Origin of the sequence: Amycolatopsis dendrobii, from assembly GCF_014145675.1 — a bacterium.
In the GTDB taxonomy this organism is placed as follows: Bacteria; Actinomycetota; Actinomycetes; order Mycobacteriales; family Pseudonocardiaceae; genus Amycolatopsis; species Amycolatopsis dendrobii.
Genome location: NZ_JACGZW010000009.1, coordinates 226,971 through 280,504, shown reverse-complemented (window position 1 = coordinate 280,504; position 53,534 = coordinate 226,971). Strand labels below are relative to the sequence as shown.

General features: G+C 68.1%; 62 protein-coding genes and 1 tRNA gene (2 of these 63 cut by a window edge). 27 read left to right on the top strand and 36 right to left on the bottom strand.

Features of this window, described 5'->3' with window-relative positions:
* Window positions 1-1,063 carry the 3' portion of an adenylate/guanylate cyclase domain-containing protein gene (locus H4281_RS27055; protein WP_220507948.1) on the top strand. Its footprint begins 410 nt before the window's first position, so 1,063 of the gene's 1,473 nt are visible here — the last part of the coding sequence; its start codon lies beyond the left edge, outside the window; the stop codon is at window positions 1,061-1,063.
* A gap of 41 nt (window positions 1,064-1,104) precedes the next feature.
* On the opposite strand, the gene H4281_RS45730 is transcribed toward H4281_RS27055, so the two are convergent.
* Entirely contained in the window at window positions 1,105-1,563 is a 459-nt protein-coding gene (locus H4281_RS45730) for a MarR family winged helix-turn-helix transcriptional regulator (protein ID WP_220507870.1), read from the bottom strand.
* 74 nt (window positions 1,564-1,637) lie between these two features.
* On the opposite strand from H4281_RS45730, the gene H4281_RS27045 reads away from it, so the two are divergent.
* A complete protein-coding gene (locus H4281_RS27045; protein ID WP_182893724.1) occupies window positions 1,638-2,828 on the top strand; it encodes an FAD-dependent monooxygenase in 1,191 nt (396 codons plus the stop codon).
* Between the two features lies 1 nt (window position 2,829).
* Here the strand turns inward: H4281_RS27045 and H4281_RS27040 are convergent, their stop codons facing one another.
* A complete protein-coding gene (locus H4281_RS27040) occupies window positions 2,830-3,828 on the bottom strand; it encodes a beta-ketoacyl-ACP synthase III (RefSeq protein ID WP_182893723.1) in 999 nt (332 codons plus the stop codon).
* Window positions 3,829-4,031: 203 nt separating this feature from the next.
* On the opposite strand from H4281_RS27040, the gene H4281_RS27035 reads away from it, so the two are divergent.
* Together H4281_RS27035 and H4281_RS27030 are read left to right on the top strand one after the other, a co-directional pair.
* Complete coding sequence (locus tag H4281_RS27035) at window positions 4,032-4,502, top strand: Lrp/AsnC family transcriptional regulator (protein ID WP_182893722.1); 471 nt, start codon at window positions 4,032-4,034, stop codon at window positions 4,500-4,502.
* Window positions 4,503-4,667: 165 nt separating this feature from the next.
* Window positions 4,668-5,075: an SsgA family sporulation/cell division regulator gene (locus tag H4281_RS27030; RefSeq protein ID WP_182893721.1), complete on the top strand. Its 408-nt coding sequence runs from the start codon at window positions 4,668-4,670 to the stop codon at window positions 5,073-5,075.
* 148 nt (window positions 5,076-5,223) lie between these two features.
* Here H4281_RS27030 and H4281_RS27025 read toward each other — a convergent pair whose 3' ends face one another.
* On the bottom strand, window positions 5,224-6,321 hold the full coding sequence (locus H4281_RS27025; protein WP_182893720.1) for a S1 family peptidase: 1,098 nt from the start codon (window positions 6,319-6,321) through the stop codon (window positions 5,224-5,226).
* A gap of 358 nt (window positions 6,322-6,679) precedes the next feature.
* Between H4281_RS27025 and H4281_RS27020 the strand changes: the two genes are divergently transcribed.
* The 3 genes from H4281_RS27020 (at window position 6,680) to H4281_RS27010 (ending at window position 10,551) form a co-directional block, all read left to right on the top strand.
* Window positions 6,680-9,520, top strand: a complete 2,841-nt coding sequence (locus tag H4281_RS27020) for an ATP-binding protein (RefSeq protein WP_182893719.1) — start codon at window positions 6,680-6,682, stop codon at window positions 9,518-9,520.
* 106 nt (window positions 9,521-9,626) lie between these two features.
* Window positions 9,627-10,187: a DUF1345 domain-containing protein gene (locus H4281_RS27015; RefSeq protein ID WP_162834205.1), complete on the top strand. Its 561-nt coding sequence runs from the start codon at window positions 9,627-9,629 to the stop codon at window positions 10,185-10,187.
* Between the two features lie 43 nt (window positions 10,188-10,230).
* Window positions 10,231-10,551, top strand: coding sequence for an antibiotic biosynthesis monooxygenase family protein (locus tag H4281_RS27010; RefSeq protein WP_182893718.1), 321 nt, complete (start codon window positions 10,231-10,233; stop codon window positions 10,549-10,551).
* 49 nt (window positions 10,552-10,600) lie between these two features.
* Here H4281_RS27010 and H4281_RS27005 read toward each other — a convergent pair whose 3' ends face one another.
* The 4 genes from H4281_RS27005 to H4281_RS26990 form a co-directional block, all read right to left on the bottom strand.
* On the bottom strand, window positions 10,601-11,314 hold the full coding sequence (locus H4281_RS27005; protein WP_043837749.1) for a G1 family glutamic endopeptidase: 714 nt from the start codon (window positions 11,312-11,314) through the stop codon (window positions 10,601-10,603).
* A 199-nt stretch (window positions 11,315-11,513) separates the two neighbouring features.
* Window positions 11,514-12,569 carry an ABC transporter substrate-binding protein gene (locus H4281_RS27000; RefSeq protein ID WP_182893717.1) on the bottom strand — a complete coding sequence of 352 codons (1,056 nt, stop codon included), beginning with the start codon at window positions 12,567-12,569 and terminating at the stop codon, window positions 11,514-11,516.
* A gap of 1 nt (window position 12,570) precedes the next feature.
* A complete protein-coding gene (locus H4281_RS26995; RefSeq protein ID WP_182893716.1) occupies window positions 12,571-13,449 on the bottom strand; it encodes an ABC transporter permease in 879 nt (292 codons plus the stop codon).
* Window positions 13,439-14,242 (bottom strand): ABC transporter ATP-binding protein, encoded by an 804-nt coding sequence (locus H4281_RS26990; RefSeq protein ID WP_037807196.1) that lies wholly within the window; start codon window positions 14,240-14,242, stop codon window positions 13,439-13,441. Before H4281_RS26990 ends, H4281_RS26995 begins: the two co-directional genes overlap by 11 nt.
* Before the next feature lie 185 nt (window positions 14,243-14,427).
* Here H4281_RS26990 and H4281_RS26985 point away from each other — a divergent pair, with 185 nt between their 5' ends.
* Both H4281_RS26985 and H4281_RS26980 read left to right on the top strand, forming a co-directional pair.
* A complete protein-coding gene (locus H4281_RS26985) occupies window positions 14,428-16,020 on the top strand; it encodes a sensor histidine kinase (RefSeq protein ID WP_182893933.1) in 1,593 nt (530 codons plus the stop codon).
* Window positions 16,017-16,673 carry a response regulator gene (locus tag H4281_RS26980; protein WP_182893715.1) on the top strand — a complete coding sequence of 219 codons (657 nt, stop codon included), beginning with the start codon at window positions 16,017-16,019 and terminating at the stop codon, window positions 16,671-16,673. Before H4281_RS26985 ends, H4281_RS26980 begins: the two co-directional genes overlap by 4 nt.
* Window positions 16,674-16,729: 56 nt before the next feature.
* On the opposite strand, the gene H4281_RS26975 is transcribed toward H4281_RS26980, so the two are convergent.
* Entirely contained in the window at window positions 16,730-17,386 is a 657-nt protein-coding gene (locus H4281_RS26975) for a hypothetical protein (RefSeq protein WP_182893714.1), read from the bottom strand.
* A 121-nt stretch (window positions 17,387-17,507) separates the two neighbouring features.
* Window positions 17,508-18,344, bottom strand: a complete 837-nt coding sequence (locus tag H4281_RS26970; protein ID WP_182893713.1) for an SDR family NAD(P)-dependent oxidoreductase — start codon at window positions 18,342-18,344, stop codon at window positions 17,508-17,510.
* Between the two features lie 66 nt (window positions 18,345-18,410).
* Here H4281_RS26970 and H4281_RS26965 point away from each other — a divergent pair, with 66 nt between their 5' ends.
* Window positions 18,411-19,163, top strand: coding sequence for a trypsin-like serine peptidase (locus H4281_RS26965; RefSeq protein WP_182893712.1), 753 nt, complete (start codon window positions 18,411-18,413; stop codon window positions 19,161-19,163).
* 13 nt (window positions 19,164-19,176) lie between these two features.
* Complete coding sequence (locus H4281_RS26960; protein WP_182893711.1) at window positions 19,177-19,398, top strand: RNA-binding S4 domain-containing protein; 222 nt, start codon at window positions 19,177-19,179, stop codon at window positions 19,396-19,398.
* 67 nt (window positions 19,399-19,465) lie between these two features.
* Here the strand turns inward: H4281_RS26960 and H4281_RS26955 are convergent, their stop codons facing one another.
* On the bottom strand, window positions 19,466-20,407 hold the full coding sequence (locus H4281_RS26955) for an Ldh family oxidoreductase (RefSeq protein WP_182893710.1): 942 nt from the start codon (window positions 20,405-20,407) through the stop codon (window positions 19,466-19,468).
* 92 nt (window positions 20,408-20,499) lie between these two features.
* Between H4281_RS26955 and H4281_RS26950 the strand changes: the two genes are divergently transcribed.
* A complete protein-coding gene (locus H4281_RS26950) occupies window positions 20,500-20,781 on the top strand; it encodes a DUF2277 domain-containing protein (protein ID WP_037807183.1) in 282 nt (93 codons plus the stop codon).
* 8 nt (window positions 20,782-20,789) lie between these two features.
* Here the strand turns inward: H4281_RS26950 and H4281_RS46325 are convergent, their stop codons facing one another.
* From H4281_RS46325 to H4281_RS26935, 3 genes are all read right to left on the bottom strand, one after another.
* Window positions 20,790-20,987, bottom strand: coding sequence for a KTSC domain-containing protein (locus H4281_RS46325; RefSeq protein WP_198545237.1), 198 nt, complete (start codon window positions 20,985-20,987; stop codon window positions 20,790-20,792).
* Window positions 20,988-21,110: 123 nt separating this feature from the next.
* Window positions 21,111-21,195 (bottom strand) — tRNA-Ser (locus H4281_RS26940).
* Window positions 21,196-21,197: 2 nt separating this feature from the next.
* Entirely contained in the window at window positions 21,198-21,689 is a 492-nt protein-coding gene (locus H4281_RS26935; protein WP_182893709.1) for a MarR family winged helix-turn-helix transcriptional regulator, read from the bottom strand.
* 513 nt (window positions 21,690-22,202) lie between these two features.
* On the opposite strand from H4281_RS26935, the gene ypfJ reads away from it, so the two are divergent.
* Together ypfJ and H4281_RS26925 are read left to right on the top strand one after the other, a co-directional pair.
* Window positions 22,203-23,138 carry a KPN_02809 family neutral zinc metallopeptidase gene (gene ypfJ / locus H4281_RS26930; protein WP_182893708.1) on the top strand — a complete coding sequence of 312 codons (936 nt, stop codon included), beginning with the start codon at window positions 22,203-22,205 and terminating at the stop codon, window positions 23,136-23,138.
* A 20-nt stretch (window positions 23,139-23,158) separates the two neighbouring features.
* Complete coding sequence (locus H4281_RS26925; RefSeq protein ID WP_182893707.1) at window positions 23,159-24,136, top strand: NAD(P)H-quinone oxidoreductase; 978 nt, start codon at window positions 23,159-23,161, stop codon at window positions 24,134-24,136.
* Between the two features lie 52 nt (window positions 24,137-24,188).
* Here H4281_RS26925 and H4281_RS26920 read toward each other — a convergent pair whose 3' ends face one another.
* Window positions 24,189-25,388 carry a cysteine desulfurase-like protein gene (locus H4281_RS26920; RefSeq protein ID WP_182893706.1) on the bottom strand — a complete coding sequence of 400 codons (1,200 nt, stop codon included), beginning with the start codon at window positions 25,386-25,388 and terminating at the stop codon, window positions 24,189-24,191.
* Between the two features lie 100 nt (window positions 25,389-25,488).
* Here H4281_RS26920 and H4281_RS26915 point away from each other — a divergent pair, with 100 nt between their 5' ends.
* Window positions 25,489-26,067 (top strand): bacterial proteasome activator family protein, encoded by a 579-nt coding sequence (locus H4281_RS26915; RefSeq protein WP_182893705.1) that lies wholly within the window; start codon window positions 25,489-25,491, stop codon window positions 26,065-26,067.
* Here H4281_RS26915 and H4281_RS26910 read toward each other — a convergent pair.
* The 4 genes from H4281_RS26910 to H4281_RS26895 are packed head-to-tail and all read right to left on the bottom strand — an operon-like array spanning window position 26,064 to window position 29,521.
* Window positions 26,064-27,209, bottom strand: coding sequence for an epoxide hydrolase family protein (locus H4281_RS26910; protein WP_182893704.1), 1,146 nt, complete (start codon window positions 27,207-27,209; stop codon window positions 26,064-26,066). The two genes, H4281_RS26915 and H4281_RS26910, sit on opposite strands and share 4 nt — an antisense overlap.
* Window positions 27,210-27,263: 54 nt before the next feature.
* Window positions 27,264-27,776: an SMI1/KNR4 family protein gene (locus H4281_RS26905; RefSeq protein ID WP_182893703.1), complete on the bottom strand. Its 513-nt coding sequence runs from the start codon at window positions 27,774-27,776 to the stop codon at window positions 27,264-27,266.
* A 36-nt stretch (window positions 27,777-27,812) separates the two neighbouring features.
* Window positions 27,813-28,787: a spore coat protein gene (locus H4281_RS26900; RefSeq protein WP_182893702.1), complete on the bottom strand. Its 975-nt coding sequence runs from the start codon at window positions 28,785-28,787 to the stop codon at window positions 27,813-27,815.
* Window positions 28,784-29,521: a cytidylyltransferase domain-containing protein gene (locus H4281_RS26895; protein ID WP_246412346.1), complete on the bottom strand. Its 738-nt coding sequence runs from the start codon at window positions 29,519-29,521 to the stop codon at window positions 28,784-28,786. Before H4281_RS26895 ends, H4281_RS26900 begins: the two co-directional genes overlap by 4 nt.
* Window positions 29,522-29,584: 63 nt before the next feature.
* On the opposite strand from H4281_RS26895, the gene pseB reads away from it, so the two are divergent.
* Window positions 29,585-30,568 carry a UDP-N-acetylglucosamine 4,6-dehydratase (inverting) gene (gene pseB / locus H4281_RS26890; protein ID WP_182893700.1) on the top strand — a complete coding sequence of 328 codons (984 nt, stop codon included), beginning with the start codon at window positions 29,585-29,587 and terminating at the stop codon, window positions 30,566-30,568.
* Window positions 30,561-31,697 carry a DegT/DnrJ/EryC1/StrS family aminotransferase gene (locus tag H4281_RS26885; protein ID WP_182893699.1) on the top strand — a complete coding sequence of 379 codons (1,137 nt, stop codon included), beginning with the start codon at window positions 30,561-30,563 and terminating at the stop codon, window positions 31,695-31,697. Before pseB ends, H4281_RS26885 begins: the two co-directional genes overlap by 8 nt.
* Before the next feature lie 17 nt (window positions 31,698-31,714).
* Here H4281_RS26885 and H4281_RS26880 read toward each other — a convergent pair whose 3' ends face one another.
* Genes H4281_RS26880 through H4281_RS26855 form a run of 6 tightly spaced genes read right to left on the bottom strand, consistent with a single transcriptional unit; the run spans window position 31,715 to window position 35,219 of the window.
* Complete coding sequence (locus H4281_RS26880) at window positions 31,715-32,104, bottom strand: hypothetical protein (RefSeq protein WP_182893698.1); 390 nt, start codon at window positions 32,102-32,104, stop codon at window positions 31,715-31,717.
* A gap of 55 nt (window positions 32,105-32,159) precedes the next feature.
* Entirely contained in the window at window positions 32,160-32,573 is a 414-nt protein-coding gene (locus H4281_RS26875; protein ID WP_182893697.1) for a DUF4345 domain-containing protein, read from the bottom strand.
* 10 nt (window positions 32,574-32,583) lie between these two features.
* The gene (gene pseI, locus H4281_RS26870; protein ID WP_182893696.1) at window positions 32,584-33,633 is read right to left on the bottom strand and encodes a pseudaminic acid synthase; all 1,050 of its coding nucleotides are present in this window, start codon (window positions 33,631-33,633) and stop codon (window positions 32,584-32,586) included.
* Between the two features lie 23 nt (window positions 33,634-33,656).
* The gene (locus H4281_RS26865) at window positions 33,657-34,118 is read right to left on the bottom strand and encodes a GNAT family N-acetyltransferase (RefSeq protein WP_182893695.1); all 462 of its coding nucleotides are present in this window, start codon (window positions 34,116-34,118) and stop codon (window positions 33,657-33,659) included.
* Entirely contained in the window at window positions 34,115-34,558 is a 444-nt protein-coding gene (locus H4281_RS26860) for a hypothetical protein (RefSeq protein WP_182893694.1), read from the bottom strand. Before H4281_RS26860 ends, H4281_RS26865 begins: the two co-directional genes overlap by 4 nt.
* 31 nt (window positions 34,559-34,589) lie before the next feature.
* Window positions 34,590-35,219, bottom strand: coding sequence for a hypothetical protein (locus tag H4281_RS26855; protein WP_182893932.1), 630 nt, complete (start codon window positions 35,217-35,219; stop codon window positions 34,590-34,592).
* Between the two features lie 155 nt (window positions 35,220-35,374).
* Here H4281_RS26855 and wzm point away from each other — a divergent pair, with 155 nt between their 5' ends.
* From wzm to H4281_RS26835, 4 genes are all read left to right on the top strand, one after another.
* Window positions 35,375-36,328 carry a galactan export ABC transporter permease subunit Wzm/RfbD gene (gene wzm, locus H4281_RS26850; RefSeq protein ID WP_134664093.1) on the top strand — a complete coding sequence of 318 codons (954 nt, stop codon included), beginning with the start codon at window positions 35,375-35,377 and terminating at the stop codon, window positions 36,326-36,328.
* 3 nt (window positions 36,329-36,331) lie between these two features.
* The gene (gene wzt, locus H4281_RS26845; RefSeq protein ID WP_037369048.1) at window positions 36,332-37,147 is read left to right on the top strand and encodes a galactan export ABC transporter ATP-binding subunit Wzt/RfbE; all 816 of its coding nucleotides are present in this window, start codon (window positions 36,332-36,334) and stop codon (window positions 37,145-37,147) included.
* Entirely contained in the window at window positions 37,147-38,055 is a 909-nt protein-coding gene (glfT1, locus tag H4281_RS26840; protein WP_182893693.1) for a galactofuranosyltransferase GlfT1, read from the top strand. Before wzt ends, glfT1 begins: the two co-directional genes overlap by 1 nt.
* 82 nt (window positions 38,056-38,137) lie before the next feature.
* Window positions 38,138-39,208, top strand: a complete 1,071-nt coding sequence (locus H4281_RS26835; RefSeq protein ID WP_182893692.1) for a toll/interleukin-1 receptor domain-containing protein — start codon at window positions 38,138-38,140, stop codon at window positions 39,206-39,208.
* 55 nt (window positions 39,209-39,263) lie between these two features.
* Here the strand turns inward: H4281_RS26835 and H4281_RS26830 are convergent, their stop codons facing one another.
* The 3 genes from H4281_RS26830 to H4281_RS26820 are packed head-to-tail and all read right to left on the bottom strand — an operon-like array spanning window position 39,264 to window position 41,667.
* Window positions 39,264-40,451: a hypothetical protein gene (locus tag H4281_RS26830; protein ID WP_182893691.1), complete on the bottom strand. Its 1,188-nt coding sequence runs from the start codon at window positions 40,449-40,451 to the stop codon at window positions 39,264-39,266.
* Window positions 40,448-40,867: a hypothetical protein gene (locus H4281_RS26825; RefSeq protein WP_067578681.1), complete on the bottom strand. Its 420-nt coding sequence runs from the start codon at window positions 40,865-40,867 to the stop codon at window positions 40,448-40,450. Before H4281_RS26825 ends, H4281_RS26830 begins: the two co-directional genes overlap by 4 nt.
* 32 nt (window positions 40,868-40,899) lie before the next feature.
* On the bottom strand, window positions 40,900-41,667 hold the full coding sequence (locus H4281_RS26820; RefSeq protein WP_182893690.1) for an ESX secretion-associated protein EspG: 768 nt from the start codon (window positions 41,665-41,667) through the stop codon (window positions 40,900-40,902).
* 165 nt (window positions 41,668-41,832) lie between these two features.
* On the opposite strand from H4281_RS26820, the gene H4281_RS26815 reads away from it, so the two are divergent.
* A complete protein-coding gene (locus H4281_RS26815; RefSeq protein WP_043838003.1) occupies window positions 41,833-42,075 on the top strand; it encodes a hypothetical protein in 243 nt (80 codons plus the stop codon).
* On the opposite strand, the gene H4281_RS26810 is transcribed toward H4281_RS26815, so the two are convergent.
* From H4281_RS26810 to H4281_RS26800, 3 genes are all read right to left on the bottom strand, one after another.
* Window positions 42,072-43,070 (bottom strand): acyl-CoA dehydrogenase family protein, encoded by a 999-nt coding sequence (locus H4281_RS26810; RefSeq protein ID WP_182893689.1) that lies wholly within the window; start codon window positions 43,068-43,070, stop codon window positions 42,072-42,074. The two genes, H4281_RS26815 and H4281_RS26810, sit on opposite strands and share 4 nt — an antisense overlap.
* Window positions 43,071-43,146: 76 nt before the next feature.
* On the bottom strand, window positions 43,147-45,054 hold the full coding sequence (locus H4281_RS26805) for a glycosyltransferase (protein ID WP_182893688.1): 1,908 nt from the start codon (window positions 45,052-45,054) through the stop codon (window positions 43,147-43,149).
* A gap of 5 nt (window positions 45,055-45,059) precedes the next feature.
* The gene (locus H4281_RS26800; RefSeq protein ID WP_182893687.1) at window positions 45,060-45,527 is read right to left on the bottom strand and encodes a GtrA family protein; all 468 of its coding nucleotides are present in this window, start codon (window positions 45,525-45,527) and stop codon (window positions 45,060-45,062) included.
* Between the two features lie 145 nt (window positions 45,528-45,672).
* Here H4281_RS26800 and dprE1 point away from each other — a divergent pair, with 145 nt between their 5' ends.
* From dprE1 to H4281_RS26785, 3 genes are all read left to right on the top strand, one after another.
* Window positions 45,673-47,046, top strand: coding sequence for a decaprenylphosphoryl-beta-D-ribose oxidase (dprE1, locus tag H4281_RS26795; RefSeq protein ID WP_182893686.1), 1,374 nt, complete (start codon window positions 45,673-45,675; stop codon window positions 47,044-47,046).
* Complete coding sequence (gene dprE2, locus H4281_RS26790; RefSeq protein ID WP_182893685.1) at window positions 47,043-47,798, top strand: decaprenylphospho-beta-D-erythro-pentofuranosid-2-ulose 2-reductase; 756 nt, start codon at window positions 47,043-47,045, stop codon at window positions 47,796-47,798. Before dprE1 ends, dprE2 begins: the two co-directional genes overlap by 4 nt.
* A 92-nt stretch (window positions 47,799-47,890) precedes the next feature.
* Window positions 47,891-48,523: a VC0807 family protein gene (locus tag H4281_RS26785; protein ID WP_182893684.1), complete on the top strand. Its 633-nt coding sequence runs from the start codon at window positions 47,891-47,893 to the stop codon at window positions 48,521-48,523.
* Here the strand turns inward: H4281_RS26785 and H4281_RS26780 are convergent.
* Window positions 48,520-48,765, bottom strand: a complete 246-nt coding sequence (locus H4281_RS26780) for a helix-turn-helix domain-containing protein (RefSeq protein WP_182893683.1) — start codon at window positions 48,763-48,765, stop codon at window positions 48,520-48,522. The genes H4281_RS26785 and H4281_RS26780 overlap by 4 nt on opposite strands.
* Before the next feature lie 193 nt (window positions 48,766-48,958).
* On the opposite strand from H4281_RS26780, the gene H4281_RS26775 reads away from it, so the two are divergent.
* Window positions 48,959-49,678, top strand: coding sequence for an ESX secretion-associated protein EspG (locus tag H4281_RS26775; RefSeq protein WP_312872185.1), 720 nt, complete (start codon window positions 48,959-48,961; stop codon window positions 49,676-49,678).
* Here the strand turns inward: H4281_RS26775 and H4281_RS26770 are convergent.
* Window positions 49,675-50,043: a MerR family transcriptional regulator gene (locus H4281_RS26770; protein WP_182893682.1), complete on the bottom strand. Its 369-nt coding sequence runs from the start codon at window positions 50,041-50,043 to the stop codon at window positions 49,675-49,677. The genes H4281_RS26775 and H4281_RS26770 overlap by 4 nt on opposite strands.
* 104 nt (window positions 50,044-50,147) lie before the next feature.
* Here H4281_RS26770 and H4281_RS26765 point away from each other — a divergent pair, with 104 nt between their 5' ends.
* A complete protein-coding gene (locus H4281_RS26765; RefSeq protein WP_182893681.1) occupies window positions 50,148-50,840 on the top strand; it encodes an SDR family oxidoreductase in 693 nt (230 codons plus the stop codon).
* Window positions 50,841-50,880: 40 nt separating this feature from the next.
* Here H4281_RS26765 and H4281_RS26760 read toward each other — a convergent pair whose 3' ends face one another.
* The 4 genes from H4281_RS26760 to glf form a co-directional block, all read right to left on the bottom strand.
* Window positions 50,881-51,537 carry a hypothetical protein gene (locus H4281_RS26760; RefSeq protein ID WP_182893680.1) on the bottom strand — a complete coding sequence of 219 codons (657 nt, stop codon included), beginning with the start codon at window positions 51,535-51,537 and terminating at the stop codon, window positions 50,881-50,883.
* 208 nt (window positions 51,538-51,745) lie between these two features.
* Window positions 51,746-52,804, bottom strand: a complete 1,059-nt coding sequence (locus tag H4281_RS26755) for a decaprenyl-phosphate phosphoribosyltransferase (RefSeq protein WP_182893679.1) — start codon at window positions 52,802-52,804, stop codon at window positions 51,746-51,748.
* Entirely contained in the window at window positions 52,801-53,319 is a 519-nt protein-coding gene (locus H4281_RS26750; RefSeq protein WP_134664121.1) for a phosphatase PAP2 family protein, read from the bottom strand. The genes H4281_RS26755 and H4281_RS26750 overlap by 4 nt, the downstream gene beginning before the upstream one ends.
* A protein-coding gene (gene glf / locus H4281_RS26745; protein WP_182893678.1) for a UDP-galactopyranose mutase crosses the window boundary here: on the bottom strand, window positions 53,312-53,534 show its 3' portion. It continues 1,001 nt past the right edge of the window; 223 of the gene's 1,224 nt are visible here — the last part of the coding sequence; the start codon falls outside the window, past its right edge; its stop codon occupies window positions 53,312-53,314. Before glf ends, H4281_RS26750 begins: the two co-directional genes overlap by 8 nt.

Genomic DNA, 53,534 nt, shown 5'->3' with positions numbered 1-53,534 from the left:
CGGGCTCGGCGGGCTGACCACGGTCGGGCTCACCTACCTGGCCGCGGAATGGGTCGCGCGGCCGGTGATGACGATGGCGCTCGACGTGCTGCCGCCGCGCGGTTCGCTGCCGGTCACCGTGCTGACCCGGCTGGTCGTCACCTGGGTACTGGCGAGCGGCGTACCGCTGATCGGCGTGCTGCTTGTGACCACGCCGCCCGATCTCGGCCGCAACGGGAACCCGACGGCGAGCCTGATCGTGCTGTCGGTGACCGGCCTGACGACCGGCGCGATCGGCACCGCGCTCCTGTCCCGCGCCGTCGCCGCGCCGCTGCACCGGCTGCGGATCGCGCTGGACGGGATCGCGCGCGGACGCAAGGACGTGCACGTCGACGTGGACGATTCCAGCGAGATCGGGATGCTGCAGACGTCGGTCAACGACCTCGCCGCCGGCCTGCGCGAACAGGACCGGATGCGCGATCTCTTCGGCCGCCACGTCGGCGCCGACGTCGCCCGGCACGCGCTCGAATACGGCGCTTCGCTCTCCGGCGACGTCCGCGAGGTCACCGCGCTGTTCGTGGACGTCGTGGACTCGACGGCGCTCGCGTCGCGCACTCCGCCGCAGGAACTGGTCGAGAAGCTGAACCGGTTTTTCGCGAGTGTGGTGTCCGCGGTGGACGCTCGGGGCGGGCTGGTCAACAAGTTCCAGGGCGACGCCGCGCTGTGCGTTTTCGGTGCGCCGACTCGGCTGTCCGACGGTCCGACGATGGCGCTCGCCGCGGCCCGCGCGATCCGCGACGCGGTGTTGTCGGAAGGCGAGCTCGACCTGGGGATCGGTGTCGCGACCGGACAAGTGTTCGCCGGGCAACTCGGTGCGTCGAGCCGCCTGGAGTACACGGTGATCGGCGACGCGGTCAACGAGGCCGCGCGGCTCACCGAACACGCGAAAGCGGTTCCGTCGCGGGTGCTCGCCAGCGAAACGACGGTGAAGGCCGCGCTGGGCGGCGAACGAGAACACTGGCGGCTGCACGGCGAACTCCACCTCCGCGGCCGCCACCGCGAGACCCGCACCTGGACGACCTAGCGCTCGTGAGTGGCGATGCCGGTTCTAATCGGGATCGCCGCTCACGAGATCTCCCGCCCCTCGTTCATCGCCTCCGTGATCCGGACCAGAAAGTCCCGCACCACAGCGCTTTCCGCCGCGCTCAGCGTGCGCGACACCGCGTCCAGCTTCTCGATCGGCGACCGCCACACCGCTGCCGCGATCTCCCGCGCGGAGTCGGTGACCGTGACCGCCACCCGCCGCCGGTCGGTGTCGCTGCGGACGCGCGCCAGGTAACCGGCCTCTTCCATCCGGTCGACCAGTGTGGTCGCCGACGGCCCGCTGATCCCGAGGCGGCGGCCCAATTCCACCGGTCCCATCGGCCCGTGGTGGTTGAGGATCGCGATCGCGGTGAGGTCGTTCGCGTTCATCTCGACGCTCTTCGCCATCCGCGCCATCAGGTCACGGCTGGCCTCGATGACGTCACGCACCGCGAAGGTCGTCTCGTCCATGCCCGCGAGCGCTGCCTGGTTCTCGTCCACGCGACCATCCTTGTCAGTAGCTAAACTAGTAGATAGGTTATCTATGTATCGGAGCACCGGCAAGGAGGAGCACCATGACCCGTCGCAGTCTTCTCGTCTCCGGAGCCAGCATCGCCGGTCCCGCGCTCGCTTCCCGGCTCGCGCGCTCCGGCTGGGACGTCACCGTCGTCGAACGGTTCGATCATTTGCGCGAGGAGGGCCAGAACGTCGACATCCGCGGCGTCGGCCGCCAAGTGCTGCGCAAAATGGGCCTCGAAGAGGCGGTCCGCGCCGCGCACACCGGCGAGGTCGGCACGCAATTCGTGGACGGACACGGCCGCGTGGTCGCCGAGTTCCGTGCCGGCGAGGGCGATTCCGGAGGCGGGACCGCCGAGATCGAAATCCTGCGCGGCCAGCTGTCGAGACTGCTGTACGAACAGTCAGCGGGCGAGACAACGTATCGATTCGGCGACCAGATCCAGGCACTCCACGACGACGGCATCGGCGTGGACGTCGACTTCCAGAGCGGGCGAACCCAGCGCTTCGACGCCGTGGTCATCGCCGAAGGCCTGCGCTCCCGCACCCGCGCAATGCTGATGCCGGACGCGCGTCCGCACGAACTCGGCCTCTACACCGCGCACCTCGCGATCCCGCGCATCGCCGCCGACAACGCGTGGTGGCGCGCGATGTTCTGCGGCCGCGGCCGGATGTTGTTCCTGCGTCCGGACAACGTCGGCACGATGCGCGCCGGGCTGTTCTTCCTGTCCGACGTACGCGGACTGGACCGGCTCACCCCCGAAGACACCGTGTCCGTGCTGCGCAAGACATACGCCGACGTCGGCTGGGAAGGACCGCGCGTGCTGGCCGAAATGGACAACGGCTCGCTGTACCTGGAGGCCGTCGGCCAGGCGAAACTGCCGACGTGGCACCAAGGCCGGGTCGCCTTGCTCGGCGACGCCGCTTACTGCGCTTCGCCGATCAGCGGCATGGGCACCACGCTCGCCTTGACCGGCGCGTACATCCTGGCCGGCGAACTCATGGCGAACGAAGACCCGCGGACGGCGTTCGGCCGGTACGAACACCGGATGCGGCCGCTGGTCACCGAGGCGCAGCGGCTTCTCCCCGGCGCGCCGCAGGTGACGATGCCGCGGTCGCAGGCGCATCGGACCGTTTTCCACGCCGCGCTCCGGATGGCGAGCACGCCGTTGGCGCGGCGGCTGGGCAAGGCCGCGGGACGGTTCGGGAAGCCGCGTTCGGAAGCGATCGCGCTGCCGGAGTACGCGTAGCTCAGGGCAGTTCGGGCCAGGTCAGCACCGTAGAACCCCAGGTCAGCCCGGCTCCGAACGCGGTCAGCAAGACCCGGTGGCCCGGCGTGAGCGTCCCGTCGGCGACCGCGTCCGCGAGCGCCAGCGGGATCGACGCCGCGCTGGTATTGCCGACCCGGTCGATGTTCGACACGACCGCGTCCGCCGGCATGCCGAGCTGTTTCGCGGTCGCCTGGAGGATGCGGATGTTCGCCTGGTGCCCGACGAACCGGTCGACGTCGCCGACCATCCAGCCGGCCTCTTCCAGCACCGCGCGCGAGGATTCCGCCATCCGCGCGCACGCCTGCCGGAAGACGGCTGTGCCCTGCATGACCATGAACCGGTCCTTCGGGTTCTCCGGCACCCGCTGCGCCGCGCCGCCCGCTTCGACCCACAGCAGCTTGGCCAGTTCGCCCTCGCTGTGCAGGTCGAACGGGCCGAGCGCGCCGCGTTCGCCGGGCTCGCCCGCGCGCAGCAGCACCGCGCCGCCGCCGTCGCCGAAGATCGGCACCGTGGTGCGGTCGTCCGGGTCGACCAGCGAGGTGAAGACGTCCGCGCCGATCACCAGCACCCGCTCGGCCATCCCGCCCGCGATGAATCCGGCGGCGGTCGCGAGCGCGTAGATGAAGCCGCTGCACACCGCGTTGACGTCGAAGGCGAGCACGGTGCCGAGGCCGAGCCGGGCCGCGACCTGCGGCGCGGTGGCCGGGCACAGCTGGTCGGCGGTGGAGGTGGCGAGCACGACGGCGTCCGCGTGCCCGTCCGGGCCGAGCGCCGCCCGCCCGGCCTCCTCGGCGAGGTCCACAGTGGACTGGCCGGGCGCGACGCGGCGGCGCTCCCTGATCCCGGTGCGCGTGCGGATCCACTCGTCGCTCGTGTCCAGGCGGGCCGCGATCTCGTGGTTCGTCACCACGTGCTCGGGCAGCGCACCGCCGATTCCGGCGACGACGGCGGCACGGTGGCGCGACCGGACAGCGCTCATGGCGGAACCTCCCAGACCGGCTTGTTGGCGGACGTCGCCGGTTGCCTCCCTTGTATGGCCTACCCCTGGGTAGACCGGTCAGTTGTGTTCCACGTCACTAAGAGACCTCTTCCACATTCGCTCGATAGGAGGTATTGCGACCTGCGCCTCAGCCGCGTGGTAAACCCGAGGCTTTTTGTCGGTCCGCCCGGTTAGCCTGAAGTGTGCGCACTCCCGACCTGGACCAGCTTGACCTCGCCATCCTCTCCTGCCTGCAGACCGACGCCCGCACGATCGCCGAGGTCATCGGGTCCAAAGTCGGCCTGTCCGCCGCGGCCGTGCAGCGGCGGATCAAACGGCTGCGCGAAGCCGGAGTGATCGAAAAGGAGATCGCGGTGCTGTCCCCGGCCGCGCTCGGGCTGGACATGACGTTCGTCGTCATGGTCGAGATGGAGCGCGAGAGCATGGCGGTGCTCGACGGCTTCCGCGCCCAGGTCCTCGCCGACGACTGCGTGCAGCAGTGCTACTACGTCACCGGCACCGCGGACTTCGTCCTCGTGGTCACCTGCCCGGACATGGCGGCGTTCGAGAATTTCGCGCGGCGGATGTTCTTCGACAACCCCAACGTCCGGCATTTCACCACGAGCGTCGCGATGGACCGGGTCAAAGTGGGCCTCACGCTGCCGCTTTCCTGACCTGCGCGGAAACGCAAGGGTTCTGTGTCCGGCGTTACGTGTTCGCGGCCTGATGCAACCGATCGCGTGAACGTCGGCGGAACGCCGTCATGTGCTCCCGAGTCGATCATCTCCCTGCCGACCAGTTCGCGAGGCGCGAACGACCGGAGGACTCCAGGAGCAGCCGTGCACACCACCGACGCCGTACACCAGACCCAGTTCGTACTGCTGAACGAGAGCACTACGCCGGTGCTGTCCCGCCTCTCCTTCCACGTGTCGGAGCCTTACGCGGTCACCGTGGCGTTCCGGACCGAGCGCGGCCGGTGGATCGAGTGGACGTTCGCCCGCGACCTGCTCGTGACCGGGCTGGACGAACCGACCGGGATCGGCGACGTACGGATCCGGCCGGACCTGTCCGAGGACGAGGCCTTGCTGACGCTGGAAATCGAGTCGCCCGACGGCTACGCGTCGTTCGAATTGGAGCGCGCCGACCTCGAGGCGTTCCTCGAATCCTCTTACGAACTGGTGCCGCTCGGAGCCGAGAGCGAGCACTTCGACATCGACGGGCTGATCGAGGAGATCAGCAACGTCTGACCAAGGACCTGCCGATCCCGCGGCAATGCGGACAAGGGCGGTTCGAGTGCGCTGGAGGCACTCGAGCCGCCTTTGTCGCGTTTGGACCGAGGCGGGCAGCGCGAGGAGTGCCCGCGTTGACCGTCCGCGGGCACTCCCCTCAACCAACTCAGCCGCGGACGAGCGTCGTGCCCGTCGCCGACAGCGCGACGTTCACCGGGTAGTAGTAGCTGTTGACGGTGTCGCCGCCGGACACCATGCCCTGTGCCTGGTTTCCGCTGATGAACGAACCGCCGGAGTCGCCGTGGTCGGACCGGGCGTTGGTGAGCACCATGCCGGTCACGGTGCCTTCCTGGTAGCGCACGGTCTGGTTCTTGGCGCGGATCGTGCCGCAGGTCCAGCCGGTGGTGGAACCGGACTTGCACACCGAAGCGCCGACGGCGGCCTCGGTGGAACCGGCGACGCGAGTGCCGTTGTTGATCTGGCCGACCGGGGTCCAGTTGCTGTTGACCCGCGCGGCCGCGTAGTCCGCGCCGGGGAAGCGGTAGGTGGTGAACTGGCCCATCGCGACCCGGTTGTAGCCGGACAGCGCGCCGCCGCCGGTGAGCGCGGCGCAGTGCCCCGCGGTCAGGAAGCCGCCGTTCACCGAGAAGCCGACGGAGCAGCGGGACGAACTGCCGATGTAGTACGCGTCGCCGCCGAGCACGTTGTAGTGCGCCTTGGGCACCGCCGAGGTCTCCGTCACAGTCACCGCTGAACTGTCCACACCAGACTGGTGGACGAACTGCTCAGCCGCGCCGCGCTGTCCCTTGAGGACAGTCAGGCTGATCCGGTTGCTCGCGGTGTCGATGCCCCAGCCGGTGACCGACTTCGGCGCGGCCTTCTCGTGCGCGTTGAGCGCCTGCACGGTCGAGTCGAGCTGCCGCGCGCTGAACCGGACGACCTGCGCCTCGGCACCGGCCGCGCGCACCTGGTCGACGAGCGCCGCGTCGGTCACCGAGACCACGGCCTTGCCGGTCGCCGCGTTGAAGCTCGTGCCGCTGAAGCGTTCGCCGAGAGACTTCTCCAGTGCCGCGCCGACCTTGTTCGCGGCCTCCTCGTTGGCGAGCCGGGTAAGTGCCTGACTGTGGGTGAGGCCGAGGTCCCGCTGCATCGCCGGGACCATGTCGGGGTTGAGCGGGGCGGCGCTGGCGGCCGGGACGCCGGCGAAGATCGCCGTCACCGCCGCGGCAGCGGTTGCGGCACCGAGGAATCTGATGGCTTTCATGCTTCTCCCTCGCGTTCGGTTCCCCCCGGCCTCGAAGGGTGCGGCGGTGGTCCAATCCACTGCAATAAGGGGGCGCGAGAATAGGTAGCGGAGCAATCCTTAAGTAGGGACTTGCGCGACTACCGAGCGTTGGCCGCCGGAGCGGGCGTCCGTGGGTTGTTCCGCTGAACCGGCGAACTCCACGAGGTTTCGCACTCTTTGTGACCGCAAGCCGGGTTTTCTTCTGCCATTTGGTGACCGTACGGAGGCAGACGTGTGAGCAGCGTGCGCGCGCACCCGCCAGGAGTCGGTTTACCCCGCCTCGCGCACTGCTTAAGCTCCGGGCGAAACGGACAAGATGCTCGCTGGGGAGGTCGTGATGTGGCCGGCCGTTCCGACGGTGGTGTCCGTGCGTCCGCGTCCGGCGGCTTTCTCCGGACGGGACCGCGAACTCGCCGCCGTCGCTGAAGTTCTCGAACACCGGCCCGCCGCGGTGCTGGTCGAGGGCGCGCCGGGAATGGGCAAAACCCGGCTGCTCGCCGAACTCGCCGCGCGCCCGGAGTTTTCCCGGATCCGCGTGCTGCGCGGCGCGTGCCCGCAGCTGGCCGAACCCTTTCCCTACGGTCCGGTGCTGGAAGCGTTGCGCTCGGCCGGGGATCGGCTCGGGCCGCTGAGCCCGGTCGCCGGTGCGCTGCAACCACTTCTGCCGGAACTGGCCGACGTGCTGCCGCCCGCGCCGGAGCCATTGCCGGACGCCAGCGCCGGGCGGCATCGGGTGTTCCGCGCGTTCCGGGAACTGCTGATCGCCTGCGGTCCGACTGTCCTGCTCATCGACGATCTGCATCGCGCCGACCCGGGAACCGGCGACCTGCTGCGGTTTCTCGCTGTCGACTGGCCGCCGGAGCTGGGCGTGGTCGCTACCTGCCGCACCGGCAACTCCCGCGTTCGCACCGCTCCTGAGGTGCACAGCGCACAGGTGACGCTCGGACCGTTGGACGCCGCGGCGGTCACCGCGATGGCTTGCGACCTCCTGGGGTTGCCCCGGATCAACGCCGAGTTTGCCGCGAAGCTGCACGAGTACACGGCCGGGATTCCTTTTGTTGCGGAGGAAACTCTCCGCGCGTTGCGTGGTGTTGAACTGACCGAGTCGGTGTTGGATCGACTGGAAGTTCCTGCCGCGCTTCAGGAATCGGTGTCCAGGCAGCTGTCCGCGCTGCCGAAGACCGCAATCCGGCTCACCAAAGCCGCTGCCGTGCTTGACCTGCCCGCTGAGCTGCCGGTCCTGAATGAACTGGCCGGGTTGGCCGAGGATGAGATCGCGTTGTCGGACGGCCTGCTGGACGAGGTCGACGACAATCGCTACGGCTTCAGACATCCGTTCGCGCGAAAAGCAGTGTACGATGGCCTCAGCGCGTCCGAGCGGAAATTGTTGCACACCAAGGCAATGCACCTTCCTGGTCAACCACTGTCGCTGCTCGCCGCGCATGCGCACGCCGCCGGATGCGTCGAGAAATGGCGCTATTACGCGGAAGAAGCGGCTGACGAAGCCATCGTGAACGGCGATACCGCACGCGCCATCGACCTGCTGCAGGCGATCGTCGCGAAGGCCGACGAGGACGCGGTCGGCCGGTTGGCGAAGAAGCTCAGCGACGTCTCGTTGCGCGTCTTCCGCCCGGACGTCCATCTGACGCTGGAGAAAGTGCTCGAAGACCGGCCGCTGCCGCCAGCCGTGCACGGGACGATCCGGCTCGCGCTGGGCATGCTGCTGGTCCGCGTCGCCGGACGGCTGGAGCAGGGCCGCGCGGCGGTGGAACGTGCCGTCGCCGAGCTGGCGGATCGGCCGGAACTGGCCGCGCGCGGGATCAACCTGCTCGCGCTGCCGTTCGACGGGCTCACCCCGCTGTCCTGGCACGAGCAGTGGATGCGCCGCGCCCGGGAAGTCCACTCCGGCCTGACCGATCCCGAGCTGCGGCTCGCGCTCACCGGCGACCGGATCGCGACCGCCGCGCACATCGGCGACGGTTCGGCGTGGGCGGAATTCCAGGCGATGCCGGACACCGCGCCGAGCGTCGCCGAACGCGTCCAGCTGGCCCGGTTGTGGTGCAATCTCGCCGACGCGCAGTCGTGGTCCGGCCACCTCGACCGGACCGAAAAGCTGGTCGCCGAGGGCCTGCGCCGGGCTTCCGAAGCCGGCGCGCTGTACCCGAAGGGCCTGATCGAAGGCACCGAGGTGCGGCTCGCCTGGTTCCGCGGCAAATGGGACGGCCTCGCCGAAGCGACCGAAGACGTCCGTACCCGGCACCCGGCGCTGGGCGCGATCGTCATGGAGACGTCGCTGGTGCTGGGCGGGCTGGCCGCGGTGCGCGGCGAGTTCGCGGCAGCGCGAAGACACTTGGCCGACGCCTCGGCGCACCGTCCGGGCGAAGGCCCTATCCCCGTTGTGTTGTGCGCGGCTTCGGTGTTGATCGGCGTGCACCTGTCGACCGACGATGTCGCCGCAGCCTGCGAAGCCGCTGATGTAGCTGTCGACGCCGCACGTCGCAAAGGCGTGTGGGTCTGGGCGGCGTCGCTCGTCCCAGCCGCCGCGGAGGCGTACACGCGCGCAGACCGTTGGCACGACGCCGACGCTTTCGTCGAAGAGTTCGCACGCGGCATCGAAGACCGCGACGCACCTCTCGCCGCCGCAGCCCTGCACGCTGGCCGTGCCGTCCTGACAAACGCTCGCGCGAAACACCTAGCAGCCGCGACGCTCTTCGACACCGCCGCCGACGCGTACGCAGAGCTGCCGATGCCGTACCTCGCCGCCAGCATGCGTGAACGCGCAGCACGCTGTCGTCTCGATGCAGGCCAAGACGGTGCGACAACTGCACTCAGCCAGGCGGCAGCCGCGTACGTACAGCTAGGCGCCACGCGCGACGCCGGCCGCTGTCATCACGTGCTTCGCGAACACGGTGCCTGGGCACCGTCACAGCGCGGCCGTCGCGGCTACGGTCGCGAACTGTCGCCGCGAGAGCGCGAAGTCGCCGAGATGCTCGCGGAGGGTCGGACAAACCGGCAGATTGCCGACGGCCTGTTCCTGTCCCCGCGCACAGTGGAGCAGCACGTGGCGAAGGTCCTTCGCAAGCTAGGTGCGCGAAGCCGCACGGACGTCGCGAGGAAACTGCCGTCAGTTGAAGCGCGCGATAACGAGCACCGCGTCCTACCGTGTTCAGGTGGCTGACGAACGAGTTCCTGCCTGGCGGCGGGCGACCAAAGGCGAGACCCGATGGCCCGCGGCGGCCGTCGTCATCGGAACCCTCGCCCTGCAACTCGCATTGCCCGACGAGATGGTGCTGCACCCGTGGTGGCTGCTGCCCTCGCTGACCGCAGTGCTGATCGTCGCGCTGCTGTTGCTGAATCCCGGACGGCTCACCGAGTTCAACATCGTCGAGCGCATGGTCGCGTTGACCGCGCTCGCCGTCGTCAGCGTGCTCAACGGCGCGTCCGCGGTGCAGTTGGTGATCGGGATCGCACAGGGCGCGCAACGCGGGCACGCGGTGCAGGTGCTGATCAGCGGCGTGGTCATCTACTGGACCAACATCGTCGTCTTCTCGCTCTGGTACTGGGAGTTCGACCGCGGCGGCCCGGCCAGGCGCGCGGCGGGCCGGGCGAACTTCCCCGACCTGCAGTTTCCGCAGATGAGCGACCCGTCGATGGCCAAGGCCGAATGGGAACCGCGGTACCTGGACTACCTCTACACCTCGTTCACCAACGCCACCGCGTTCAGCCCGACCGACGTCATGCCGCTGCGGATCTGGGCGAAGATGACCATGATGGTCCAGGCCGGGATCTCGCTGCTGCTCGCGCTGATGGTGTTCGCCTGGGCGGTCAACGGCCTCCAGGGCTGAAACCCGCTGGCCTCGCCCGCGTCCGCCAGGTATATCTCCAGCCATGGAGCTTCCCGAACCGCCGTACTACGCGGTGATCTTCACGTCCCGGCGCACCGACGGCGACCGCGGCTACGCCGAGCGTGCGGCCTACATGGCCGAGCTTGCCGCGAAACAGCCGGGCTACCTCGGCATGAATTCCGTCCGCGACGAGTCCGGGCTCGGCATCACCGTGTCGTACTGGCAGGACGAGGAATCCATTACCGGATGGCGCACCAATCTGGAGCACACCGAAACCCGTAACCACGGCCGCGCCGAGTGGTACCGCTCCTTCGACGTCCAGGTCTCCCGGGTCGAACGCGCCTACCGCTTCGAACGTCCGTGAAGGGAACCCTGCGGGAATCAGATTCCCGCAGGGTTCCGCGCACGACCTTTTACTGGCGGGTCATGGTGAAGCTCTGGCCGTCCGAGCCGATCGCGCCGGGGGTCCAGGTCGCGCTGCCGCCGTCGTCCGCGTTGAGACCCTGCGGGCTGGTGTCGGCGAGGTTCTTGCCATCGAACTTGACGCCGTCGAACTTCACGCCGCCGTTGATCGCCGGGTACGAATCGGACGGCGATTCGATGATCGCTTCAGCCGACGAGTGCTTCGCGTTGAGCGACTGCGTAGTCGTCTTCGTCCAGCCTTGAGTGTCGTTCTTCAGGTCGAGTTTGTAGCTGTTGTTGCTGCGCGTGACCGTCGCGGTGATGTGGTCTCCCGCTTTCACCGGTGCCTCGCTCGCCGAGTAGTAGACCGGTGCGGCCGGGTACATTTCGTACCACGCCTGGTATTGCGGGCTGCCGCTGGAGCAGTCGGTCGCCACGCCGGTTTGTTCCACAGAGGACGATCCGTCGCCGTCGATGCCCACCCACGGCGCGAAGAGGTCGTTGCTGGAGTTGCAGGTCGCCGCCGGTTCGGTCCACCCCGCGGTCGCGGTCGTGAAGCTGCCGAAACTGACGTAACCGCCCCAGTTCCCGCCGGAGTAGTGGTTCCCGTGGAAGTGCTTGCCGAAGGTGACGGGTCCGGCTCCCGCGCCGGCCACGAGGGTCGCGGCCGCGAACGCGCCGACCGCCAGCAATCCGAGGGGACGACGGAAAGATCGTGAACTCATGGGCATCCAATCTGGTCACGGGAGTGCCTGCGCGTACCAGTGTTGAATTTCGCTCGCCCGAGTTGGTAGCTACTTTCGAAGGGTATTCACATCTCGGGAAATCTTCACCAAATGTCCCGATTCTCCTTTGTGTACACGGAAGTCCGTGCCCGCCCGCCTGGGGAGGCAGCGGGCCGGCACGGACTCCTTCCGAAGTGGACTACCGCGCCGTACGGGCGTGCGCGGCGTCCACGAACTGGGTCGTGTACGTCTTGGACAGATCGATCTTGTCCTTTTTGGGCTTCACGTTGCTCGAAGACGCACCCAGCACCTTCAGCACGTTCTGCGCTCCGGACGGGTCCATCCGGCCGTCCTTGGTGAACATCGGCAGACTGTCCTTGAGAGACTTGACGTACAACGCCTTGTCCCCGCCCGCGAACGACGGCGGCATCAGATCGGCCACCTGCTCCGCGGTGTGCGTGGAAAGCCACTTCAGCGAATTCACATACGCGTTGGCGAGTTTCTGCACGACGTCCGGATAGCGTTTCACGATTTCGCAGCTCATGTACAGCGAGCTCGCCGGATACAGCCCGCCCAGCGCCGCGCGCGTGCCTTCCGGCGTGCGCATGTCGTAGAGCACCTTGGCCTGTCCGGTGTTCGTCAGCTGCGCGATGGTCGGGTCAGTCGTCATCCCCGCGTCGATCGAACCTTGTTGCATGGCAGAGATAAACGTCTGCCCGGCCCCGACCTTCACCGGCGTGTAATCCTTGCTGCCGACCCCGCCGCGGCTGGCGAGCGCCTTGGTGAGGAAGTCGGTCGACGACCCCAGCGACGTCACGCCGAGATTCTTTCCGCGGAAATCCGCACCGGACTTGATGTGCCCGGCTTTCGGGGTCGCGACCATTTCCGCTTCCCCCGGCACATTCGCGAATTGCACCACGCTGGTGATGCACTGGTCCTTGGCCTGCAAGTCGATCGTGTGATCGTAGAACCCGACCACGCCCTGCACTTCGCCGGCCAGCAGCGAGGTTTCCGCGTTGGCCCCGGACGGCTGGTCGAACAGTTCGACGTCCAAGCCCTGCTTCTGGTACTCGCCCAGCTGCTTCGCGAGCTGACCCGGCAGATAGATCACTTTGGACAGTCCGCCGACCATGATCTTGATGTGCGGCCGCCCGCCGTTGCCGAGGTCGATCTCCCGGGAATCCCGGCAGGCGCTCACCCCGGCCACGGTCACCAGCGCGGCCGCCGCGACCGCGAGTGTCCTTTTCAGCCGCATCTCAGATGTCCCGCCGTCCGTCGTCGGCCGACATCTGCGGACGCCAGCGCAGCAGTTTGCGCTCGGCCGAACCGATCAGCCATTCCGCGAACAAGGCGACGACCATGATCACCAGCATCCCGGCGTAAACCCCGGCGGTGTCGAACGTTCCCTGCGCATTGGCGATCAGGAAGCCCATGCCCGCCTTGGCACCGGTGTACTCACCGACGACCGCACCGATCAACGCGAAACCGAACGCGACGTGCAGGGACGAAAGAATCCACGACGTCGCGCTGGGCAGAACGATCGACTGCAGCACCTGCCACCGCGTCGCGCCGAGGATGCGGGCGTTGTCGATCAGGTTGCGGTCCACTTCACGGGCGCCGGTGAACGCGTTGAAGAACACCGCGAAGAACACCAGCACGAACACCGTCGCGACCTTCGAGGACAGTCCGAGGCCGAACCAGATCACGAACAACGCGGCGAGCACGATCCGCGGCATTGCGTTGGCTGCCTTGATGAACGGAGCCAGCACCTCGGCGAGATACGCGCTGCGGCCGAGAATGACCCCGCAGATCACGCCCGCGACCGCACCGAGCACGAAACCGATCACGGCTTCCTCGACGGTCACCAGGATCTGGTACCAAATGGTCCCGAAGTCGGTTCCGGTCGTGAACCATTCGGTGAGCCGTTCCCAGATCTTCGACGGCATCGAATAGAAGAACGGGTCGATCCAGAACCGGCCCGCGATCTCCCACAACCCCAGCCAGGCAACGAGAATCGCCAGCCGCAGCAGCCAGACGTTGCGCTTGTGCCGTCCGGCGGAGCGCTTCGCGCGGGAGAGAATGTCCTGTTCGGTTTCGAAGACCGGCGTCGGCGCGGTCTGAGTCTCAAGCGACACCGGTCGCTCCCTTCTGGCGGGCCTTGTCGACCTCGCCGCGCAGCGATTCCCAGATGTCGGAGTAGAGCTTGCGGAATTCCTCGGTCAGCCGCAGGTCTTCCACCTTGCGCGGCCGTTCGAGCGGAATCTCGAAGACGTCCTTGACCGTCGCCGGGCTCGTGGTCAGGACGACCACCTTGTCCGCCAACGCGATCGCCTCGTCGAGGTCGTGCGTCACGAAGATCACCGCGGCACCGGTGCCGGACCACAGTCGGAGCAACTCGTCCTGCATCAGCGCGCGGGTCTGGACGTCGAGCGCGGAGAACGGCTCGTCCATCAGCAGGATTTTCGGCTCGGTGACCAGCGTCTGCGCCAACGCGACACGCTTGCGCATCCCGCCGGAAAGCTGGTGCGGGTAGTACTTCTCGAACCCGGCCAGTCCGACGCGGCCGATCCAGTCGGCCGCCTTCTTCCGAGCGTCCTCTTTGGACGCACCGCGGAACCGCGGCCCGGACGCGACGTTGTCCAGCACCGAACGCCACGGCATCACCGCGTCGGTCTGGAACATGTAGCCGACGCCGTCCGGAATCGACTTCACGTCGGACCCGTGCACGACGACCCGGCCCGCCGACGGCGGCTGCAACCCGGAGACCAGGGACAACGTGGTGGATTTGCCGCACCCGGTCGGCCCGACCACGGCGACGAACTCCCCCGGTTCGACGGTCATGGTCAGCTCGCGGACAGCGGTGTGGACAGAACCTGATCCGCTCGGGAACCTTTTGGTGGCGCCGATCAGTTCGATGAGTGGGGCCATCGAGGTGACTCCTTCGTCACGGTGGGGACTCGCTCGAGGCAGGTTAAGAGCGGGTTACACGGGGCGAGAAGCTTGTCGACGTTCTGCGTGCGCTCTGCACGTTCTCCACGTTTTGCTCGTTTAGCGCACAGCGCTGAGCTGGGGGTATGTTCCCTGGCATGCCGAAGTGGGCGCTCTTTCCGCGGATGCGGTTCACCCGTCAGGTGCTGCTGTTGCAGATCGGCGTGGTGGTCCTCGTCGTGGGCCTCGGCGTCGCCTTGATCAGCTGGCTCCTGCGCACGACCCTGACCGAACAGTACGGCGAGCGCGCCTTGGCGATCGCGAAATCGGTGGCTACGGAGCCGGTGGTGATCGCCGGTGCGGCCTCCCGGAAACCCAACGCGGACCTCCAGCAGCGAGTCGAAGCGGAGACACAGACCGACGACGCGCTGTTGTTCGTGGTCATCACCGATGACCACGGCATCCGGCTGGCCCACCCGACGCTGTCCGCGGTCGGCAAGAGAGTGAGCTCGCCGTGGGAGGAGGTGATCGCGGGCAACGACGTGGTCAGCGAGTTCAACGCGGGCACCTTGGGGCCGTCCGTCCGCAGCAAGACCCCGATCAAGCAGGGTTCGCGGGTCGTCGGCGAGGTGAGCGTCGGCTACCGGGTCGGCGAACTGACCGGCGACTTCAACCGGCTGTTCATCCTGACCATGGTCTTCGGCGGTGGTGCGCTCCTGATCGGCGCGGGTGCGTCCGCCCTGCTCAACCGCCGCCTCCGTCGCGTAACCCACGGCCTCGAACCCCACGAACTGACCGAACTGCTCTACGAACGCGAAGCCGTCCTGCACGGCATCGGCGAAGGCGTGCTGGCCGTCGACGCGGAACACCGGGTGACCGTCCGCAACGACGAAGCCGAACGTCTCCTCGGCACCCCGCTCCCAGTCGGCGCGCCGCTGGAGGAACTGGACCTGTCCCCGCGAGTGCACAAAGCCGTCGCCGAAGGACGGCCCGTGGACAACCTCCTGGCCGTGGCCGGAAACCGCGTCCTGGTGATCAATTCCCGTGCCGTGCAACGGGATGAGCGCGCGCTGGGCACGGTGTTGACGTTCCGCGACCGCACCGACCTCGACACCCTCACCCGCGAACTCGACGGAATCCGCTCGCTCTCCGACGGCCTTCGCGCACAACGGCACGAGTTCGCGAACCGCCTGCACACACTGTCCGGTCTGCTGCAGCTGGGCCACCACACCGAAGCCGAGGACTACCTGCAAACCCTCACCGAAACCACTGCCTCGCGTGCGGAACCGCTCGACGATCGAGTCACCGATCCGTATCTGCAAGCCTTGCTGGTCGCGAAAACCGAGCAGGCGCAGGAAAAAGGCATGGAACTGCGACTGGCCGACGACGCCTGGGTCCCCGCCTCGGTCACCGACCCGATCGCCGCGGGCACCGTGATCGGCAACCTCGTCGACAACGCCCTGCACGCCGCGCGCATGGGCCCGCGCCGCCCCGCGTGGGTCGAAGTCGGTCTGCTAGCCGATGGTGCCACCTTGCACGTGTCCGTTGTAGACAGCGGACCCGGAATTGACGAGACCTTAAGGGACAAGCTTTTCGACGAAGGAGTGTCCACAAAGCTCAGTCCTGGGCACGGCCTCGGGCTGGCCTTGGCCCGCCAAGCCGCCCGCGCCCGCGACGGCGACGTGTGGCTCGCCGACCCCGGCGGCGCGACGACCGGTGCGTTGTTCGTGGCCAAACTTCCCGGCCTGCTGGACCGACCCGAGGAGACCGACGCATGATCCGCACCCTGATCGTGGACGACGACTTCCGCGTCGCCGGCGTGCACGCGGGATTCGTGTCGGAGGTACCGGGCTTCACCGTCGCCGGAGTCGCGCACACGGCCGCCGAAGCCCGCGCCCGCGTGCGGGAACTGGCCCCCGACCTGGTGCTGCTGGACGTCTACCTGCCGGATGAGCCCGGCCTTTCCGTCCTGCCCGATCTGAAGACGGACACCATCGTGCTGTCCGCAGCCACCGACGCCGCGTCGATCTCCGCCGCGATCCGTGCGGGGGCCCTGAACTACCTGATCAAACCGTTCACGACGCGGCAGTTGTCGGAACGGCTCACGTCGTACGCCCGGTACCGCGGCCTGGTCACGACCGAACGTCCACTGTCCCAGGACGACGTGGACCGGGCCTTCCGCGCCCTCCACGATCAAGACCGCGCGGCGACCCCGAAGGGCCAATCAAGCGCGACGGCACGCCTGGTGTCGGAGCGGCTGCGCGGTTCGCCGACCCCGCTGTCGGCCGCCGAAGTGGCCCGCGAACTCGGCATGGCCCGCGCTACGGCGCAGCGATATCTGACCGCGCTGGCGGAGTCGGGAGCAGTGGAGATGCGGCTCCGCTACGGCGCGACGGGACGTCCGGAACACGAATACGGCTGGATCGGCTGACCCGTCGTGCGTGTTCACGCCAGTTCTCACCGGCATAAACACGCACGACCCGGTGGTCAGCGCCCGCCAGCCATCCGCTGTGCCGCGTCAAGCCAGGGCTTCCAGTCGAGGAACTGGTCGATGCCCACCCGCGCCGGGGTCTTGCTCGGCGTCGGCGTGTCGAGGTCCGCACGCGGATCGGCCTGCGCCGAGGATTGCGGAGCCGCCGCCGCGCGCGGCGTGGTCGGGTGGACCGGAGTGTGCCGCCGCGCCGGAGTCTGGTGCGCGGGCACCGGGACATAGACCGTGACCGGCGGGGCGGTCTGCGTCACCGGCGGCGTGATCGTCGACGGGACGGGGATCTGCTGCTCCGCGATCGGAACGCGCTGCTCGGCCTGCACGACGGCGTCGTCCGCGGGCTGTCCGGGCAGCGCGCCGGTGAAGAACCCTCCGGCGAGCCAGCCGAGCCCGACCAGGACCACGGCCAATCCGGCGCCGACCCACACCCGGGCCCGCCGCCGCGACGCGACCGCGCGCGGGCGTTCCTCGGCGGGCGCGCACCCGGCGATCACCGGGATCTGCTGGGTCGATTCGCAGCTCGTCTCCGGCGCGGCCTCGTCCGGCAGCCGCGGCCCGCGCGGCAGGCTCGCGGCGATGATGCCGGTGCGGTCGACCAGTTCCCCGGAGGCGCGGTCAGCGGGCGCGGCCAATCGGCGCTCGGCAAGGCGCAGCATCGAGGGCTACCTCCGGGGTGCGGACACACGAGTGGACTGGCAGCATTCTGCGACATTCCCGAGGGGTTCGGCGAAAATGCAACTCCATCGGGTGATCAAGAATGCGGACAGTCGCGACGCGTTATCCGTTCCGCTGGACGCGTTTGAGTCCCTGGCGCGCCAAAACCGCGAGCGGACGCTGGTATGCCGAACCGAGGACGCGCGGGATCGCGTCGATCACGTACGCGTCCGGTCCGATGAGGATCCGCGCGGACCGCCTGCGCACGCCGCGCAGGATCGTCTCGGCCGCTTTCTTCGGTGTGGTAAGGGCGATTTTCTCGAATCCGGCCGCCGCTTTGGCTTGGTCGCCGCCCCCGCCGCCGCGTGCGTTGCGGGCGATGTTGGTCTTGATCCCGCCCGGGTGCACGCAGCTGACGCCGACTGGATGCCGCGCCGCGAGCATTTCTTCGCGCAGCGACTCGGTGAATCCGCGGACGGCGAACTTCGCCGCGTTGTAGGCACTCTGCGTAGGCACTCCGACGAATCCGAACACGCTGGAGATATTGACGACGTAGCCGTCGCCGGAGTCGATGAGGTGCGGCAGGAATGCCTTCGTGCCGTTCACGACGCCGCCGAGGTTGACGCCGAGCAGCCAGTCGAAATCCTCGAACGTCATGTCCTCGACGGTCGCGCCCAGCGCCACCCCGGCGTTGTTCACGACGAGGTTGACCCGCCCGTGCTCTTGGACGACGTCTTCGGCGTGCGCGAGGACCGCGGCCCGGTCGGCCACGTCGAGGGAATGCCCCCGCACCTCGGCCCCGCGTTCGCGGGCTTCGCGCACCGTGCCCTCGAGACCCTCGGCGTCGACATCGGACAGTTCGAGGAGCGCGCCGTGCAACGCGAGTTCAAGCGCCAGCGCCCGGCCGATGCCCGAGCCCGCTCCGGTGATCACTGCGACTTTGTTCGAGAAGTCCTTCATCGTCTCCCCACCCTGGTCTCACCGCGTTCTCTGATACTAGTGACGAGGACCAGTACAGGAGGTGGCATGCGGCGCACGGTGATCGGGCTGTTCGCACTGATGAGTGCGAGCGGGACCATCGTGGCTTGTGCTGAGCACGCAGCGGAGCCAGCGGTCGCGACGACGCCAACCCCGGCGAAGCCGATCCAAGCGTCCATCGGCGCGCTGTTCGTCGACGGCTCCCATTACTGCACCGCGAGCGTCGTGCACAGCCCGCGCGGAGACGAACTGCTCACCGCCGCACACTGCATCCACGACGGCGAAGGCGGCGGCTACCTGGCCAATGTCACCTTCGCACCGGGTTTCCACGACGGCGTCGCGCCCTACGGATACTGGCAGGTCGGGAACGAACTGGTCGCCCAGAGCTGGATCGACTCGTCCGATCCCAACCTCGATGTCGGTTTCGCGACCGCCCGCCAAGACGGTTCCCCGGAACCGCTGGAGACAGTGACCGGAGCCAACCAGCTAGGCACGAACGGCCCCTTCGCGCGCCCCGTGACCGTCGCCGGCTACCCCGACGGCGTCGACGAGCTCGCCACCTGCGAAACGCACACCCAGCAGCAAGACGAACACCAGATGAGAGTCGACTGCCCAGGCTTCGCAACCGGCACGAGCGGCAGCCCGTTGGTAGCCGACCCGTCCCCCGACACGAAAACGGGCACCGTAGTAGGCGTAATCGGCGGCTACGAGGGAGGCGGCTACACCGACGACGTCTCGTACTCGAGCTACTTCGACGACCAGATCATCGATCTGTACAACCGAGCGACAACCATGCCGTGACATGATGCGGTCCATGAGCACGCGCGACGTCCCGATCACCGGAGAACCGATCAGGCTGGGCCAATTCCTGAAACTGGCCGACCTCGCGGACAACGGCTCACACGCGAAAGACCTGATCGACGCGGAAGAAGTCACCGTCAACGGCGAGGTAGAAATCCGCCGGGGCCGCCAACTGGCAGACGGCGACGTAGTAGCAGTCGGCAACGAAACCGCCCGCGTCTCTCTGGAGCACTGACTCCCCTGGCCTGACCGTCCGTGAGGGCCACCCTGATTCCTCAGGGTTCCCCTCACGACCAGCCCGCTCACCCCACAGTGGTCAACGGCGCCCTGCCCAACTTCAACGCCAACGAATCCAACTGCCTCCGCACCGCTCCGGGCAACGGCACCCCCAACGCCCGGCACTGCTCCAGATACTGCGCCTCCCGCCATCCGGGATACCGCACCGGAGCACCGCCCTCCCATCCGAGCATGCTCCCGAACACCGCACTGGCAGCCCGGTAAAACCCATCCGCACTACGCAACGTCGTAGGCGCGATCGCGAGCACCAGCAACCCAGTGTCGTGCTCATGATCCGCGACCCCGGACAACACCCCGGCCAACACATCCACCATCAGGGCGAACCCGGCGAACTGCGGATTCCGAGCCGTGTCAGCAAGATCAACATCCAGCACGAACTCCGGATAAGCCCCGGCGGGAGCGGCCATCCCCAGCGGATGCACCGGCTGATCCGCGTACCCTCCGGCAGCCATCACAATGCCGATCATCCCGTGCGGCAACGCCCGCGCCGCGTGATGCCCGACCCGCCCGAACGGCCCGACCCCGCGCAACGACAGCAGCCCGACCCCGAACCGCCCGGCCCGCTGCACGGCGCGATCCATCGCGTCGCCAACCGCCCAAAGCCCGGACGCGTGCCGATAGTCGACCAGCGCCGCAGCGCCACGGTCCGCGATCAGCAACGGCTGCGCGCCAGGACTGACCAGCCCGTTCTCGATCGCGGGCAAATGCACCCGGGTCAGCTCCCCGACGCCGGTTTCCGGTGCGCCAGTGAGATCGCCATGGCACAACGCTTCCGCGGCCGGACGCGCACGCTCTTCGGGAAAGCCTTGTGCCATCAGGACAACGGAAACGAGCGTGACCAGTTCGTCGGCGGGAACGCGCTGCCAGGCCTGCTCGGGAATCGGGGTGTCGGCGGGAACTTCCGGAAGGGGGCGGCTGAGCCGGGGAGCACGCGGTCTGAGGGGCACTTCATCAAGGTTGCCGGGCGATCTCGGACCCCGTCAACGAGGTTGGCCCTAGAGTGTGATGAGGTCAGCCGCAGAGACGTACCCTGAAGCACATGTGCCGAAACATCACGACGCTCCGCGGCCTGCAGCCCGCCGCCACCACGGACGAGATCGAAGCCGCGGCACGCCAGTACGTGCGCAAAGTGACCGGGGTGCAGTCTCTTTCGGACGCGACGCGCGAACCGTTCGAGGCGGCGGTCGCCGAAATCGCCCAGATCACCGCGCGGCTGCTGGAAGAACTCCCGCAGCGCCGCCAGCCGCCGGCGACCGTGCCGCCGCTGCGCCGCCCGGAGGTCCAGGCGCGAATCGCCCAGCGCGAGGCCAAGAAAGCCTGACGCCGCAATCACTCCACCTCTTGCCCGGGAAACCGCGGCTTGATCTCCTGGTTGAGGTAGCGCCCCGGGCTCTCGGCGGCCATCAGCTCACGATGCACCCGCGCGGGGACGAGGTGGTAGCGGTAAACGCCGCCGTTGCGGAATCCGATTTCCAGCACCGACTTCGCGGCGTCGTAGCCGACGTCGCGAATGACGGAAGACTCCACGGGAACCCGGCGCACAGCACGGACAGGGTACCCGCGCGGACCCGGGACAGGCAGCCGGAGAAAAACGGCCCCGGTCTCCCGCGGGATGTGCGGAATCCGGGGCCGGACACTCGAGGCGTCAAGCGGAAGCGGAGGGATTTGAACCCCCGGTAGGTTTCCCTACGGACGCTTTCAAGGCGTCTGCATTCGGCCGCTCTGCCACGCTTCCTTCTAGGTCAGGGTATCGCGCCGTCCTTCGACGTCGTCCAGGTGTTCGAGGACCCGGGTGAACGCCGTGGCCACCGCGGTCTGCTCGGCGGGCGTCAGCAGGTCGATCAGGTGCTCGCGGGCGCCGCGCACGTGCGTCGGCGCGGCTTCGTCCAGTACGCGCTGGCCGGCGTCGGTCAGTTCGGTCAGCACGCCGCGCTTGTCTTCCGGGTCCGGGCGGCGGGTGACCAGCCCGGCGATCTCCAGTTTGCCGATCTGGTGCGACAGCCTGCTCTTCGTCGAGCCCAGCTGGGCCGCCAGTTCCGTCATCCGGGTGCACCGGTCCGGGGCCAGGTTCAGGCACACCAGGACCTCGTAGTCGGCGAGCGAGATGCCGTGGCTTTCGGTCAGTTCGCGGTGCAGCCGCTGGCGCAGCCGCAGCGACGCGACGATGTAAGCCCGCCAGGCGTGCTGTTCGGCCGGGTCGAGCCAGCGCACGTCCTGGTCATCGCTCATGCCCGGAAGCGTAGAAGGCCGGTTTCGCCGCTCCGTTTCGGCCCGCCGTGAAATTTCCGGCCGAACTTCCCCCAATGGAGGGTTACGAAAAGGTTGAGACTCGGCGCGAAGAAGCGCATCCTCGGGAGGCAGCGGAGGGACGACGAGGATCCGAAGAGCGCGCCGAAGGGCACGCCGGGCCGCGTTTCCCCCCGGGAAAGGCCAGGTGGTGGCATGGCAGGTAGTTCCCGCGGTTGACCGCCCGCTGTGTCCCCGCGATCGGCACGGCCCCGTTCCGGTTCGGTCGCGATTGCGAACAGCACGAGCACCCCGTGCGCTCCGGCATCGGCCATGCGCACCGGCGTCGTTATGCCGCTGCTTCTCTTCGCGGCCTCGGCACCGCGAAGGCAGCGCCGGACGCCAGCCCGCAGGTGGCCAACCGCTGTCAACGAAACCTCGGTAGTACCTGGGTGCGGCCCCCAGCGCAGGGGCCGCACCCAGCCTCGTTTCCAGGTTTGCGGCTACCCTTTCCGCGTGCGATTCGACGACAACGCGGATCTGGACGCTTCTGAGATCCAGGACATGCGCGGCAGCGGCGGAGGCGGCGGCGGCATCGGCGGCCGCGTGGCCATCGGCGGCGGCGGGCTCGGCCTCGTCGGCCTGGTCATCTACTTCCTGTTTTCCCAGTTCGGCGGCGTTCCCAGCACCGGGACCTCGCCCGCGGCGGGCGGGATCGGGCTCAGCGACGTCCAGTCCGGGCAGCAGCTGGACGCCGGCACGCTCGCGAAGAAGTGCAAGACCGGAGCCGACGCGAACCGCGACCACGACTGCGCGATCGTCGCGGTCGTCAACTCCATCCAGGACTACTGGACGCAGGAGTTCTCCCGTTCCGGCCAGACCTACCGCAAGGCGACAACCCGCTTCTTCACCGGCGGCGTGCGCACCGGCTGCGGCGGCGCGACCTCGGACACCGGCCCGTTCTACTGCCCGGCCGATTCGTACGTGTACATCGATCTGTCGTTCTTCAACGAGCTGAAGACCCGCTTCGGCGCGAAGGGCGGGCTGTTCACCGAGGCCTACGTGCTGGCCCACGAATACGGCCACCACGTGCAGAACCTCACCGGAACGTCCAAGCGCGGCACCGGCACCGGGCCGACATCGGGCTCGGTCCGGCTGGAACTGCAGGCCGACTGCTACGCCGGCGTCTGGGCCAACCACGCCAGCACGACCCCGACCAGCTCCGGGAAACCGCTGGTCCAGGACGTCACGCAGGACGACATCTCGCGCGCGCTCGACACCGCGTCCCGGATCGGCGACGACTACATCCAGAAGAACCTCGGCAACGGCCACGTCGACAAGTCGAGCTTCTCGCACGGCACCTCGGCGCAGCGCGAGAAGTGGTTCACCACCGGCTACCGCACCGGCCAGCCCGCGAGCTGCAACACCTTCAGCACCAACGACCTCGGCTGACCCGGGATACAGTCGGGCGCATGCACGCGATCACGATCCGCGAACCCGGTACCCCCGACGTGCTCGAATGGACCGAGGTCCCCGATCCGGAACCCGGTCCCGGCGAGGTGCTGCTGGACGTCACGGCCAGCGCGGTCAACCGCGCCGACCTGCTGCAGCGGCAGGGCAACTATCCGCCGCCGCCAGGGGCGAGCGACATCCTCGGCTTGGAATGCTCCGGCACGATCGCCGAACTCGGCGAGGGCGTCGACGGCTGGCAGGTCGGCGACGAGGTGTGCGCGCTGCTCGCCGGCGGCGGGTACGCCGAACGCGTCGCGGTCCCGGCCGGCCAGCTGCTGCCGGTGCCCGCCGAGATCGAGACGGTCTCCGCGGCCGGGCTGCCCGAGGTGGCCTGCACGGTGTGGGCGAACGTCGTGATGCACGCCGGTCTCGGCGAGGGCCAGGTCCTGCTGGTGCACGGCGGCGCGGGCGGCATCGGCACGCACGCGATCCAGGTGGGCAAGGCACTCGGCGCGACCGTCGCGGTCACCGCGGGTTCGCCCGAGCGGCTCGAACGCTGCCGCCAGCTCGGCGCGGACATCACGATCAACTACAAGGAACAGGACTTCGTCGAGGTGCTGCGCGCCGAAACGAAGGGCGCCGACGTCATCCTCGACAACATGGGCGCGAAGTACCTGGACCGCAACGTCGACGCGCTCGCCGCGGACGGCCGCTTGGTCATCATCGGCATGCAGGGCGGGATCAAGGGCGAGCTGAACATCGGCAAGCTGCTGGGCAAACGCGCGAGCGTGTTCGCGGCCGGGCTGCGGTCTCGTCCGCTCGACCAGAAAGCGGCGATCGTCGCGGATGTCCGGAATCGGTTGTGGCCCTTGGTGGAACAGGGTTCGGTGCAGCCGATCGTCGGCGACGTGGTGCCGATGGCCGAGGCCGCGTCCGCGCACCGGATGCTCGAGGAAGGCAGCATCTTCGGGAAGGTGCTGCTGGCCGCGAAGTCCTGAACGCTCGTGAGTGGCGATCACGGTTAGAACCGCGATTGCCACTCACGACGCTTCAGCGCAGTTCTTCGAGCACCCGCACCAGCTGGTTGATCTCGAACACGTTGGAGTAGTGCGCGAGCCCGATCCGCACCGCTCCGCCGACCTCGCCGACGCCCAGCGACGCGAACACGCCGCTAGTGCCGTCGTCGGCGAACGCGCAGAGTCCTTGCGACGCCAGGTATTCGGCGACCTGGGACGCTTTCGCGCCTGCCACGGCGAACGCGAGCGCGGGGATCCGGCGCATCGCGTCGCCGATTACCATCACGTGCCGCAGCGAGCGCAGTTCCGTGGACAGCTGCGCGAGCAGGCCGGCGTGGTACGACTTGGCCGAGCCGAGCGATGTCACGAGACGTTCCCGACGCGAGCCGGTGGCGGCGTCGTCGAGGCCGGCGAGGTAGTCGATGGACGCGACGACACCGGCCAGCAGCGGGTACGCGTGCGGGCCGAGTTCGAGCCGCGCGGGGCCGGTGGCGGCCGGGTCGAGCGACACCGACGAGATGCGCTCCAGCAGCTCCGGTTCGCGGAACACGAGCGCGCCGACCGCCGGTCCGCCCCATGAGGGAGCGGAGACGACCATGACGTCGGCACCGAGTTCTTGCAGGTCAAGCGGCACGAACGGGGCGGCGTAGGTCGCGTCGACCACCACGAGCGCGCCGACGCGCTTGGCGAATTCGATCACCGTCGGCACGTCCGGCCGGGTCCCGACGGACCCGGACGCCAGCGTCACCGACACCGCTTTCGTCCGCGCGGACACGAGAGTCTCGTACTGCCACGCGGGCAGCTCGCAGGTCTCGATGTCGATCTCGCTCCAGCGCACGACCGCGCCGACGCGTTTCGCGGCGCGCCGCCACGGCGCGATGTTGGCCTCTTCGTCGAGCCGCGAGACGACGATCTCGTCGCCGATCGTCCACCGCTCGGCGAGCGCGTCGACGAGGCGGCGCAGCAGGACCGGCGCACTCGGCCCGAGCACGACGGCAGCCGGGTCCGCCCCGACCAGATCAGCCACGGCCCGGCGGGCCGCGGTGACGATGCTTTCCGCCCGCTGGGAGGCCGGAAATGCTCCGCCCGGCCCGGACACCGGCGCCCGCATAGCTGTCGAAACGGCCGAAGCGACCTGTTCGGGCACGAGCATTCCGGCGGCGCCGTCGAAGTGAATCCAGCCGTCGCCAAGCGCGGGGAAGAGCCCACGGATACGAGCGACGTCGAACGCCATGGGGACACCGTACGGACGTGCGGTTTCGCGGTTGCCGCGGGGTTGGGCAGAACTGCCCGAACGGCCGCTAGGCTCGGGGCAGGACCGCTGACCGACGGGGATGGAGCATATGAGCGAGCCGAACTTCGGGGGAACGGGCGCAGCCGGGGACGCGGACGCGCCGCGCGTGGTGGTCGTCGGGCCGGACGGCGTCCCGGTCGGCACCGCGCAGGCGGTACCCGAGGGCGAGGAGAACGAGTCCGTCGGCGACCTGGTCGAGGAACCGGCCAAGGTGATGCGCATCGGCACCATGATCAAGCAGCTGCTGGAGGAGGTCCGCGCCGCACCGCTGGACGACGCCAGCCGCAACCGGGTCCGCGAGATCCACCAGACGTCGGTGCGCGAACTGGAAGCGGCCCTCGCCCCCGAGTTGCGCGAAGAACTGGAGCGCCTCGTGCGCCCGTTCACCGAGGACGAAACCCCCTCGGACGCCGAGCTGCGGATCGCGCAGGCCCAGCTGGTCGGCTGGCTGGAAGGACTGTTCCACGGCATCCAGACCGCCCTGTTCGCCCAGCAGATGGCGGCGCGGGTGCAGCTGGAGCAGATGCGCCGGGGCCTGCCCGCGGGCTCGTCCGGCTCGGTCGGGCAGCCGGGCGAAGGCCACGGGCACGGCATCACCGGAACCGGGCAGTACCTCTAGCTCTCCGCGGAGAAGAACGCTCGAAGATCCCCGATCACCAGGTCGGGTTCTTCGAGCGCCGGGAAGTGCCCGCCACTCGGGAACTCCGTCCACCGCACGATCCGGTCGGTCCGCTCGGCCAGGGACCGCAGCGGAAGCCCGATGTCGTCCGGAAACACCGCGACAGCGGTCGGCACGGTCGACTTCGGCAGCGGCGCGCCCCACTGCACGTCTTGGTCGGCGTAGATCCGCGAGGACGACGCGGCGGTGCGGGTGAACCAGTAGATCGAGACATTGGCAAGCAGATCGTCGCGGTCGATCAGGTCGTGGTCGGTGTTCGAGAAAGCCCGGAACTTCTCGGCGATCCAGGCCAGCTGCCCGGCCGGGGAGTCGGTGAGACCGTACGCAAGCGTTTGCGGCTTGGTGGACTGGATCATCGCGTAACCGATTCCGGTCCGCTGGAAGGCTCGGGCTTTCTCCAACGAGCGCTGCCCTTTCGCCAGCTCAGCCCCGGTGAGCCCCGCTAGGTCCGCCTCTTCGCGCGCTACCGCGGAGGGCAGCATCGTCACGTGCGCGCCGATGATCCGCTCGGGGAATTGGACGCAAAGTTCGCGGGAGATCAACGCCCCCCAGTCGCCGCCGTGCGTGCCGAAGTTCTCGTACCCGAGTCGAGTCATCAACTCCGCCCACGCACGCGCCGTCCGAGCCGGGCCCCAGCCGCGATCGGGCGTCGGACCGGAGAAGGCGAACCCGGGCACGGAGGGAACCACGACGTGGAACGCGGTGGCCGGGTCGCCGCCGTACGCGCGGGGGTCGGCGAGGGGGCCGATGAGGTCAAGGAATTCGACGATGGAGCCCGGCCAGCCGTGGGTGAGGAGAAGCGGAACGGCGTTCGGCTCGGCGGATTTGAGGTGCAGGAAGTGGATGTTGGCACCGTCGATGGTGGTGGTGAACTGGGGGAAGCCGTTGAGGCGTTCTTCCTGCGCTCGCCAGTCGAAGCCCAGGCGCCAGTAGTCGACGAGGGCTTGGACTTCGGGTACGGGAATGCCGAGGTCCCAGGCCGGGTCGTCGAAAGGGTCGGGCCAACGGGTGTCGGCTAGGCGACGGTGGAGGTCGTCCAGGTCGGACTGCGGGATGTGGATGCGGAACGGGGTCTCGGTCATGCCCACGACGCTAGGGTTGATCGAGGACAGTTACCGTCCTCAATGGCCCGGCTGCTAGTCGAACAGCCGGACCTCGTAATCAGGGCCGGAGATCTCCGACTCGATCACCGGGGAAGCTATCTCCCCAGCAGTGAGGCCGGCGATGAATTCCCCGAATCCTCCGGGATGTTCCCACCACTGCAAGGCCTCCACGACGACCACCGTCCAGGTCGATGGAGCACCGCCGGTCTTCCAGAAGTAGAAGCCGTTTTCGTCGTTGTACGCCCAGGGGAACAGTCCGCCGTCGGCCGGGAAAATAGGATACGGAAAGTCACCTTCGGCCCGCACCCACAGCGCAGACCACATCTCGCGGATTATCGGGCTCTGCTCGATCAGGTTCAGCGCGGGCCGGGACGAACACGGATGCATGATGTTGAGGAAATCGTCGATATTTACCGCCGGGTAGTTCTCGGCGAACTCCCGGTAGTCCGGCGGCAGCGAGATCCCTAGATCGGACTCCACCTTCGCCCAATCGATCAACTGAGGGACCGGGTCGGCCCCGCTGAAGATCCTCTTGTAGTCAGGCAAGTGTTTCCTCCCCGTAATCCAGCACAGAGTCGTTCTCTATCTTGAAAAGTCCGACGTCAACGCGTCCAGCACCCGGTCCACTCCCCGGCCGTCCACAGCAGACCGGCCAGCAGCCGCAAGCCGTGACCGCAGCGAAGCGTCCGACAACAACTGACGCAACGTCTCCGTCACCTCCGGCAGCCGCGCCCCCAACGTGTCCGCGGATCCCAAGCCGCGCGCCAGTCCTCGCTCCAGCGCGGCCCGATACCCGGCTGCCTGGTTGTCGACCAGCTGCACCGCAGCCGTCGGCACCCCGAGGCAGCACAGCTCCAAGAACGTCACCCCGGACGCGCTGATCGCGACATCCGTCCCGGCGAGCAGGTCCAGCAATCCGGCATGCGGCGCGGCTACCCGGATCACCTGGCCCTCCACCGTGGACGGCAAGGTCGGCGTGCCGCGGACCAAGGCGTCCGCCGCGAATGGCAACCCGGTGTCGGCAAGCGCCTGGAGCAACAGCGAAACCGTCGACGCCCACTCCGCGCCACCGCCCAGCACTACCGTCACCTGCAACGGCGAGGAAGTGCTCCGGCGAGAACGCGCGCGCAGGACGACGTCTCGAAGCGGCGTGTACTCCACGCCCCGCAGCAGCAAGCCCGAACCGTCCTCGGGACGCGGACCCGGCGCGAAGCCCGAATCCACCACCACATCCGCTGGGCGACGACCGAACACGTCGTCCTCAATGGACACCAACCGGGCGCCCGCGGCGTTGGCCTCGGCACGGACGTCGCCGATTCCATAATGATCCACGAGCACGGCGTCAAAGCCAGAAACCAAGTCAGCAAAGGAAGAAACCGGCAAACGCGGCACCGACAGCTCGTCGAATCGCGCGGCCAGCCACTCCGCGTTAGTCGTGCAGCCGGCGAAGTGCACGTCCCAGCCCCGCGCGACGGCACGCTCGGCGTAGGCCACCACCCGGGAAATGTGCCCGGCCCCGATGGTCGGCGAAGCGTCCGCCCGGAGCAGCAGCTTCACCGGCCGACTTTCTTCTGTTCGATGTGCGCGTTCAACGCCACCAAATCCGGCCGCGACCGCAACAGCGACACCACCGAACGCCACGAGCCCGGCCCGTCGCCAAGCTCCGCGACGAGTGCCGAGATCAGCTCCCAGTCCTCCTCAGTGTCCAAAGTGACGCGCAGGTCGTCGGCGGCTGGGCTGACCACGACGCCGGTGCACGAGTACCGGTCGGGCTGCCGGTAGATCGCGGACGTCACGTGCTCGCGGTCCGCCCCGGTCGCGGTCGCCGCTTGCTCAGCCAGTACCGACGCACGAACCAGTTCCGCGTCGAAGCCACGCGGCAGGGTGCGGACGAGCGTGGTCGAGACGTAGTCCAGCGACGGTTCGGCCTGCCACACGGCGACCAGCCGGCCGATCAGCGCCGGATCAAGCAGCGGACAGTCAGCCGTGAGACGGATCACTGCGTCTGCCGGATGTTCCGACAGCGCGAGCCCGAACCGGGCCACCACGTCGTCCAATGGCCCTCGGACGACGTGCGCGCCGCACCGTCGCGCCTCGGCCGCGACGGCGTCGTCAGACGCATCGTCCGAGGTCGCGACCACTACCTTGGCCACACCGGGAGCGGCCGCCGCTGCCCGGACGACCCAGCCCAGCACGCTCCGCCCGGCGAGCAGCCGCAGCACCTTCCCCGGCAGCCGGGTGGACGACGACCGGGCTTGTATCACGGCGTTGACGCCAGGGCCTGCACGCATGGGTGACATGATGGCCTGCGGCGCCCCGCGCCGATCCACGAACCCCGATCGCGGAGGTCATCGATGTCCGAGCTGGATGGTTCCAGCATCCTGCTCACCGGCGGGACCGGCTCCTTCGGCAAGGCGTTCATCGCCTACGCGCTGGCCGAGCTGAACCCCAGCCGGCTCGTGGTGCTTTCCCGCGACGAGCTGAAGCAGTACGAGGCCCGGCAACTGTTCAACGACGACCCGCGGCTGCGCTGGTTCATCGGCGACGTGCGCGACCGCCGCCGCCTCGAACGAGCCATGCACGGCGTCGACTACGTGGTGCACGCCGCGGCGCTCAAGCAGGTCGACACCGGCGAGTACAACCCGTTCGAGTTCGTCCAGACGAACGTCACGGGTTCGCAGAACGTGATCGAGGCGGCGATCGACACCGGCGTGAAGAAGGTCGTCGCGCTCTCGACCGACAAGGCGTCCAGCCCGATCAACCTCTACGGCGCGACGAAGCTGTGCGCGGACCGGATGTTCATCAGTGGCAACCACTACGCGGCCGCCCACCCGACGCGGTTCTCCGTGGTGCGCTATGGCAACGTGATGGGTTCGCGCGGCAGCGTCATCCCGTTCTTCCGCAAGCTCGCCGAGCAGGGCGAATCGCTGCCGATCACGCACAAGGAGATGACCCGGTTCTGGATCACGCTCCCGCAGGCCGTGCAGTTCGTGGTCGACTCGTTCGACCAGATGTCCGGCGGCGAGCTGTACGTGCCGCGGATCCCGAGCATGCGGCTGGTCGACCTCGCGCAGGCGATCGCGCCGGGTTCACCGATGCACGAGGTCGGCGTGCGGCCGGGCGAAAAACTGCACGAGGAAATGATCGCGCCGGACGACGCGCGGCGAACGCTCCGGCTGACCGACCGCTACGTCGTGCAGCCGCACCTCGCCGGCTGGGGCTACGAATCGCCCACTGCCGGTGAGCAGGTGCCCGAAGGTTTCGCGTACCGCTCGGACACCAACGACCTGTGGCTCGAGGCCGACGAACTCCGCGAACTGGTCGAGCAATATGCCTGACTTCCTGCCGTACGGCCGCCAGTCCGTCAGCGAAGAAGACATCGAAGCCGTCGTCTCGGTCCTGCGCGGGGACTGGCTTACCACCGGGCCCGCGGTCACGAAGTTCGAAGCTGACCTCGCGGAACACACCGGCGGCACGCCCGCTGTGGCCGTCACGTCCGGTACTGCCGCCTTGCACGTCGCATATGCCGCGGCCGGAATCGGTGCGGGCGACGAGGTCGTGGCTTCGCCGATGACCTTCGTCGCCACCGCGGCAGCTGCGGCATTGCACGGCGCGAAGGTGTTGTTCGCCGACGTCGAGCCAGATACCGGCAATCTGTCCGTCGACGCCGCCTCGGCCGCAGTGACTTCCCGCACGAAGGTGATCGCGGCTGTCGACTACGCCGGACACCCCGCCGAACTGGACGCCTTGGCGAAGATCGCGCACGACGCTGACGCTCTGTTGCTGGAAGACGCCGCACACTCCGTCGGCGGTTCCTGGCAGGGCCGACCGGTCGGTTCTCTTGCCGATCTGACCACGTTTTCCTTCTTTCCCACCAAAAACCTCACCACCGCTGAGGGTGGCGCGGTCGTCACTGGGTCTGGGGAGCTGTTGCAGCGCGCGCAAGCGTTCCGCAACCATGGTCTGGTTCGGGACAAGTCGCGTCAGCGTTATCCGGACGAAGGTGCTTGGCACCAGGAAGTGCACGAATTCGGCCTGAACTACCGGCTGCCGGACGTCCTGTGCGCGCTGGGGAGCAGCCAGCTCAACCGGCTTGCCGAATTCAAACTGCGGCGGGCGGAGATCCACTCGCGGTACAACGCGGCGCTCGCGGATGTTTCGGGAGTCCTGACGCCGCCTCGCCGCGAGGGCGCGGATCCGGTGTGGCATCTGTACCCGCTGCGAGTGCTGGAGGGCCGTCGGCGCGCGTTGTTCGACCACTTGCGCGGGCTGGGGATCGGGGTGCAGGTGAACTACATCCCGGCTTACTGGCATCCGGTGTTCGAGGATCTCGGCTATCGGCGCGGGTTGTGCCCGAATGCCGAGGCTTACTACGCGCAGGAGCTTTCGCTGCCGCTGTTCCCGTCGCTGAGTGATGCCGATGTGGACCGGGTGATCGACGGGGTGCGCGGGTTCTTCGGCATCTGACTACGGATCAGAAGGCGTTAGCTCGGTTCGACGTAGCCACCGATGTCTTTGACGACCCCGTTCGGATCGATCAGCAGTCGCTGGACATGAAAGGTCCCGCTGAGCGGCAGCCGGATCCGGGCACCGGTAGCGACAACCGTTTTACCGTCGTCTCCAGGCAACCACCGGAGATTCCCCACAACACCTTGGGCGTCTTGCGCGACCCAACGACTGCCAAGCCGCTGTATCTGAAGCTGATCCCCGATCTTGACCTCAGAGATCCGGGAAGCCGGCGTCGGATTCTTGGCAAGGCCCCACACCGGCGGTGTACCAGCGCTGTAGAGATCATCGGCTAGCGGCCCTGCGATGCCGATCAGGCGATCGCCGTTCTTACGCCGAGAAATTTCTGGATATTCCTGATTCCTCACAGGCGTGAGATCGCAGGTCGATCCGCAGATGCAACAGCGAACTGAGCGTAGGTCATCAATCAGCTGTCGCTGTTTGGCCGTCCCGAACCACCTTGGCATGCCACAACAGCACCCCCGGCACTACGGCCAGTTCCAACACCGTCGCAGCCCGAAACACCGGATGCGGTGCCCCAGTCCGCCGAGCCGAAAGAAGCCGCGGCAACCCGCCCGCCGCGGCAGTCCCCAACACAAGCCGGGTAGTCGCTGCCCGCTTCTCCGGCCGAAGGATCGACCACCACAACGCGAACCCGGCCGCGGTCCAGAACGTGTTCACGAACCGGTATTCGCTGTCCACGCTAGGCGTCGTGGCGGCACCGCCGGGCGCACGTTCCGGACCGCCGAGGATGCCGGTCAGACCGGAAGCGACCGGAATCGCCCCGAGCACACCGAGGGTGGCCAGCAACGCCTTGCGGGACTTCTCGCCTGCCATCCGCCCGAGACTAGATCAAATCCCAAGTCAGCGCGGTCCCCTTGGCGGCATCGACCCGGAACGTCCGGCCGAGCACGTTCACGATCTCGCCCGGAGCGAGCCCGCCAGCAGGACGGATGGAGCGAACGTTCCGCGCGGTAACGGGATCCCCGGCCCGGACGTCCTCCACCACGTACAGCGAACGCCGGAGCCGAAGCCCCTCCTTCTCGCTTTCCCGTGGCCCCAGCACCGGCGAACCGAGTGCCTCCCACGCGCGGTGGGTCTCCGTGACCAGCGCGGCCAATTCCGCTGGCTCCAACGAGAATTCCGAGTCCACGCCGCCGTCGCTACGAGCGAGCGTCACGTGCTTCTCGATCGCCACCGCGCCCAGCGCAACCGCGGCGACTGGTGCGCCGAGCCCCGGCGTGTGGTCCGACAATCCGACCAGGGTTCCGGTGAGCCCGGCCAGCAGCGGTAATCCCCGCAGGTTGCTTTCCGTCGGCGACGCGGGGTAGCTCGCCGTGCAACCGAGCACGATCAACTGGTCGTTGCCCACCCCGCGAGCGGTGCGCACGGCCGCGTCGATCTCCGCGACGTTCGCCATTCCGGTCGAGATCACCAACGGCTTGCCGGTGCGGGCACACAGTTCGATCAGCGGCAGATCGACGATCTCCGAGGAGGCGATCTTGTACGCCGGTGCGTCCAGCGATTCCAGCAGCTCCACCGCCGTCGGGTCGAACGGGCTGGAGAAAACTTCCAGGCCGCGTTCGCGAGCGCGAGCGAAGATCGGTTCGTGCCATTCCCAGGGCGTGTGCGCCTTTTCGTACAGTTTGTACAGATTTTCCCCGCCCCACAGGGAATGCCCGTCGCCGATCCGGAATGCCGGGCCGTCGACGTCGACCGTGATCGTGTCCGGACGGTAGGTCTGCAGTTTCACCGCGTGCGCGCCGGCGTCGGCGATCGCGTCCACGATGGCCAGCGCGCGGTCCAGGTCGCCGTTGTGGTTTCCGGACATCTCCGCGATCACGAACGGCGGCCGCGCCGGGCCGAGCAGGTGCTTGCCGATGCGCACTTCGGACATGGGTGGCGTCCTTCCGGTGGGGTTCAGTGCAGAGTCTTGCGCAGCCGGCGGAAGCCGTCGGCGGGGGGCGCGACCTCCAGATAACCAGCCCGCTCGAACAACGCCGCCGACGCCGCGTTCTCCTCGTGCACCGCGGCCAGCACGGCCATCGCGTCCGTCCGGGCCGCCAAGGTCCGTTCCCCCGCGTCGAGCGCCGGCCGCGACAACCCGCGGCCGCGGCTTTCCGGTGCCAGCGTGATGCTGACCTCCCACTCGCGGCCGCCCTCGTCGTCGAACCGCACCGTGCCCACCGGTTTCCCGGCCTCCTCCAGCACAAGCAGGATCCGGCCGGGCGCCGCGAGCACCCCGCGCAGCCAGCGCAGGTGGCTGTCCAGATCGATCACGCCGCTGGACCGCGACGCCTGCCGGGTCGCCGGGTCGTTGCGCCAAGCCAGCAGCAGCTCAGCGTCGTCCTCGGTCGCGTCGCGGGCGAGGACGGACGTCACTGCGCGGGCGTGAGCTTCGCGTTCTCGAGCCGGCTCAACCGCTCCTCGTACCGGGCCATCCCGGCCAACCGGACGCGGATCTGTGCGTGCTGCCGCTGGATCTCCTCGACGAGCGAACGTGCTTCGTAGGTCTCGGCGTCGTCCGCACGCGGAGTCATCGCGAGCTTCTCGCGGAGCGTCTCGAGCTGCTCCTCCTGCGCGGCGACGTGCGGGATCATCCGGTCCAGCTCGCCGCGGATCCACTGGAGATCGCCGAGTGCGGCGGCCAGCTTCTCGTCGGCCTCGGCGAGACGGCGCCGATGATCGACCGTGCAGTGCTCAAGCTCGTCGATGCGGGCCTCGAAGTCCTGGAGCACACCGCGCGTGCGCTCTTCGATGCGGTAATCGACGGTCCGGGCGATCCGGGAGCCGAACAGATTTCTGAACTTCATGAAGGGCATGACGGGAGTTCCTTCGACGAGTGCCTGGGCTTCAGCGGAGCAAAGTGGTAGTGCCGGTGCGGGTCCACGACTCCAGCAGCCTGCCCTCGGCGGCGATCTGGTGCTCCGGCCCCACGATGCACGAGTCGCCGGCAGCGTGCTCCCACGAGGTCTGCTCCGGGTTGTCGATGAACGAGAAGCCGGTCAGCACCAGCTGCGCCTCGGGGAACGAGGTACGGGCGATCCAGGCCGCGAGCGTACCCGTGGTCGACCAGGTGGGTTCGGTGCGCGTCGGCAGGCCGAGCGCGTCCGACAGGGGCAGCACGACCTCGCGGTTCGACACCGGGACGAACCCGAGATCCGAGGGCCACCAGCCGGGCAGCGCCTCCGGTTCCCAGTGCAGGCGACCTGGCTCGACCAGCAGATACAGCCGGGAGCGGTAATCGCGGAACACGTGCCGGGTGGCGCGCACCGCCCGGTTGAAGACGACCGTGTGCACCTTGCGGCCCGTGATATCCGGTCCGTCCGGTTCGTCGATAACGAACCCGTTCACCCGAATGACCAGGTCGCAGTCGTCGACCGCCTTGGCCCGGGCCGGATCCGGCTGCAGCGGCTGGTTGCCGACCACGGCGACCGAACGCGGGTCCGGCCGGTCCGCGTAAGCCGAAAGGAGGTCGACCATGAGGCTCGCCGCACCGAGAGCAGCAGTCATAAGGGAAGAAACTACCAGGACACCAGGAGCGACCCGGTCCATATCGCTCACGTACGCGCAGTAGCCGCCACCGGACGGGCTGGGGCGAGCCGAGGCCTGTGCGTCCCATCGGTACCCTCGTCCACGTGCATGCCACCAGCACGGTTCACGCAGCCGAACCCGATGTCTCGACTCCGGTTCCACCGTCGTCGGACAGCAAGACGTTCGGGCGTGCGATCGACGACATCAAGACCGGTTTGGCCTCCCGCGAGCTGTGGACCCATCTCGGCTGGCAGGACATCAAGCAGCGGTACCGGCGGTCCATCATCGGGCCGTTCTGGATCACCATCAGCCAGGGTGTCATCGCGCTCGGCCTCGGCCTGCTGTACTCGCAGCTGTTCCGGACGCCGATCGAGGTGTTCCTGCCCTACCTCTCCACCGGCTTCATCATCTGGGGCTTCATCCAGGGCTGCCTCACCGAAGGCATGGAGACGTTCATCGCGAACGAGGGGCTGATCAAACAGGTCCCCGCGCCGTTGAGCGTGTACGTGCTGCGCACGATCTGGCGGCAGACGCTGCTGCTGGCGCACAACATGATCGTCTACGTCGTGCTGCTGATCATTTTCTTCTCAGCGCTCGATTCCCCGTACTCGCTGGGATCGAAAGACGGCGTGTGCACGCCCGACAAGTACTGCCATCCGGGCCTGAGCTGGAACATTTTCCTCGCCATTCCCGGGTTCGTGCTGCTCGCGCTCACCGCGGGCTGGGCGGCGCTGCTGCTCGGCATCATCTCGACCCGGTTCCGCGACATCCCGCAGCTGATCAACTCGCTGATCCAGCTGATGTTCTACGGCACCCCGATCGTCTGGCCGGTCGACCAGCTGCTGTCCGGCGGTGCGCGGGACGGCGCGTCGTGGGCGCTGCCGATCATCAAGCTGAACCCGCTTTACCACTACATGCAGGTGGTGCGGTCGCCGCTCATCGGACAGGCGGTGAGCTGGACCAGCTGGGTCGTGGTCGGCGGCATCACCGTCGTCGGATGGGCGCTCGCGCTCGTCGCCATGCGCAATTACCGGTCTCGCGTCTCGTATTGGGTGTGACAGATGGTCAGCATTGACGTCCACAACGCGTACGTGGACTTCCCGATTTTCGACGCGAAGACGCGTTCGATGAAAAAGCGCGTGCTCGGCAAGGTCGGCGGCAAGATCGGCACCGAGCAGAAGGTGCCGATCATCGAGGCGCTGCACGACGTGTCGGTCAGCCTCCGCGAGGGCGACCGGGTCGGTCTCGTCGGGCACAACGGCGCGGGCAAGTCCACGCTGCTGCGGCTGCTCGCCGGGATTTACGAGCCGACCCGCGGGTCCTCGCGGATCGTCGGCAAGATCGCCCCGGTGTTCGACCTCGGCATCGGCATGGACCCGGAGATCTCCGGCGAGGAGAACATCATCATCCGCGGTCTGTTCCTCGGCATGAGCGCCAAGGAAATGGAGAAGCGGGTCGACGACATCGCGGAGTTCACCGAACTCGGCGACTACCTGCAGATGCCGCTGCGGACGTACTCCACCGGCATGCGGGTGCGTCTCGCGCTCGGCGTGGTGACCTCGATCGACCCGGAGATCCTGATCCTCGACGAGGGCATCGGCGCGGTCGACGCGGCGTTCCTCAACAAGGCCCGCGACCGGCTCAAGGACCTGGTCAAACGGTCCGGCATCCTGGTGTTCGCGAGCCACTCCGACGAGTTCCTCTTCGAGCTGTGCGATTCGGCGATCTGGATGGACGAGGGACATCTGAAGAAGCAGGGTTCGCTGCGCGAGGTGCTCACCGAGTACAAGGGCCGCGACCCGTTCGAGAACATGAGCCAGGAAGGTCTCGAGCGCCTCGGCATCGAGCCCGCGACCACGACGAACGGCGGGGAATGATGACCGGCGAGACGCGAGAGCTGCCCGAGGGCGCCGTCGTCGGCGTGGTGGTCACGCGGCACCGGCGCGAGCTGCTCGCGGACTCGCTGAAGATCATCGCCGCCCAGACCCGGCCGGTCGACCACCTCGTGGTGGTCGACAACGGCCCGGACAAGTCCGCGCGGGACGTCGTGGAGGCCTACCCGCTGCCGTACACGTACCTCCCGTCGCACCGGAACCTCGGCGGCGCGGGCGGTTTCGCGCTCGGCATGCTGCACGCCCTGTCCCTCGGAGCGGACTGGGTCTGGCTCGCCGACGACGACGGCCGTCCCGCGGACGAGCACGTGCTCGAGATCCTGCTGGAGGAAGCCGAAAAGCGCGGTCTCGCCGAGATTTCCCCGGTGGTGGCGAACATCGACGCCCCGGCGAAACTGGCGTTCCCGCTGCGCCGCGGCCTCACCTGGAAGCGCTCGTCGGCCGAGCTGGGCACGGATTTCCTGCCGGGCATCGCGTCGTTGATGAACGGCGCGTTGTTCCGCGCGTCCACTTTGGACGTCACTGGCGTGCCGGACCTGCGTCTGTTCTTCCGCGGCGACGAGGTCGAATTGCACCGCCGCCTGGTGCGGTCCGGCCTGCCGTTCGGCACGTCGCTGCGCACGACCTACCTGCACCCCGACGGCTCGGACGAGTTCAAGCCGATGCTGGGCGGGAAATTCCACGCGCAGGACCCGGAGAACGAGGTCAAGCGGTATTACACCTATCGCAACCGCGGGTATTTGCTGTCGCAGCCGGGAATGCGGAAGATCGGTGCGCTGGAGGTGCTGCGCTTCGGCCTGTATTTCGTGGGCGTGAAGCGGGATCCGAAGGCGTTCGTGCAGTGGCTGAAACTGGTGCGGCAGGGTCGGGCGGAGAAGTTTTACCGGTACTGACCGGGCTTCGCCCACTTGACAACACCTGGACAAAAACCCAGGCTTGTTGTGCCCGGACGCGGTCGCGGATTATTTTTCGCGAATGACAGGACCGGCCGATCCTCCCATTCGGGTTTTTCTCAGCTACGCACATGCTGACGACGTCGTGCTCGATTTTATCGAGCCATTCACGAAGTCCCTGAGGCACCTTGCCTTAGCTGATCAAGGGAGGGTCCTGGAGATCTTCGTCGATCGCGAGACGATCGGCTGGGGTGAGGACTGGAGGGACGGGATCCGGCAGGGCATCGAGAGTGCCGCGATCTTCATGCCGATCGTCACCCGGCAGTATTTCGAGCGACCTTCCTGCCGCGAGGAACTGCTGGCTTTCTACAATGAGGCGGTCCGCGTTCGCGCCACCGGCCTGGTCCTCCCGGTCGTCCTGCTCGGCCATTCTTATCTATCCACCGAGAGCACCGACGTAGCGTCCCGGATCATCGCCGAACGACAGTACAAAGACCTGAAAGAAACCTGGACTGACGGCTCCCGGTCGGCGACCTGGCGCAGAACGATGATCGCTCTGGCCGAGCAACTGGTCGAGGCTGTCACTATCGTCGAGCAGTCACCTTCCGCCACGTCGCCTCTTCCCTCCGCCGGGGTCGGAGCAGCGGAGGTCAGCGAAGCCCTCGGCCTCTTCGCCAAAGAAATTGATCAGACAATTTTGGGCATGAAGAACGCCCTCGCCCCGCTCCCCACCGTTTTGACCACTTCCGTTCAATTACTCACCGAAAGGTCTCCCGCCGAGACCAGGCGGGTGCTTATGGAGACAGCTTCCGAACTGCTGCCGTTCGGCAATGACTTCCGGAATCAGGCACGGAAACTGGAGACGACAACCCTCAAGACCGACCAGATCTTGCGCTCCCGCAGCACTGAACTCGAGGACAACGACCTGTATGACCAGCTCGAAAATGAGCGCAAATACCTCAAGTCCATATCTTTGGTCACTGAGCCGCTGAGTGGCGCAGAAGAATCCTCGAACGCTTTTCTAGCGCAGATGAAACCGCTGGAAGAGATGAGCGCATCATTGCGAAACTCGATGCGTGGTTTTCGGGAGGGGGTCAAGTCGCTGAACAGCGCGCTCCGGATGATGCAGAGCTGGGTCGCCATCGCGGACTAGCGAAAGCCCGTTGTGGACGATGCGCTAACCCACCGTCCACAACGGACTACCAACGCTACTCCCCGATGACCGGCGGCGCGGACCGATGTCCGCTGCCGAAGACCTCGTCGTCCTCGATCTCCATCACGAACGCGGGCTGGTCGTTGCCGTCGTCGTACGGGCGGGCTCCGAAGCCCATGCCCGGGCGGGCCGGGGCGCCGCCCATGCCCCCAGCCGCGACGTCCGCCGCGCCTGCTCCGTCGCCGGGGCCGAACGAACCGGCACCGCCGCCGCGGCCGACCTTTGTTTCGTGTTCTTCGTCGGCACCGAAACCTCCGCCGCCACCGCCCATCGGCATGCCGCCCATGGGCATGGCACCCATGCCCGCGCCGGATGCGCCGCCGCTGCCGCCGCTCGGGGCGGCCTGCGCCGCGGCCGGTGCGGTGCCCGCCGCCGTCGTGCTGGGGTCCGGCATCTGCTGGTGCACGGCGCCGGTGAACTGGCTCGGGCCGCTCACAGTCGGTGTGCTCGCGTGCCCGGCCGTCGCGCCGCCGCCACCGGCAGCAGCGCCCGCGGAGGCCGCGCCAGCGTCAGCCACGGCGGGAGCCGGAGCGGGAGCCGGGGCAGGAGCGGGAGCCGGTGCAGCATCGTGGTGCGAAGGGCCAGTCGGCATCGCCACTGCGGCACCGCCACCTGCGGCGACGCCGAACTTCGGCGGATGCGCGAAAGTCGGCTGCTTCGACCCCGTCTCGTGCAGCGAAGCGTCGTACTTCGACATCGTCTCCGCGGCCTGCTCGTGCGCGGAACGGCTGTCCTGCTGCTTCTTCAGCGTCGCGTCGATCTCATTGCTCATTTCGAGCGGGCTCGCGTGCGACCATTTGTCGAATTCCTCGGACCAGTCGAACGGGACCGCGTCCGGCATCGAGTGCTTCGCCGTCTGCGCGGCGGACGCCTGTTCCTCGACGATCTGCGCGGCCAGCTTCGCGTTCTGGCCGTTCGCCTCGGCCCATTCCGCGAGGCTCACGAAATACGCCTGCGCACCGGCCGCGGCCTCGCCGCTCCACGCGTGTGCGGCCTTCTTCACGGCCTCGCCCAGTTGAGTCGCGAAGTCCTCGAATGCCTTCTGCACCTCGGTGTACGCGTGCGACACCGAGGAAACCTGCTCCACGTCGAGGTTCGTCTCGACATACGACTTCAGCTGCTGGTGCGGGTGCCCGAGGTAGTCGGCGTCCGACGGCGCGAGCCCCGGCTGCGGCGTGCTCATTCGGTGCCCTTCACGGTGCGGTGGGAGTCGATGGCCTGGCTCTCGTTCTCGGTGTAGACCCCGCCGGCCCGCGCGAGGGCCTCGTCGGCCTCTTTGAGGATCCGGCCGAACTGGTCCAGCACGTCGAGGGCCGATCCGGGAGCGTCGGCTCCGCTCTTGCGGTCGTGTTCGGCCACGGTGTGCCCGTAGGGATGGCTGCCGAGCTTCGGCGCGGTCGTCAGCGCCTGCGTCTGCGGCTTGAGCCGTTCGAGGCGCGTGACCATGTCGGTGAGCGCCTTGCGCAGGTCACCGAGTGCGTCGCCGTCGATGCTGAACCCGCCGGCTTTCGCGGTGCCGGCCAGCTTGTGCGTTTCGGCCGCGGCTTCGGCGATGCCCTTGGCGTTCAGCCCGCCTGCCGCCAGCGGATCAGTGCTCATGCGCCGGAGTTTACCGACGCGAGCCGCTCCGGTCAGGCGTTTGCCGAATAGCCTTCAAGCTGGGTGAACAGTTGTTGGGCCAGACGGGCATTGTCGGCCGGGGCGTAGGTGAGCCAGCGGTTGCCGTCGCTGGAATCGCGCGTGCTGAGCAGGTAGCGGCCGAGTTCGGTGTCGAACCACACGAGCGACGGCAATGCCTTCTCGTGGCCGCTGCCGTCGCCCACGTACGGCGTGAACTGGCCGACCGCCAGCCGCGGCTTCTCGAAGATCCGCTGGACGGACCGCAGTTGCGGATTGTGCGTGCGCGGGCCGCTGACCCCGGCGAACGGGTCGTACGCGTCGCCTCGGACCGGCTGCTTCGACGGACGCGCGACAGTCACCGACTGCCCCGGCGCGGCGGGCGTGAGCGGCAGCAGGTCGACGATCGCCGGAACGATGCCGGTCGGGCGGACCTCCTCGAAGGTGAACATCCCGTCCCGCTGGCAGACGAGCACCGCGAACTGGCCATTGGACGCCACGCGCGCGAACAACTGCTCGTCGCCGAGCTTCGCCGCCGCGGACACCGCGAGGCCGGGCCGGGCGAACGTGGCGAGCGCGATCTGGACGTCGTCGTCGACGGTCCCGCGCCGCAGCAGGCCGCGTCCGTCGAGGTCGCGGAAGACGGCGTCGCGCACCGCGGCGCGTTCCTCGCCGGTGATGCCGATGTGCGGCACCACGAACGGCACTGGCGCGCGGCCGAGTCCGAGTTCGGCCAGCAGGAGATCCACCGCTGCCGGTGACAGCGTCAACGTGTACGGCACGACCCACCCCTAAATCCGGTCTCTCCCCGGCGAAACCGTAGTCCACTCCGCACCGTCGCGGCCATCGGCTCCGGGGCCGCCGCGAGATCCGCTTCCGCTGTGAGCGGATCCGCTGTCGGCGAACCGCTCTTGCCGCCGATGATCACCCGCTGCTGCCATGGATTCATGGCAGATCCCAAACCAGCACTGGTCCTGCACCTCTCAGCGGGCGGCGAGCCGCTGATCTTCCCGCTCACCGCCGACAGTTCCTCGACCGTTCAGGAAAAGCTCCCCGACCTCCTGAAACACGGTGGCGTCCACTCGCTCGAAACCCGCGACGGCAACACTGTTTCGGTAAATTTCGTCCACGTCGCCGCCGCTTATGTGGACGATCTGAGCCGAAAGGGCAAATTCGGCCTGTCCGTTTAGCGACGGGCGAGGGCGAGCAGTCCGGCGCGGATCTCCGGTCTGCTCGCGGCCACGAGCAGGAACGTCGCCTCGCGCACCAACCGGCCGGCGTGCGCCCCGGCCAGCACCGCGCGACTGCCCGTCGCCGCGGCGAGCGCGCCTGCCGACCGGTACGCCAGATCGGCTCCGGCCGCACGGGCCGCGGGGAGCGTGGCCGGATCGGCGAGACCCGCGTTGAGCCGGCGGCGGATTTCGTCCTGCTCGGACCGCAGCGCCGTCGCCGTTTCCTCCTCGCCTGCCGCTTCGATCAAGCAGGCGCAGCGCTCGGCGAGGCCAAGCGGCGCGCATCCGTTGAGCCGCGCGGCAAACGTATTGCCCGCCACGAATTTGTCGTAGCTGACCTGGGCGAAAACCGATTCGTCCGGAATGAAGTGGTTGTCGAGCTTCAGCCGCACGGTCGCGGTTCCTTGCGCGGCCAACAGCGTCAGCGGCTCGGCGACCAAGCTGTGCCCGACTATCGGCGACACCAGGGCGTTGACCACCGTGTCGCCGTCTCGGCCGGACAACTGCAGCAGGTCAATCGCGTCCCAACCGCTCACGAACGGCGCTTCGCCGTCGAACCGATAACCGCCGTCAACACGCTGGACCCGCACCTTCGGCGGCGTCGGAATCACTCCCGCGTACGCGACGCCCGCGCGAAGCCGTCCGCTGATCAAATCCGGCAGATAGCGCTCGCGCAGGTCTTCCCGGTCCGTCGCGGCCAGCCCGGCGACGAGACCGTGGTGCTGCAGCCAGGTGAACGCGGTGCTCAGGCACCCGCCGGCCAGTGCTTCGAGCACCCCGACCAGCTGATCGAGGTCGACCCCGGAATCCGGCGCGGCGAGACCGTAGAAACCCTCCTCGGCGAGCGCGTCGAAATGCGAGCGCGGCACCACCCCCAGCCGGTCCACCTCGGCTGCCGCCGGAAACAACAGATCGTCGGCGAGAGCCCGCGCGCGGGAAACCAGGTCGGCCATGAAACCAAGCTACCCAAAAAGACAAAAAGGGCGTCTCGCCGAACGCGAGACGCCCTTTTCGGACCAGCTCAGGCGATCACAGCTCGTACAGCCGCTTCCAGTTCTCCCGCGAGGTGAGTTCCGGCATCGCGCGCTTGTACTGCTCCTGTACGCCGGCGCCTTCCTTGCGCAGCCGGTTGATCACCTTCGCGCCGCGCTTGGCGAGGTCGAACATCTTGACCTTGTCGTAGCTGCGCACGCGCACGCCTTCCTGCGACGCGTCGGTGACCACGGCGGTGTCGAACAGCGCGATGTGCCACCAGTGCGCCTCGTCGATCGGCACCGCGCCGAGCCCGAAGCGGCTGCGGCCGAGCACCTTGTCGAGGATGCGCTTGATCAGCACGAGCCGCTGCATGCTCGGCCGCGGCGCGCTGTTGATGATGCCGATGTCGTTGGACGCGATGCCCGGCACGTCAGTGGCCTTGTGCCGCTTGGTCTCCGGGTACGCGTCGCGGATCCGGCGGATCTCCTTCATCGCCTCGACGCCGCCGTCGCGCAGGATTTCCGGGCCCTCCAGGAAGTCCTCGACCGCCTTGATCAGCGTCGCGGACAGGCCGTACTGCATGCCGAGCAGGTAGCGCACCAGCTGCGCCATCAGCACGCGGGAGAGCAGGTTCAGGTTGAACGGCGAGTGCAGTGCCGCGGTGATGATCGAGTTGCGCAGGTTGAAGTACCGGTGCCACTCGTCCCAGTCCTTCCAGTGGAAGTCCGCGTGCCACACGCCCGCGCCGGGAAGGGTCACCGTGGGGAAGCCGTATTCGCGGGCCCGGTAGGAGTACTCCGCGTCGTCCCACTGGAAGAAGAACGGCAGCGGGTAGCCGATGGCCTTGACGACCTCGTACGGGATCAGGCACGACCACCAGCCGTTGTACCCGGCGTCGAGGCGGCGCTCCTGACGGTTCGGGTTGCCCTCCTCGTCGACGCCGAGCAGGTCCGCGGTGGACAGCGAGTGCTGCACCGGCTGACCCGGCTCCAGCGTGTTCAGCCGGGCGTACTCGGCACCGACGTGCAACTGGTTCGGGTGCAGCAGGTTCAGCATCTGGCCGCCGACGATGATCGGGTTGGCCGAGCGGTTGGAGAAGGCCGTCACGCGCACGACGAGGTCCGGCTCGAGCAGCACGTCGTCGTCCATGAACAGCACGTTCGCGTGCTCGGTGGCGGTGTGCCCGGCCACCTCGTACAGGCCGCGGGTGAAGCCGCCGGCGCCGCCGAGGTTCGGCTGCTTGATGTAGTGCAGCTTCTCGCCGAGGTCCTTCGCGACCTGCTCGAAGCCTTCGCGCGACTCGACCAGGTCGGTGCCCTGGTCCGCGACGTAAATGGCGTCGAGGGTGTCGAGCGAGGACACGTCCGCGGCGAGCGCCTGGAGGTTCTTCAGGCAGTCGTCGGCGCGGTTCATCGTGCAGATGGTGACCGCGGTCGGGCGGATCGTCTCCGGCGCGTCGACGGTCCAGCGGACCTGCTCGACCCGCAGCGTCTGGCCGCCCTCGGTCTCGAGGTCGAGCCACAGCGCGCCGCCGTCGTAGAACTTGTCCAGCTTGCCGGTCAGCTCGACCTTGGCGCCCTTCGCGGCGGACACCTGCTGGGCGTCGACCACGCGCGGGTCGCCGAGCATGTCGGACGCGCCGAGCGACAGCAGCCCGTCGCCGGTGACGACGGCTTCCAGCTTCACCTCGGTCGCGGTGGTCCAGCGCTGCCAGTAGCTCGCCGGGAAGCGGCCGAAGTAGGTGTTGCCGGTGACCTTCGCGGACGGCTCGAGCACCACGCTGCCGCGCTCGCGCTGGGCGTTGCCCTGCACGACCTCGGCGTACATGTCCTTGCTGACGATCGGAGCCGGCCCGGCGTACAGCCCGCGCTGGGCCGTGAGCCTGCCTTCGGGGGCGTGTTCGGCGAACCGCGTCTGGCCTGCGGGGGCCGCCTCCGCGACCGGGGCTGCTTTACCGGGCATCGAACTCAGTTCTCCTTTACCGGCCGTACACGGAACACGACCCACTTGAGCATCACGAAATTGATCACAGTCGCCGTTGCCTGGGACACCACCCAGGCCAGCGTGGCCTTCCACCCCGACTCCGGCAGCACGTGCAGCATGAGCTGGTTCACGCCGACAGCGACGAAGAAGGTGACGGCATACAGCAGAACGAAGCTGCCGACCTGGGCGTTCCCGTCGCGCCGCCCGTCGGCGAACGTGAAGCGCCGGTTCAGGAAGAACGCGGTCGTCGTGCCCACGACGAAACTGATCGCGCGCGCGATGTCCACCCAGGGGGTGGCGTCCATGCCGACCGCTCGCAGCAGCGAGTACGTGCCCAGGTCGAGCAGGGCGCAGAAGCCGCCGATCACGCCGAACCGGATCAGCTGGCCCAGCAGACCGGGTCCCGCGGGAGCCGGCTGCGCTTGGTCACTCTGCGGTTCTGTAGCCACCACTTGGAATACCTTCTCGGCCTATTGCGTCAGTGTCCGTATTACCCACTTCGACGCTCGGACGCTTGTGCCTTGATGCGCAAAGTGTAGAAGCGAGCACTTCAGGGTCACGTTCCGGGCGGTGTTCGGCGTGGCTACCCTGGTCCGCGTGACCCAAGCACCCGAGACACAGCGCCGCACGCTCACCGGCTGGGGCCGCACCGCCGGGACCGTCGCCGACGTGCTGAGCACCCGCGACGTCGACGCGATCGCCCGCGCCGTCGCCTCCGCAGGCCCGCGCGGGGTCATCGCTCGCGGGCTCGGCCGCTCCTACGGCGACCCGGCGCAGAACGCGGGCGGCCTGGTCGTCGACATGACCGTGCTGGACCGCATCCACTCGATCGACCCGGACTCCGGCCTCGTCGACCTCGACGCGGGCGTGAGCCTCGACAAGCTGATGCGCGAGGCGCTGCCGTACGGCCTGTGGGTCCCGGTCCTGCCGGGCACCCGCCAGGTGACCATCGGCGGCGCGATCGCCAACGACATCCACGGCAAGAACCACCACTCGGCGGGCAGCTTCGGCAACCACGTCGTGTCGATGGACCTGCTCACCGCCGACGGATCCGTGCGCACGCTCACCCCGGAGGGCCCGGATTCGGAGCTGTTCTGGGCGACGGTGGCGGGAATCGGGCTGACCGGGATCATCGTCCGCGCGACGATCCGGATGAAGAAGACGGAAACGGCGTACTTCTACGTGGACGCCGACCGCACCTCGAACCTCGACGAGACCCTCGGGCTCTTCACCGATGGTTCGGACCTCAACTACGACTACTCGATGTCGGTGCCGGACTTGATCTCGTCCGACAGCCGCCTTGGCCGTGCCACGTTCTCGCGCGGTTCGCTCGCGAAGCTCGACCAGCTGCCGCCGAAGCTGCGCAGCAACCCGTTGAAGTTCGACGCGCCGCAGCTGCTGACGCTGCCGGACGTGTTCCCCAACGGACTCGGCAACAAGCTCACCTTCGGCTTGATCAACGAGCTGTGGCAGAAGACCGTGCCCAAGAAGGGCGCGCGCGGCAAGATCCAGAACCTCACGCAGTTCTACCACCCCCTCGACATGCTGAGCGAGTGGAACCGCGCGTATGGCAGCAAGGGTTTCCTGCAGTACCAGTTCTCCGTGCCGTTCGGCGCGGAAGACCAGCTCAAGGGCATCTGCCGGGCCATCTCGCGGTCCGGGCACTACTCGTTCCTGAACGTGTTCAAGCGCATGGGCGACGCGAACCCGGCTCCGATGTCCTGGCCGGCGCCGGGCTGGATGCTGAGTGTCGATTTCCCGATCAAGAACGGGCTCAGCCGGTTCTGCGAGGAAATGGACGAGATGGTCCTTGACGCGAACGGCCGCCTCTACACCGCGAAGGACTCGCGCACCTCGCCCGAGACGTTCGCGCGGATGTACCCGCGGCTGGAGGAGTGGCGCAAGGTGCGCGCTTCCGTTGACCCCGAAGGCGTTTTCGCCTCTGACATGAGCCGGAGGCTCGCACTGTGATCGACGCGGTCGGTAACCCCCAGTCCCTGCTGCTGCTCGGCGGCACGTCCGACATCGCGCTGGCGATCGCGGAGAAGTACCTCGCGGAGAAGCCGCTGCGGGTCGTGCTGGCCGCTCGTCCTTCGCCGCGGCTGGAGGAAGCCGCGCAGCGCCTGAAGGATCGCGGCGCCGAAGTGTCCACTGTGGCCTTTGACGCCAAGGACCTCGCGTCCCACCCGAAGGTGCTGGACGAGGCGTTCGCCGGCGGCGACATCGACGTCACGGTGGTCGCGTTCGGCCTGCTCGGCGAGGCCGAGGAGCTGTGGCAGGACCACGGCAAGGCGGTCGAGCTGGCGACGGTCAACTACACCGCCGCGGTGTCGGTCGGCGTGGCGCTGTCGGAGAAGCTCAAGACCCAGGGCCACGGCAAGATCATCGCGCTGTCGTCGGTGGCGGGCGAGCGGGTCCGCCGGTCGAACTTCGTGTACGGCTCGACCAAGGCCGGTTTCGACGGCTTCTACCTCGGTCTCGGCGAGGCGCTCGCGCCACACGGCGTGCAGGTGACGGTGGTCCGGTCGGGCCAGGTCAAGACCAAGATGACCGCCGGGATGAAGGACGCTCCGCTGACCAGGACCGCCGAGCAGGTCGCCGACGTCGCGGTCGAGGCGGCGCGCAAGGGCAAGGAGCTCGTGTGGTCGCCGTCGGAGTTCCGGCTGGTGATGTCGATCCTGCGGCACGTGCCGCGGCCGATCTTCCGCAAGCTCCCGGTCTGACGTTGTCCCGGCCTGGCCTCCACCGAACGGTGGATGCCGGGCTGACCGGCTCGACGATGTCCTGAGGTGCCCGCCGCGCCGAAACTCAGGGCATGGGGAACGAATTCCGCTCTTCGCTGGCCGCGCTGCTGATCGATCTCGGCGCACCAGTCGGCGGCTATTACCTGCTCCGCGCCTTCGACGTCCCGCCGGTGTGGGCACTGTTGCTGAGCGGTCTGCCGCCCGCGCTGCGCGTGCTGTACACGCTGGTCACCCGGCGTCGCGTGGACGGGATCGGCCTGCTCGTCCTGATGTTCCTTGCGGTCGGCCTGGCCACCACGCTGATGACCGGCGACGCCCGGCTGATGCTGGTGCGCGGAGCCTGGTTCAGCACGCTGGCGGGAGTCTGGCTGCTCGCGAGCCTGGTCGTCGGCCAGTACCCGACGACTTACCAGGCGGCCCGCGCGCTGTTGCCCGGCCGCGGCTCCCGGCTGGACTCGGCGTGGGAGGCCCGTCCGTCGTTCCGCCGGACGTGGCGGACGCTGACCGTGGCGTGGGGCGTCGGCAGTCTGGTCCACAGTGGACTCAGCATCGGGATGGCGTACACGCTGCCGGTCGACGACGTTCCCGCGCTCGATGCGGGGCTGTCGATCGCGTTCTTCGTCGGACTGCAGGTGATCACGCAGATTCTGCTGCTCCGGGAAGGCACGTTCGGTCAGGTGCTGCGTCCGTCCACAGTGGACTAGTCGCCGGACGGCGGGTGCAGCCCGTCCACCAGCCGGGCCGGATTCACGCCGAGACCTTCGGCGAATTTGAGCAGGTTGTGCAGGTTGATGTTGCGCAGCCCGCGTTCGACCTGGCTCACAAACGTCCAGTGCACGCCGGCCAGTTCGGCCAGCTGTTCCTGGCTCAGCCCCGCGTCGTTGCGGAATTCGCGCACGCGCTCGCCAATGGTGCGAGTCGCGGCGGAGAGCGGAGGCTTGGCCATCGTCGGTTAATCACACACGTCTACCGCCGCCAAGGCCAGAGCAGGAATGATCAGAGCATGAATGCCTATAGCGTCTGCGTCTAGCTGGAGGCGGCGTTTCCGAAATTGCTACCTGTTCTCAATTGCAGACACCAACACCACGCGGGTAATCAATCGGCTACCGTGCTGATGGCGATTGTGGAAGGGGGCGCAGGTGCGGGAGGACGTCGTTGAGGCGGTGACCCTGCCCGTCGAAGCACTCTCGGTCGTCTGGGACATGCTCGACCTCGGTGAACAGCATCCGATGCTGCGGGCGAAGCGAGTCTGGGTCAAGGCAGGCGCACACCGCGAACTTCACGCCGCCACCATCGATCTCCTCGCCCGGCTCGGCCTCGCGGACAACGACGCGCCGTCCGCGTATTTGCGCGGCACCCTGCAAGTGCTCGCCGAAGCTGAACGCGAGTACTTCGCCTGGTCGGCATTTCGCGGCGGAATCCAGCGGACCGGCATAGTCGCGCAACGAGAACAAGCCGCGATTCTGGTCTCCGCGCAGGACGGTCTGGTCGAAATACAGCCGACCGCCCCGACCCGCCTGGCCACGACGCTTTTCGGCACACTTCCGCAAATCCCCGGCGCACCGGTGCGTTCAGTCTCGGTAACGTCCGCGACCGACGCGGCTCCAGACCCGTTCGACGAGACCAACAGCCACGAATACCTCGCCTCGACCCTGAACCAACCCGCGGAAGCGACACACGAACTCTACGTCGCGCGCCGCGCGAACGGACGACACCTCACCGGCGGCCCGATTCTCGCCGCCGACGTGAACACCGGGCGAATTCTCACCTATCCCACGACCGACGGCCGGACCGAACTCATCTCCGGCACCCCGCGCGCGATCGTGAAGATCCTGAACGACACCTTCGCCGCGCTTTAGCCCAGTACCACCGGGCAATGCGGATTCGGCGTCTCCGCCAGTTCGATCATCGCCTCCAGCCGCTCGCGAGTGCGTTCGAGACCGGAGATGTACTCGTCGAGCCGGGCTTTCTCCGCGCGCAGCCGGACGCGCGACTCCGGCGTGCTGACGCCAGCGTGCAGGCACGGCATCAGCTCGCGGATAGTCGCGCTGGACAGCCCGGCCGCGTAAAGCTGCTGGATCAGCCCGACCCACGCCACCGCGTCCTCGCCGTAGCGGCGCTGCCCGCCGGACGTGCGCGTCGACTCGATCAGCCCTTGCTGCTCGTAGTAGCGCAGCGAACGCACGCTGACCCCGGCGCGCTCCGCCACCTCTCCGATCCGCATCCGACCCCTCCGTGATCCGCCGCACAAACACGAGAACCTGACATCGACGTCAGGGTCCAGGATAGCCGTTGTCCTCTTCCGACGGCTTTTCCCAGGAGAACCCCATGCAGATCGCAGGCTCGACCGCGCTGGTCACCGGTGCCGGACGCGGGCTCGGCGCCCACTTCGTCCGCGCCCTGCTGGACCGCGGCGCGGCCAAGGTCTACGCCACCTCTCGCCGCCCGGTCGACCTCGAGGGTGCCGTGTCGCTGCCGCTCGACGTCACCGATCCCGGCTCCGTCGCGGCCGCCGCTGCTGCCGCCCCGGACGTCGACCTCCTGATCAACAACGCCGGAATCGCCTCCTTCACCGACCTGGTGACCGGCGACCTGGATGCGATTCGGCGAGAAATGGAGACCAATTTCTTCGGCCCGCTTCGGGTAATCCGGGCATTCGCGCCAGGGTTGAAGAATGGCGCGATTCTGAACGTCCTATCCGCCCTGTCCTGGGCGACCTACCCGGGCTCCGCGGGATACGCCGCGTCGAAATCGGCGGCGTGGAGCATGACCAACTCGGTGCGGCTGGAGCTTCTGGCCCAGCACACGCTGGTGAGCGGCCTGGTCATGGCCAGCACCGACACCGACATGATGGCCAGCTTCGACATTCCGAAAAACGACCCCGCCGACGTCGTCCGCGCCGCATTGGACGGCGTGGAGGCGGGCGAAATCGAGATCATCGCGGACGCGGACAGCGCGACGGCGAAAGCCGGGCTGTCCGCGCATCCGACGGTGCTGTACCCGGCGCTGCTGGGGGGCTGAGGCCGGGCGGGCAGAGATTCTGCGCGAATGAGCTGTTCGCTCAGCTGCCCGTTCCGGAGCTGGTGCCGCCGCCGTTGCCGAACCCGGGGCCGTTGTTCTGGTTGCCGCCGTTCTGGCCGTCCGGAACGCGATGCCGTGGGCCGGGGCCGCCGTCGTTGAAGCGGTGGCCACCCTGGTGCTGGCTCATGCCGGGCCGGCCGGGGTGGTGCGTCGCGGCCATGACGCCGCCGACGATGCCGCCGCCGACGGCCAGTCCCAGCACTCCCACCGCGACCAGCTGCGTGGCCCGGTGGGCGACGAACCGGCGGAAACCGCTCTGCTTCGGCGGCGGCAGCGGCATGCCCCACGGGCCGGGTTGCGCGAAGTGGCCGGGCTGATTCGACTGCTGACCAGCCGGTTCCCCAGTGGGAGCGGCTTGGCCCGCCTGCTCGGCGGTCGGCCCGGGCTGACCCGACTGGCTGGTCTGCTCGGCGGCCGGACCGGCCTGGCCCGCGTGTTGTTCCGCGGACGGCCCGGGCTGGCTCAATGGGCTGGTCTGCTCGGCAGGCGGCACCGCCTGCCCCTGCCGCGCGGCTTCCGCAGCCGCCCCCGGCTGACCAGCCGCACCCTCGCCGGAAGAGTCCCCGACCTGGCCGAACTGCTCGGTCGGCTGCTGTCCGGCGGGCTCGCCGGGCGAGGGGTTCTTGTCGTCGTTCATCGTCGGTCCTCCGGGCTGAGCGGGCGGGAGGCGGGGTGTCCCGGCTCCCACCCCGAGGGTGACCGTCGATGCTGTGGAGAAGCTGAATCCCAGCTGTGTACTAATCCGACCAAAAGCAGGCCGCCCGGCACGTAGCCGTTGCTACGAAGTCATTAGGCCGTGGCTGTGGTCGGATTAGTACCGATTGGCACAGTAATACGCGCGCCGTTCACAGGTAGAACGACAGGAACAGGGTCACGACCCAGGTCGCGCCGAGCACCTGCAGCACGCGGTCCTTCAAGGCGATCTCGTCGGGCGCGCCGGCGTTGCCGCCGTCCACGTCGACCGCGTAGCGGAGCACCGCGATGACGAACGGGACCATCGACACGACCGCCCACACCGAGTTGTGCTCGGCCTGGCGGATCTCGAATGCCCACAGGCAGTAGGACATGATCAGGATCGCCGCGGACGTCGCCCACACGAAGCGCAGGTAGCTCGCCGAGTACTTCTTCAGCGAGGACCGGATCTTCGCGCCGGTGCGCTCGAACAGCATGATCTCCGCGTACCGCTTGCCCGCCACCATGAACAGCGAGCCGAACGCCGTGACCAGCAGGAACCACTGCGACATCGCGATGCCGCCGGCGACACCGCCTGCCACCGAGCGCATCAGGAAGCCCGAGCCGACGATCGCCAGGTCCACCACCGGCTGGTGCTTCAGGCCGAAGCAATAACCGAGCTGCACGGCCTCGTAGACCGCCAGCACGATCGCCAGCCGCCAGTCCGCCGCGAACGACACGGCGAGCCCGGCGAGGAAGAACACCACCGCCGACGCGTAGGCCACCGGGACCGGGACGATGCCAGCCGCGATCGGGCGGTTGCGCTTCGTCGGATGGGCCCGGTCGGCCTCGACGTCGACAGCGTCGTTGATCAGGTAGACCGACGAGGCGGTGAGCGAGAACGCCACGAACGCGATCAACGCGTCGATGACCAGCTCGGTCCGGTTCGTCGCCTTGGAGAACGCGAAGAACGGCGCCGCGAAGACGAGGACGTTCTTCACCCACTGCTTCGGCCGCGCGGTTTTGATCACCCCGAGCACGAGGCCCACGGGGCTCGTGCCGGAGGTCGGGGACGGGGCGGCCGGGGATTCAGGCTTGTCGGCCTTCTCGGTCTTTTCGACCTTCTCGGTCTCCTCGGCCACGTCGGTCTTTTCGGCAGCCGGCTCCGTCGCTTCTGCGGATTCGGCCGTACCGGACGCGTTTTCGGTTCGCTCGTCGGTCGTTTCGCTCATCGCTTCTTGGTCAGCTTCCGTCGGATCAGACCGCCGACGACGCCTCCCAGGGCGGCTCCGGCCAGAACGTCTGTCGGATAGTGAACGCCGAGCAGCAGCCTCGAGGCGAGCATCGGCGGTACCAGGGCGGGGACCAGGTTACGCCCGGTCAATCCGGAGTAGAGCACCGCCGCCGCTGTCGTCGACGTCGCGTGCGACGACGGGAAGCTCAGCTTGCTCGGCGTGCCGACCAGAACCTCCACGCTGGGATGGTCCGGACGGCGCCGCCGCACGACGCGCTTCACGGCGATCGACGCGGCGTGCGCGCCCACCACTCCGGCCGACGCGACCAGCCAGTCTTTGCGCCGGTCGCGGTCCACCGCCGCTCCGAGCAAGCCCAGCGCGAACCATCCCGCGCTGTGCTCCCCGAACAGCGACATGCCCCGCGCGACCTGCACCGTGCCCGGCTTCTTCAGCACCTTCTGGGTGCTGGAGAGCACAGCCACCTCACCGCGCGGGGTGTCCTTCTCAAGCATCGATCGACCCGTCCAACGGCGCACCGTCGGTCAGGTGCGGGGCGATCTTGTTGTCGAACATCGACAGCGCCGATCCGATCGCCATGTGCATGTCGAGATACTTGTACGTGCCGAGCCGTCCGCCGAAGAGCACGTTCTTCTCGCGCGCCTCGGTCTTCGCCAGCTCGCGGTAGCTTTCCAGCTTCTCGCGGTTCTCGGCGGTGTTGATCGGGTAG

Coding starts and splice junctions, on each gene's coding strand:
- H4281_RS26815 (WP_043838003.1), top strand. CDS start 41,833: ATGGCAGATCCCAAACCAGCACTGGTCCTGCACCTCTCAGCGGGCGGC.
- H4281_RS27000 (WP_182893717.1), bottom strand. CDS start 12,569: ATGCGGCTGAAAAGGACACTCGCGGTCGCGGCGGCCGCGCTGGTGACC.
- H4281_RS26825 (WP_067578681.1), bottom strand. CDS start 40,867: ATGAGCACTGATCCGCTGGCGGCAGGCGGGCTGAACGCCAAGGGCATC.
- H4281_RS26910 (WP_182893704.1), bottom strand. CDS start 27,209: ATGACCGAGACCCCGTTCCGCATCCACATCCCGCAGTCCGACCTGGAC.
- pseI (WP_182893696.1), bottom strand. CDS start 33,633: ATGTCCGAAGTGCGCATCGGCAAGCACCTGCTCGGCCCGGCGCGGCCG.
- H4281_RS26855 (WP_182893932.1), bottom strand. CDS start 35,219: ATGGTCGACCTCCTTTCGGCTTACGCGGACCGGCCGGACCCGCGTTCG.
- H4281_RS26780 (WP_182893683.1), bottom strand. CDS start 48,765: ATGGCCAAGCCTCCGCTCTCCGCCGCGACTCGCACCATTGGCGAGCGC.
- H4281_RS26970 (WP_182893713.1), bottom strand. CDS start 18,344: ATGAAGGACTTCTCGAACAAAGTCGCAGTGATCACCGGAGCGGGCTCG.
- H4281_RS26885 (WP_182893699.1), top strand. CDS start 30,561: ATGCCTGACTTCCTGCCGTACGGCCGCCAGTCCGTCAGCGAAGAAGAC.
- H4281_RS26985 (WP_182893933.1), top strand. CDS start 14,428: ATGCGGTTCACCCGTCAGGTGCTGCTGTTGCAGATCGGCGTGGTGGTC.
- H4281_RS26925 (WP_182893707.1), top strand. CDS start 23,159: ATGCACGCGATCACGATCCGCGAACCCGGTACCCCCGACGTGCTCGAA.
- H4281_RS26950 (WP_037807183.1), top strand. CDS start 20,500: ATGTGCCGAAACATCACGACGCTCCGCGGCCTGCAGCCCGCCGCCACC.
- H4281_RS27040 (WP_182893723.1), bottom strand. CDS start 3,828: ATGAGCGCTGTCCGGTCGCGCCACCGTGCCGCCGTCGTCGCCGGAATC.
- H4281_RS26805 (WP_182893688.1), bottom strand. CDS start 45,054: ATGCCCGGTAAAGCAGCCCCGGTCGCGGAGGCGGCCCCCGCAGGCCAG.
- H4281_RS26750 (WP_134664121.1), bottom strand. CDS start 53,319: ATGCTTGAGAAGGACACCCCGCGCGGTGAGGTGGCTGTGCTCTCCAGC.
- H4281_RS26770 (WP_182893682.1), bottom strand. CDS start 50,043: ATGCGGATCGGAGAGGTGGCGGAGCGCGCCGGGGTCAGCGTGCGTTCG.
- H4281_RS26765 (WP_182893681.1), top strand. CDS start 50,148: ATGCAGATCGCAGGCTCGACCGCGCTGGTCACCGGTGCCGGACGCGGG.
- H4281_RS26860 (WP_182893694.1), bottom strand. CDS start 34,558: ATGCCCTTCATGAAGTTCAGAAATCTGTTCGGCTCCCGGATCGCCCGG.
- H4281_RS26810 (WP_182893689.1), bottom strand. CDS start 43,070: ATGGCCGACCTGGTTTCCCGCGCGCGGGCTCTCGCCGACGATCTGTTG.
- H4281_RS26835 (WP_182893692.1), top strand. CDS start 38,138: ATGACAGGACCGGCCGATCCTCCCATTCGGGTTTTTCTCAGCTACGCA.
- glfT1 (WP_182893693.1), top strand. CDS start 37,147: ATGACCGGCGAGACGCGAGAGCTGCCCGAGGGCGCCGTCGTCGGCGTG.
- H4281_RS26755 (WP_182893679.1), bottom strand. CDS start 52,804: ATGAGCGAAACGACCGACGAGCGAACCGAAAACGCGTCCGGTACGGCC.
- H4281_RS26830 (WP_182893691.1), bottom strand. CDS start 40,451: ATGAGCACGCCGCAGCCGGGGCTCGCGCCGTCGGACGCCGACTACCTC.
- H4281_RS26785 (WP_182893684.1), top strand. CDS start 47,891: ATGGGGAACGAATTCCGCTCTTCGCTGGCCGCGCTGCTGATCGATCTC.
- H4281_RS27010 (WP_182893718.1), top strand. CDS start 10,231: ATGGAGCTTCCCGAACCGCCGTACTACGCGGTGATCTTCACGTCCCGG.
- H4281_RS26975 (WP_182893714.1), bottom strand. CDS start 17,386: ATGCTGCGCCTTGCCGAGCGCCGATTGGCCGCGCCCGCTGACCGCGCC.
- H4281_RS26990 (WP_037807196.1), bottom strand. CDS start 14,242: ATGGCCCCACTCATCGAACTGATCGGCGCCACCAAAAGGTTCCCGAGC.
- H4281_RS26980 (WP_182893715.1), top strand. CDS start 16,017: ATGATCCGCACCCTGATCGTGGACGACGACTTCCGCGTCGCCGGCGTG.
- H4281_RS27025 (WP_182893720.1), bottom strand. CDS start 6,321: ATGAAAGCCATCAGATTCCTCGGTGCCGCAACCGCTGCCGCGGCGGTG.
- H4281_RS27045 (WP_182893724.1), top strand. CDS start 1,638: ATGACCCGTCGCAGTCTTCTCGTCTCCGGAGCCAGCATCGCCGGTCCC.
- H4281_RS26965 (WP_182893712.1), top strand. CDS start 18,411: ATGCGGCGCACGGTGATCGGGCTGTTCGCACTGATGAGTGCGAGCGGG.
- H4281_RS26915 (WP_182893705.1), top strand. CDS start 25,489: ATGGAGCATATGAGCGAGCCGAACTTCGGGGGAACGGGCGCAGCCGGG.
- H4281_RS26935 (WP_182893709.1), bottom strand. CDS start 21,689: ATGAGCGATGACCAGGACGTGCGCTGGCTCGACCCGGCCGAACAGCAC.
- pseB (WP_182893700.1), top strand. CDS start 29,585: ATGTCCGAGCTGGATGGTTCCAGCATCCTGCTCACCGGCGGGACCGGC.
- wzt (WP_037369048.1), top strand. CDS start 36,332: ATGGTCAGCATTGACGTCCACAACGCGTACGTGGACTTCCCGATTTTC.
- H4281_RS26920 (WP_182893706.1), bottom strand. CDS start 25,388: ATGGCGTTCGACGTCGCTCGTATCCGTGGGCTCTTCCCCGCGCTTGGC.
- H4281_RS26875 (WP_182893697.1), bottom strand. CDS start 32,573: ATGGCAGGCGAGAAGTCCCGCAAGGCGTTGCTGGCCACCCTCGGTGTG.
- H4281_RS26960 (WP_182893711.1), top strand. CDS start 19,177: ATGAGCACGCGCGACGTCCCGATCACCGGAGAACCGATCAGGCTGGGC.
- H4281_RS26760 (WP_182893680.1), bottom strand. CDS start 51,537: ATGAACGACGACAAGAACCCCTCGCCCGGCGAGCCCGCCGGACAGCAG.
- H4281_RS27020 (WP_182893719.1), top strand. CDS start 6,680: ATGTGGCCGGCCGTTCCGACGGTGGTGTCCGTGCGTCCGCGTCCGGCG.
- H4281_RS26895 (WP_246412346.1), bottom strand. CDS start 29,521: ATGCGTGCAGGCCCTGGCGTCAACGCCGTGATACAAGCCCGGTCGTCG.
- H4281_RS27015 (WP_162834205.1), top strand. CDS start 9,627: ATGGTGCTGCACCCGTGGTGGCTGCTGCCCTCGCTGACCGCAGTGCTG.
- H4281_RS27005 (WP_043837749.1), bottom strand. CDS start 11,314: ATGAGTTCACGATCTTTCCGTCGTCCCCTCGGATTGCTGGCGGTCGGC.